We start from the raw sequence: 56,250 nt of genomic DNA, 5'->3' as shown, positions 1-56,250 counted from the left end.
AGCCGGCGCTGATATTGCCGCCATCGGAGGCGGCGCTGACCATCGACGTGGTCAGCGAAACGCGCATCATGGTCGAGGTGGCGCGCCAGCATCTCGATAAAATCGTCGTCGCCGCCCGTGCCGCTGGTGTGCCCTGCACCAGCTTCACCATCGTCAGCCACTCGGTCCACAAGGCCCTGCTGGAAGCGGCGCGCGAGCACCAGTGCGACCTGATCGTCATGGCCTCGCACGGCCGCCACGGCTTGAGCCGCCTGCTGGCGGGCAGCCAGACCCAAAAAATCATGACGGAGTCGAGCATACCCGTGCTGGTGCTGCGTCCGCCCGGCGTGGCGGCAGGGTAGCGGCAGTACGCCGGGCGCAAGCCGGGGGGCATCGCCATCGCAGGCACGAGCGGCGCGCACCGGCGGCCCGAAGGCAGATGGCAGATGGCAGATGGCGGATAGCGGATAGCACCACCATGACGATGTGGCGCACGAAAAGCTGGCACGCAGTTAATCGCATCGCGATCAGGCGGGCAAATGAGGAGCGGCGCGACAATCGCGACCCCGTCGGCCAATGGTCCAAGGGGCTGACGATCATGACCCGGTCGCTTAATTGCCCAAGGGGCTGACGAACACAGCCGGGTCGACGAATTGCCCAGGGGCTGACGATCATGACCCGGTCGGCGAATTGCCCACGGCGCCGACGATCACGACCCCGTCGGCTAATTGCCCAAGGGGCTGACCATCGCGCGCCGGGCGCTACATGGGGAACGTGACCCCATTCATATCCCACAACGCCCAAGGATGGCCTACCCGCACCGTGCCCTCACCGGCACGACCACGGCGGTCGCGCGGCGCGTGACTATCGGGCACATATGCTCTGTGTTGTGGATGCGAACCGCGGTGCTTAGGGGGCTGCGTTATGCGTCAGGTGTCGAGTGTCGAGTGTCGAGTGTCGAGTGTCGAGTGTCGAGTGTCGAGTGTCGAGTGTCGAGTGTCGAGTGTCGAGCGTCGAGCGTCGAGCGTCGATTCTGCCAGCTGCCGGGCGTACGCGCTCTGTGCTGTGTCTGCGGTGGGAGGTCGGCCAGTTGACGGGCAGATGCGGTCGGCGTTCTACCGACTGCCGCCCGTCTACGGTCTGCCTGCTGCCTGCTGCGTGCTGCCGGTCCCGCGTGCGGTCGTCACCGCCTCACTGGATGGCCAGCGGCCTGGCACTGCCGCCCGTTTTTTTCGGCAAGGTCAGTTCCAGCACGCCGTCGTGGAACTGGGCCTGGGCCTGGGTGTCATCGACAACTTGCGGCAAAGTGAAGCTGCGGTAGTACTGCCCCCACGAGCGCTCGCTGCACAGGGAGGTGGCACTTTGCTGGTCGCTGCGGGACGCGGTCTGGGCGGCAATGGAGACCTGGTTGCCGTCGATGTTGACCTTGATGTCGTCTTTCTTGATGCCGGGCAGATCGGCCACGACCTTGTAAGCCTGATCGGACTCGGTCACGTCCATGCGGATGTGCGGTGACAGATCGGCCGCCCCCATCAGCGAGGGCATGCGCATGGTGGAAAAGAAATCGTCGATGTTGCGGAAGGGATCGGCGCTCAGCATGCGTGAAATCGGATCGAAACGTGTCAGTGAACTGGCCATCATGGATCTCCAGAAAAATGCGGACCATCAGAGAGGGGAACGGGCATCGCTGCGCTTGCGGCACCCGCAGGAGAGTGATCGTACCCGTTCAGGACAGCGTTCAAATATGAGGTACATCAATGCCTTGCCACCTTGCTGCGGGTTTAGCTTGCGTCCTGACAAGGCGGCTTCGCAGCACGGGGGGCTTTTGATGTGCCTCAAAAACGGCAAAACTAGCGGCGCAAAGCGAGGGGAAGCGCTGGACCGCGGCGGCGCCCCGCCGTACGCTTGACACATCCAAATCGTTACGAGGTCCCCCAATGAGCTACAAGACCATCGTCGTCCATGTTGATTCTTCGTCCCATGCCGATGCCCGCATGCACCACGCGGCCCGGCTGGCGGCCACCTTCGACGCGCACCTGGTGGGCAGCGCCTTTTCCGGGCTGTCGCGCTATGCGGGCAGCGAAGTCAGTATCGATCTGGCGATCATGGCGCCGCAGGAATATGCCCTCATCGGCCAGCGCAATGAAGCGGCGCTGGCGCGCTTCGAGGCCATCGCCGCGGGCGAAGGGGTGAGCAGCGTCGAGCGCCGGCTGATGGAGGACGATCCGGCCGGCGGCCTGGCCCTGCAGGCACGCTACGCCGACCTGGTGGTGGTGAGCCAGACCGACCTGGACGAACCGGCCTCGAGCCACCTGATCGGCGGCCTGCCCGAACAGGTCGTCCTCGATGGCGGCCGGCCAGTGCTGATCCTGCCCTACGCCGGCCAGTTCGCCCGCATCGGCAGCAAGGTGCTGGTGGCCTGGGATGGCAGCCTCGAAGCGACCCATGCGGTCTACAACGCGCTGCCGCTGCTGCGTTCGGCGGCGCTGGTGTCCGTGGTGGAGTTCAACCGCGGCGTCGCCCGCGGCCGCGAGCCTGGTGCCGACCTGGCCTTGTACCTGGCGCGCCAGGGCGTGCGCTGCGCGGTCAGCTGCGCCGTCGAGCCCATCCGCGACGGCGAAAGCCTGCTGTCACAGGCCGCCGACCTGCAGGCCGACCTGATCGTCATGGGCGGCTACGGCCACTCGCGCTTCCGCGAAATCATGCTGGGCGGCGTCACCGAGACCGTCCTCGCCAGCATGACGGTGCCCGTGCTGATGTCGCACTAAGTGCCTAACCGAAAGCGGCCTCGCCAGGAACAACAACGCCAACATCGATCGGGTGATCCATGGCCCTCAAAACCATCGTCGTGCATGCCGACCTGTCGCGCCACGCGCCCGCCCGCATCGCCATGGCGGTGGCGCTGGCAACGGCGCACGGGGCGCACCTGACCGGCGCCGCCGCCACCGGGGTGTCGGCGCTGGTGTTTCCAAGCGGCCCGAGCGGCCTGCCGGGCGGGGTGCTCGACGCCTATTTTGGCGCCTTACGCGATCAACTCAACAGCGCCCTCGATGCCTTCGAACGGGCCGTCGCGCCCACCGGCCTGTCCTACGACAAGCGCCTGTTAATCGACGACGCCGGCAATGCCCTGGCCGCGCAGGCGCGCTACGCCGACCTGCTGGTGCTCAGCCTGGACGACCGCGACGAAGCGCTGGCCCACGACGACGCGCGCTTGCCCGACTACGCGATCGTCAACGCGCCGCGCGCCGTGCTGCTGGTGCCGGCCACGCCCGCCCCTGCCACCCCTGCCGCATTAAATGCATCAGCAACATCAGCCGTCCCCACCGCGCCTGCAAGGGCAAGCGTGCCCCAGTCCATCCTGATCGCCTGGAACGACAGCCGCCAAGCCGCCGCCGCGGTCGGCCACGCCCTGCCCCTGTTGCAGCAGGCCCGCAGCGTCGTCGTCGCCACCTTCAGCGAAGATCACCCGGGGCTCGTCAGCGCCAGCGCCACTGCCGACGGCGCAGCGGCCACGCCCGGCGCCGCCCTGCTGGCCTACTTGCGGCGGCATGGCGTGAACGCCCGTCTCGACGCGCGCACCGAAGCGGTCGACATGGGCCACGCCATCCTCACGCTGGCCGGCAATCTGGGCGCCGATCTGATCGTGGCGGGCTGCTACGGCCATTCACGGCTGCGCGAATTGTGCCTTGGCGGGGTCAGCCGCACGCTGCTGCGGACCAGCCCCGTTGCGCTGATGATGGCGCACCTGTAATCGACTGCGCCAGCCGATCGAGGCCAGCAGCGGCCGCGCCGGCGACGCCCTCGCCGCGGACGAGCGCGGACGAGCACGGACATCAAACAGCAAGCGCTGCAAAGCCCGCTGGCGCTGCGCCGCCAGTAACCATGAGTTCCTCCTGGATACGAATTATCTAAAGTACAATGCTGCTCAGTTCAAAGTGACCGCCCGCGCCGCTTTTCGCCCTGCCGTCGCCTTTCACGTGAAGTGCCTGTTGCGCCACCCCGGGGGCGCAACAGGCACTTCCACCGCAACAGGACAGCCTCCATGTCGGACCATTCCCTCGCCGCGCACATCCACATCGTCCTGGTCGAGGATGACGCCGGGGTGAGCGCCGCGTTCGAGCAGGCCGTCAGCCAGGCGCCGGACATGACGCTGGCCTGGGTGGCCGGCACCCGGGCGCTGGCCGGGCCGCCGGCCGACGTGCTGGTGGCCGACCTGGGCCTGCCAGACGGTTCGGGGATCGACGTGATCCGCGCTGCGCGCGCGTGCTGGCCCGACTGCGCCATCATGGTCAACACCACCTTCGGCGACGAACTGAGCGTGATCGGCTCCATCGAGGCCGGCGCCAATGGCTACCTGCTCAAGGACAGCACCGCCGAAACCATGCTGCGCGACATCCGCATCCTGCACGCGGGCGGCAGCCCGATCAGCCCCAGGATCGCGTGCCAGATGCTGCTCCGCTTTCGCCAGGACGGGGCCGCCGCCGCGCCGCCAGTGGCCCCGGCCGGGCTTGCCGCTGGGCCCACGCGCACGCGCGCGCCCGACGGCGCCGCCGTGCCGGTGACGCTGTCGAGCCGGGAGCAGGAAGTGCTCGAATTGATCACCAAGGGATTTACCTACGACGAAATCGCCAGGCTGATGCAGGTGTCGCGCCATACCGTCATGACGTTCGTGCGCCGCATCTATACCAAGCTCCAGGTCAAGTCCAAGGTCGAGGCCATCTACGAAGCGCGCCTGCATGGCCTGCTGGCCCCGTAGCCCGGCCTGGCGGCGTTGCTGCCGTGCCTGGCTGGCGTGCTGGACCCTGCTGCTGGCCGGGACGCTGGCGCACGCCGCCACGCCCGAGGCCATGCACCTGCTCGTGGCCGAGATGCTCACCGAAGCGACCGTCGGCTTTGCCGCGCCGCCGTACGCGATCGCGCCTGGCGCGCCCGTGGGCGGCTGGCGCAGCGTGCCCTTGCCGCATGCGCCCCGCCTGCTCGGCTTGCAACGCGGCAACGCGCAGGCGCGCCCGGGCGACGCGACGCCCACCCAGCTCACCTGGTACAGGCTGCGCGTACCGCCCTTGCCTGCCGCCCCCGCCGCCGGCGGCGCGCGTTTTTTGTACATCCCGCGCTGGAAAAGCGACGGCCTGATCGGCGTCTACGGCGACGGCCGCCTGCTGTACCAGTCGCACTCGCATTCGCAGTGGAACGGCTCCGAACGCCCCTTGATGATCGCGCTCGACGCCTATGCGGGCGTGGCGCTGCCGCGCGAGATCGTGATCCGCATGCAGCACGTCGCCGGCGCCGGCGGCGCGCTGTCGTCGGTGTGGGTGGGCACCGAGGCGGCCATCGGCTGGCGCTTCCAGCTGCGCGAGGCGCTGCAGGTGCGCCTGCCGGCCATCGCCAACGCGGCCTGGATGGCGCTGGGCGTGTTTGCCCTGCTGGTCTGGCTCAAGCGCCACCGCGACCCCATTTACCTGTATTTTTTCCTGATCGCCGCACTGTCTTACCTGCACCGCCTGAACAATCCGGCCGGCTCGGCGCGCCTGCCCGTGGCCGACGCCTGGTTTGACTGGCTGACCATCAACGCCGGCTTCTGGAAGATGGCAGTGGCCTACCTGTTCATCACCCATGTGCGCCAGCACGTGCAGCCGCGCATGGCCAGGCTGGTGGCGGGCACGATCGTCGCTGCGGCACTGCTCACGCTGCCGCTGGCGGGTCTGGCGCAAGCCCGTTTTGCCGTCCCGCTGGCCTACCTGTCGATCATGCTGGTCGCCAACGTGGTGTTCGGCGTCGGCCTCGTGCAGTTCTGGCGCCTGCGCCTGCGCGAGGGCGTGCTGCTGACCGGATGGGCGCTGTTGAGCCTGGAATCGGGCGTGTACGACTTCCTCATGCGCAGCAACCTGGTCGGCATCGAGGGCGTGTACCTCAATCCCTACGCCGACGCCGGCGCCTTCCTGATCTTCAGCTACGTCATGTACACGCGCTATATCCGCGCGCATGAAGAAGTAGCGCGCACCAACGCCGGCCTGGCCGAGCGCCTGCGCGCGCGCGACATCGAGCTCACCCGCACCCATGAGCAACTGCGCGCGGCCGAGCAGGATGCGCTGCTCGACCGCGAACGCCAGCGCATGACCGAAGACATGCACGACGGCCTGGGCTCGTCCCTGGTCAGCGCGCTGCGGGTGGTGGAACGGGGCCGACTCGACGCCGGCCAGATGGCCGCCGTGCTGCGCGACTGCATCGACGACCTCAAGCTGGCCATCGACTCGATGGAAGTGGTCGATGCCGACTTGCTGTTGCTGCTGGCCACGCTGCGCTTCCGGCTGGCGCCGCGGCTCGACAGCGCCGGCATCGCGCTGCGCTGGGACATCGTCGACGTGCCGCCGCTGGACTGGCTCACGCCCGGCGCGGCGCTGCACATCCTGCGCATCCTGCAGGAAGCCATCACCAACATCATCAAGCACGCCGGCGCCAGCGAAATCCGGGTGGCCACCGCCGTCGACGCCGACTCCGAGGCGGTGCTCGTCAGCGTGGGCAACGACGGCGCGCCGTTCGACCTGGCGCGTGCGCTCGCCAGCGGCGGCAAGGGCTTGAACAACCAGTTGCGCCGCGCCGGCATGATCGGTGCCACCTTGCAGTGGGAAAGCTGCGCGGGCGCGACGGGCGTCGCCACCATGCTGTTGCGCCTGCCGCTGCGGCAGTCCGCCAGGCCCGGCGTTTAGCCCATCGAGGGCCTCAGCGCGCCTTGCGAGCGCGGCTGATCAACAAGCCGGCGGCGCCGATCAGCAGCAGCCATACCGAACCAGCCTCGGGAACCGTGGCAGGATCGTTCTGCGCCGGGTCCGATTCGAAGCGGGTGATCGTGTTAAATCCCAGCGAGGTATCGGCACTGCGTCCGGCGACCCGGGTTGACGCGATGGGCTTTTCAATATCGAGGACGCACTGGTTCTTCGAGTCGATCAGCCCGTCGATCTGCAGGCCACCGCAGGCCGCCGTGGTTTGCTCGTAGGTGAGCAGATCGATGGTGGTTTTCCCCGTGAAGTGGCTGGTGTCGGCAATACTGTAGGTTTCGCTGAGCAGCGTGCCCGTATTGGGCGTGCCGTCCGCGTTCGACAGGTAGACCAGGTTGATGTTCTCGCCGCTTTCGATGGTGACGCTGGTGCCGAGCGCGATGACCAGATCCTTCCAGTTGTAATCGACAATCCCTGATGGCTTGGCCTTGCTGTAGCGCAGGTTGACCATCCCGACCGGCTCGCTGAAGGTGAGCGTCGCCTGCAGCGTTGGCGTAAATGAATACGACTGGGTCACCGTCACATCGTCATTGATGGTGGCGTTGACGGTGGTGAACTGGGCTTCGGCGACGGTACCCGTGTAGTAGGTGCCGATCGGCAGGTCGGTGCTGAAGATGCTGCCGACAACGGGGATCAGCTCGAGCGGCGCGGCGATGGTCGACAGCAGTGTCTGCGTGGCCTTGTAGGAAAACTTCTGGCCGTCGAAGCTGGCGCTGGTGCCGTCGAGCGTGCTGCCCTCCACGGTCAGTCCCGGCACACCCTGTTTGAGATCGGCCTGGCTTTGGATCACGGGCGCACCCAGCACCGAAAACATGTATTTCCTGGTCGAGTCGACGGTGGCAAGCTCCACCGACGTATCCTTCACGCCTGCCCCCGGGATGCTGACCGACTGGCAACTGCCGGTCACGCACAGCTTGGCGGAATAGCTGTTATTGACCGCGATATTGGCCGTGGCCGACGCCTTTGTGGTGGGGGCCGAGGTCGTCAGCGTGGCGCCGGCGGCAATGGTCGCGTTGAAACTCGCCTGGAAAGCGCTGGTGCCCAGCAGGGGGAGCAGGTCGATGGTTTTTTTGCTGGGATCGCCCGACGTGACACCGGTGTAGTAGTCGTGATCGAGGATCGAGGTCTGCGTTGTCAAGGAGAGGGTCGATGTCACCGGCAAGTTTGCCGTCACGGTCGATTGGCCGACGCTGGCAGAGAGCGTGGCGCCTACCTTCCCGGACGAGGTCGCCGTGACGGAGGCGCCATTGCGGGTATCGGCGATCACGGCCGGCGTGCCCGGAATGCCGGGGATGGTGTAGCCGGGCACGGCGGGCGTGATCGTCGTCGCGGGGGAGCAGATGCCCAGCACGCAGAAGCCGGGAATGACCACTGCCGGAATCCCCGGCACCACCACTGCCGGCGTGCCGGGCGTGGCGGGCACGATGACGGTGTGCTGATCGCCCGTCATCAGGCTGGTCGTGTTCGACTGGTTGGTCCAGCTCGTGCCCTTGAATACGGGGGCAAGGTTCACGTCCGTGCCGGCGCTCTTGCCACTGCTGGTGAACACATAGCTGTTGCTGATGATCTGATCGGCGCAGGCCAGACTGGACGCGCCGAGGCCCGCAGCAAGCAAGGCGGCGACCGTCAGCGTGTGCGTGAGCCCAGGCAGGCAGTGCGCGGGGGCCGTCTTGAGGACGGTGGGGCAACGGTGTGGCATGTGATTTCCTTGTGATATTTAAATGACATCGAATCGCATCCTATGCCCGCCGCCTGGCGCCGTCTGTCGCACGAAATAGCGACAGACGCCCGTGCACAATCTGAATAAAATGACAATTTCACCGGCATGGCACAGCGCGCCGCATCGTGCCGCCATGGCGTTCATTTCCCGAATTTCTTACCAAGGATGGTGCCGATGGATTTCACACTGTGCGCACGCAGGCGGGCCGTATTGCTGCCGGGGCTGCTGCTGGGCTTGCTGCTGGGCTGCGGCAAGGCCCCCGTCACGACGGGCGCCAGCGCGCCGGCCGCCGCCGCCGTTGAACCAGGCCCGCAACAGCTATTGAGCAACGCGGCCGTGCAGGCGCGCCTCGATCAGCGGCCCGACGTCGTCAGCGCACTCGAGCAAGCACGCCGCGCCGTGCTGGTGCGCGCCTACACCGACAGCATTGCCAGCGGCATCGCCCAGCCATCGGACGAGCGCGTGCAGGGCTATTTCACCGCCCACCCGGAACTGTTTGCGCACCGGCGCATTTATCGTTTGCAGGAAATTGTCGTTCCAAAGCTGCCGGCCAATTCCGACGAGCTGGTCAGGTCGCTCAGCCTGCTCAAAACCTATCAGCAAGTGGCCGACAAGCTCGCCTCGCTCAAGATCGCCTACACCACCGCGGTGGCGCTCAAGCCCGTCGAGAGCCTGCCTGCCGATCTCTTGCGTGAAATGCTGACAATGAAAAATGGCGATGCCTTCGTGATCGAGAAAGACGGCGGTGTCGCGTTCATGCAGATTACCGGCGTCGAAGAGCAGCCGGCTACCCTGGGCCAGGCCAGCGCGGCCATCTCCGCCTTATTGCGCACGCAAGACATTGCCGAAGCGATGCGGGGCGAACTGGCAAGGCTGCAAGCCGGCGCGAAAGGCGAAGCCATCGCCGCCAATGGGGCGCCCGCGCGCTGACCTGGCCCGTCGCAGGCAGCTGAGCGGATGGGGCCGACCGAAGGGGGCCATCGACGGCCGCCGCTAGATCCGTGGCGACGCCCTGGTCGGCCGCTTTAGCCAGGCACCAGCGCGCCTAGTGGCAAGCTCATCTCCACCATGCCGTCGCCGCACGGCACCACCATGAAGCCCCTGCTCCGGGCCAGTGCCTGCATGGCGGCGTTGTCGACCAGGGTCAGCCCCTTGAGCAACTGCAGGCCACGCTGGCGGCAGTAGTCGAGCAGGCAGTCGAACAGCAGGCCACCCAGGCCGCACCCCTTGAGGTCGCTGCGCACGACAATGGCGAACTCGCCGCTGATGTTGTCGGGGTCGACCGCAACCCGGGCCACGCCGATGGTTTCGCTGCCGCCGCCGGCCCGTTCTCGGGTGGCGATGAAGGCCATTTCGCGGGCGTAGTCGATCTGGGTAAAGCGCGCCAGCTGGGCCGGCGACAGCGCGGCCACCGCGCCGAACATGCGCATGTGGATGTCCTGAGCGCTCAGGTGTCCGAAAAACGCCACGTGGGCCGGCGCGTCCTCGGGGCGGATGGGGCGCAGGCACAGGGGGCCCGCAGCACTGTCGACATGGCGCTCGAGCTGGCGCGGATACGGCAGGATGGCCAGCCGGGTCAAGGCGTCGGTACCGGCCGCCACCGGCGACAGGCGCATGCGGGCGTCGAGCGCGATGACGCCGTCGGCATCGGCCAGCAGGGGGTTGATGTCGAGCTCGACGAGCGCTGGCAGGTCGGCGGCCATCTGGCCCAGCCCGATCAGGACGTCGGCGATGGCGTCGAGGTCGGCCGGCGGGCGATGGCGAAACCCGGCCAGCAGGCGCGCCACGCGGGTGCGGCTGATCAGGTCGGCAGCGAGCACCCGGTTCAGCGGCGGCAAGCCCACGCTCTGGTCGGCGGTGGCCTCCACCGCCACCCCGCCCTGGCCAAACAGCACCACCGGCCCGAACACGGGATCATTGCCGATGCCGGCGATCAGTTCGATGGCGTCGCCCCGCCGCACCATCGCCTGCACCGCGTAGCCGCTGATGCGCGCCTGCGGGCGCAGCTGGCGCAGCCTGGCCGCCATGGCGTCGAGGGCGGCGCCGACGGCGGCGTCACTGGCGAGGTTGAGGGCGACCCCGCCCACGTCGGACTTGTGGGTGACGTCGGGCGAGACCAGCTTGAGCGCGACCGGGTAGCCGATCGCGCGCGCCGCTACCAGCGCCGAGGGCGTGTCTGTGACGACGCGGGTGGTGGCGACGGCGATACCGTACAGGGCCAGCAGCGCCTTGGTGTCGGCGTCGCCGACGGCGCCGGGCGGCAGCGCCGCCACCAGCGCCCTGGCGGCATCGCGGTCCGGCGCCGGCAGCTCGCTGGCGGCGGGCACCTGCATCAACAGGGCCTGGCAGCTGCGATAGTTGCTCAGTTGCAGATGGCCGCTGACGGCCGCCTCGGGCGTGTCGAACCAGGCCACGCCCGCCTCGTCGAACAGGGCGCGCGCCGCCGCCACGCTGGCGCCGCCCATCCAGCAGCAGTAGACGGCGCGCGCGCCCTCGGTGATCAAGGGCAGCACCGCGGCGGCGATGGCGGCGCTGCCGACGATGGCGGTGGGGGCATGGATGAGCAGCACGGCGTCGACCTCGGCAGCGGCCAGCAGGATGCGCAGCGCCGCCACGTAACGATCGACGGGGGCGTCGCCGATGATGTCGACGGGATTGGCGCCCGACCAGCTCGCCGGCAGCAACGCGCCCAGTTGCGCGATGGTGGCCGGCGCCAGTTCGGCCAGCGTGCCGCCGCCGGCGCCCAGCGCGTCGGTGGCCATCACGCCGGGCCCGCCGCCGTTGGTCAGAATGGCCAGGCGCGGGCCACGCGCGCGCGCGCGGTGGCCGAGCAGGGTGACGGCGTCGAACAGCTCGGCGGTGGTGTGCACGCGCAGCATGCCGGCCCGGCGCAGCGCGGCGTCGACCACCAGGTCGGCGCCGGCCAGCGCGCCCGTGTGGCTGAAGGCGGCGCGCGCCGCTTCACGGCTGCGGCCGGCCTTGACGATGAGGGTCGGCTTGGCGCGGGCGGCGCCGCGCGCGGCCGACATGAACTTGCGCGCCTGGCGCACGCTTTCGGCGTACAGCAGGATGGCGTCGGTCTGCGGATCGGCGGCCAGGTAGTCGAGCAGGTCGCCGAAGTCGATGTCGCTGCCGTCACCGATCGAGATGAAACACGAAAAACCGATGCGCCGTTCGCCCGCCCAGTCGAGCACGGCGGTGACGAGCGCGCCCGACTGGGCGACGAAGGCGAGCCGCCCTGGCAGCGCGGCGGCGGGAGCGAAGCTGGCGTTCAGGCCGATCGACGGCACCAGCAGGCCCACGCAATTGGGGCCGAGGATGCGCAGCAGGTAGGGCCGGGCGGCGGCCAGCATGGCCGCGCGCAAGGGGGCGCCGTCGGCGCCGGCGGCGTCGAGGCCATTGCTGAGCACCACGGCGGCGCGGCAACCGGCCGCGCCCAGTTCGGCGATCAGGCCGGGCACGCTGGCGGCCGGGGTGCAAATGAGCGCCAGTTCCGGCACCGCGGGCAAGTCGGCCACGCGGGCAAACGCCGGCTGCCCGCCGACCCGGTCGTGGCGCCGGTTGACGGGCCACACGGGACCGGCGAAACCGCCCCCGCGCAGGTTGGCCCAGACCGTGGCACCGACGCTGCCGGCCCGGTCGGAGGCGCCGATCACGGCCACGGAGGCGGGGCGCATCAGATGATCAAGGTTGCGAATGCTCATGACGGTCCCTGCCGGCCAATGAAGCCCCCAGAGTACCGCAGCGGACGTGATCAAACCCTTGAGGGACATCAAATTCACTAAGAACCTATCCCGGTAGGTCGGAGTCGCTGCTTGCGCGCCTGGCAACCGATGGCGGCGTTGCTCGTCTTCGCATGGCTCGCCATGCGTCATCCTCGCGCCTTGCCCTCGGCTGCCATGCATCGCAATCCGCTTCCTCCTACCTACCGAGATAGGTTCTAAGAAACTAATTGCGATTACGCAAAACGGCCCGTCCCCTCCTCGTGCATTTTCTCGCGCACAGTTGATGTACCTCCACCGGCGCGACAGTCCGGCTCTGGCACCATGATCGTCATAGCCCAAGCAGGAGGATGTCGATGCGCTCAGCCGACCCGCGCGACCAGCAACTGCGCCTCGTCCCCACACCCGTGCCGGTGCCAGCCGCCGGCGCCGAGCGCCAGGGCAGCGCCTGGCAAGGCAGTTGGCGCGTGCACCCGGAAACCCGCATGCGGCACGACGGCGTCGACCTGGCCTTCAACGCCGCGCTGGCGCGCCTGACGGGCTTCGTCTCGCCCATGGCGCTGCAACTGGCCTGGCACGACTGGGCCGGCCACCTGCTGCTCTCGCCCGACAAGCAGCGCGACCTGCTCGAGCAGGCCGGCGCCAGCCTCTGGCGCTGGACCAGCTACGCCTGGCAGGCTGCCCTGGGCGGCGCCGCCGCGCCGCTGGCGCCGCTGGCGCAGGACCGCCGCTTCGACAGCCCCGCCTGGCAGTACTGGCCCTACAATGTGATCAGCCAGGGCTTCCTGCTGCAGCAACAATGGTGGCACCGCGCCACCAGCGATGTGCGCGGGGTGGCGCCCCATCATGCCGACGTCGTCACCTTCGTCGCCCGCCAGTTGCTCGATTGGGCGGCGCCGTCGAACTTTGTCTGGACCAATCCGGAAGTGGGCCAGGCCACCCTCGCCTCGGCGGGCGCCAACCTGGCCGCCGGCGCGGCGCGCGCGGCGGGCGACGGCTGGCGCGAGTTGCTGCGCCAGCCCCATCCCTTGCCGCTGCGGCCGGGCCGCGAGCTGGCCGTCACCCCCGGCAAGGTGGTGCTGCGCAACCACCTGATCGAGCTGCTGCGCTACGACAGCGCCACGCCCCAGGTCCACGAACGACCCCTGCTCATCATCCCCGCCTGGATCATGAAGTTCTATATCCTCGACCTGGCACCCCGGCAGTCACTGGTGGCCTACCTGGTCGAACAGGGCCACTGCGTCTACATGATCTCGTGGCGCAATCCCGCCGCGGCCGAGCGCGACCTCTCGCTCGACGACTACCGCCGGCTGGGCATCATGGAAGCGCTCAACGCCATCGGGCGGCTGCACCCGGGCGTGCCCGTCAATGCCTGCGGCTATTGCCTGGGCGGCACCCTGCTCGCCATTGCCGCCGCCGCCATGGCAAGCGCGCGCGACCGTCGCCTGGCCAGCGTCACCCTGCTGGCCGCCCAGGTCGATTTCACCGATCCGGGCGAGCTGTCGCTGTTCATCGACGAGAGCCAGGTCAGTTTTCTCGAAGCGGCCATGTGGCGCGACGGCTACCTCGACACGCGGCAGATGGCCGGCGCCTTCCAGCTGCTGCGCTCGAACGACCTGATCTGGTCGTACCGGCTGCGCCACTACCTGCTGGGACTGCCCGAGCGCGTCGATGCCCTCTCCGCCTGGAACGCGGACACCACCCGCATGCCTTGCCGCATGCACTCCGACTACCTGCGCCACTTATTTCTTCGCAACGAACTGGCCACCGGGCGCTACGTCGTCGACGGCCGCGCGCTGGCCCTGGCCGACATCCACCTCCCCATCTTTGCCGTCGGCACCGTCACCGATCACGTGGCGCCGTGGCGGTCGGTCCACAAGATTTCCCTGCTGGCCGACACCGAAGTGAGCTTCCTGCTGACCTCGGGCGGCCACAATGCGGGCATCGTGGCGCCGCCCGGCAGTGCCGGCCGCAGTTACCAGATGCGGGTGCAAGCGAGCGATGCACCGTATGTCGATCCGGACCGCTGGCTGGCCGATACCGCAACGCACGAGGGCAGCTGGTGGCCCGCCTGGGCAGCATGGCTGGCCACGCATGCGGGCCCGATGGTCGAGGCCAGCGCACCGGCCGGCCTGGCCAGCCTGGGCGATGCGCCCGGCGAGTACGTGCTGCAACGCTGAGCGGGGGCGTCACGCAGGCGTGGCGCCCATCGGCTGGCAAGGGATTTGACGCCGTTGCGTTGACGCCGTCCGGTTGACGCAGGCGAGTTGACGCTGATGAAGCGACACCGATGAACCGACGCTGATGAAGCGACACTGATGAACCGACGCTGATGAGTTGACGCAGATAAGTTGACGCCGATGAGTTAACGTCGATGAGCCGTAACAGTCGATTTGATGTAAATCAAAGAACCCACAACTAATTCAGCGCCCGCCCCACCCTGCCTCGACGCCGCCATTGGCACTTGCTATCATTGCCTTTTTCACCATTAACGGTCGAAGCGGTTGGTCATGTCCCATCCCATACGCCACGCGCCAGGCTGCGATTGCCCGCCAGACCTTGCCGCCTCGGTGTTTTATCACAGCCGCGACGGCATCATGATTACCAGCCTCGATGGCAATATTCTGGCCGTCAACCAGGCGTTTACCACCATCACCGGTTACCGCGCCGATGAAGTGGTAGGCCGCAACCCGCGCCTGCTCAAATCGGGCCGCCAGGGGCCGCAGTTCTATCGCGCCATGTGGGACGCGATCGTGCGCGACGGCCACTGGCAGGGCGAAGCGTGGAACCGGCGCAAGGATGGCAGCGATTTCGCCGAGCGCATCACCATTGCCACGGTGCCCGACAGTGCCGGCCAGCCCCATCACTACATTGCCGTGTTCGCCGACATCACCAGCGCCACCGAAGAGCGCCGCCTGCTCGAGCAGCAAAGCAATTTCGACGCCCTCACGGGCCTGCCCAACCGTCTGCTGTTGCAGCAGCGCCTCACGCGCGCCCTGGGCCGCGCGCGCGGCGCCGGCCGCCAGGTGGCGCTGGCGTTTCTCGATCTGGACGGTTTCAAGGAGGTCAACGACCGTTTCGGCCATGTCGCCGGCGACAATCTGCTGGTGACCATGGCACAGCGCCTGCAAAAAGCCCTGCGCGAGTCCGACACCCTGGCGCGCTTCGGCGGCGACGAGTTCGTCGCCGTGCTGCCCGACCTGCAGGACGACAAGCTGCTCGACTCGCTGATCGGTCGCCTGCTGCTGGCGGCGCGCACGCCGTTCGCGCTGGAGAACCGGCAGGTACAATTGTCGGCGAGCGTCGGTGTCGCCATTTTCCCACGCGACGGCATCACGCCCGATCAATTGATACGCAAGGCGGACGACGCCATGTATGCCGCCAAACGCAGTGGCCGCAACTGCGTGCGCAGCTGGCCCGATGCCGTCCAGCCCAACGACACCGCCGGCACCGCCGGCACCGCGACGGCGGCGGCACCAGCCGACAATCACTAAATCGCCGCTACGCCCTGTCACTCCTTATAATAGAGCACCTCCGCTCCTCGTTTCGCAGGGCGCCGTTGCCTTTGAATCAACAACCAGCAGAGTCCCCATGAACCCCTCCGCCACTCCCGCCGCCCCGGCCGCCCCAGCACTGACCACGCACGCCATCAAGGCCGGTTGCGCCGGCTGCAGCATGCACCAGCTGTGTTTGCCCATGGGCCTCGATGAAGGCGACATGGAACGCCTCGACCAGGTGATCGGCCGCCGCCGCCGGGTGGCGCGCGACGAGCGCCTGTACCAGATGGGCCAGCCGTTTCGCAATTTGTATGCGATCCGCTTCGGCCACTTCAAGACCTATCATGTCGATGCCGCCGGCGACCAGCAGATCACAGGCTTTCAGATGGCCGGCGAACTGCTGGGCATGGAAGCGATCAGCAGCGAGCGCTACCTGTGCGATGCCGTGGCGCTGGAAGACTGCGAAGTGTGTGAAATCCCGTTTCCCGCGCTGGAGGGCCTGTTCGGCCACGTGCCCAACCTGTTGCGCCACTTTCACCGCATGATGAGCCAGGAAATCACCCGTGAGCAAAATGTGATGCTGTTACTTGGCAACATGCGCGCCGAGCAGCGCTTCGCCGTGTTCCTGGTCAACCTGGCCTCGCGCTATGCCGTGCGCGGTTATTCATCGACCCAGTTCCAGCTGCGCATGTCGCGCGAAGACATCGGCAATTACCTGGGCCTGACCATCGAAAGCATCAGCCGCCTGCTGGCCAGGTTCAAAAAACAGGGTTTGCTGGCGGTGGAGAAACGCGGCATCACCCTGATCGACCCGGCGCGCCTGAAGGCGATGGCGGCCGGCACCACCGCCTGCAGCCCGCTGGCCTGAGCCAGGCGGCCGGTCAGTCCAGCGGCGCCGCCTCGGCCGGCGTCGGGATGACGCGCAGGTGGGGAAACGCCGCCGGCCGGCTCCACTGACGGGCCAAGCGCCAGTCGCGCGCGCCGCCCTCGAGCTGTACCTGCCAGCGGGTTGCCTCGAGCAGCGCCAGCGGCGCCGCGAAGGCGCCGGCCGCATCGGCCGTCACGGTCAGGGCAATATCTTTTTCGGGCAGGGTCGGATGGACCAGCCGCAGGTGCAGCAGGCCCGGCAAGGGTGTGCCGGCGGCCGTGATCACCCCGCGCAAGGTGGCGCCGCCCTGGCCGGCCGCATACTCGAGGTCGACCACGACGGCGCGCGCCGCCGCCGCCCGGTCACGCCGCAGATCCTGGTTGATCGCCTTGCCCTGGCGATAATAATCGTCGACCACCATGGCATCGGGCCGGCTGGCCGCCTGGTAGCCCATGACGGCGCCGGCCACCAGCACCCAGGCCGGGCCGATCATCAGCAGCCACGGCCAGCGGTGGCGGTACCAGGGCGCCTCGTCGTTGGCGGCGGCGGCAAATGGGCGAACGGTAGTGGGCATATTGAAATCCTGACAAATAATAGTGCGTGCCGGCGTCTCAGCGCGGCATGAGGAAGACGGCCGCCTCCGACACCTGCACGGCGGCGTCATCGGTCGCGCGCAGTTCGATGCGGATCGGGTGCGAGCCGGCGGCGCCGCGGGGCGCGCGCACGCGCACGGCGACGGTGCGGGCGCTGGCGCCCTCCACGCTCAGGCGCGGGTCGCCGTCGATGCTGACGCCGTCCAGGCCGTGCACGGCGATGAGGAACTGGTGGCGATGCTCGGCGGTGTTCATGATCTGCAGGCGGTAGACGTTCTCCACCAGCGCATCACCGACCAGCCGCCCCATGCCACCGCGGTCGCGCAGCACATCGAGTTTCAAGGGCGTGCGCACGGTCAGCGCCGTGGCCAGCGCCGCGCACAGCGCCAGCAGCAGGCCGCAATAGACCAGCACGCGGGGGCGCAGCACGCGCGCCGCCATGCGCCGGCTGTCCCAGCGGGCAGCCAGGCCGCGGTCGGTGGCGTAGCGCACCAGGCCGCGGGGGCGCTCGATGCGGTCCATCACGCTGTTGCAGGCATCGACGCAGGCGGCGCAGCCGATGCACTCGTACTGCAGGCCGTTGCGGATGTCGATGCCGGCCGGGCACACCTGCACGCACAGGCTGCAATCGATGCAGTCGCCGCTGGCCTTGCCGATCGGCCCGCGCGGCTCGCCGCGTTGGCCGTCATAGCTGACGATCAGGGTATCGCGGTCGAACATGGCGCTTTGAAAGCGTGCATACGGGCACATGTACTTGCACACCTGCTCGCGCAGCCAGCCGGCGTTGCCGTAGGTGGCGGCCGTATAAAACCCCACCCAGAACAGCTGCCAGGGTCCCAGTGTCGCGCTGGCCAGGCCGCCCAGCAACTGGTCGAGCGGGGTGAAGTAGCCGACAAAGCTGATGCCGGTCCAGCCGGCCACCAGCAGCCAGGCGGCGTGCTTGGCCACCTTGCGGGCCAGCGTGGCCACGCTCCATGGCTGGCGGTCGCGCCGGATGCGGGTGCTGCGCGGGCCTTCGATGCGCCGCTCGAGCCACATGAACATCGAGCTGTACACCGTTTGCGGGCAGGCATAGCCACACCAGACGCGGCCGGCGACGGCGGTGACGAGGAACAGGCCGACGGCGCAGACGATCAGCAGCGCCGCCAGGTAAATGAAATCCTGCGGCCACAGCACCAGGCCGAACAGGTAGAACTTGCGCTCGGCCAGGTCGAACAGCACCGCCTGGCGGCCATTCCAGCGCAGCCACGGCAGGCCGTAGAACACCAGCTGGGTCGCCCACACGGCCAACCAGCGCAAGGTGGCGTAGCGGCCGCTGATCTCGCGGGGGTAGATGGCGGCGCGCGGCGCATACATCTGCACCACTTTTTCGCCGGACGGCGCCATCTGCTTCATGGCTGGCCTGCTGCCGCCGGGGCCGGCGCCGGCACCGCCGCCGCGGGGACGACCGTGCGTTTCGACAAGCCCCACACGTAGGCGGCCAGCACGTGCGCCTTCGGTTCACCGAGGATCTCGGCAAACGCCGGCATGCGGTTGTCGCGGCCTTTGTTGATGGTTTCCATGATGGTGGCGAGGTCGCCGCCGTGCAGCCACACCTTGTCGCTCAGGTTGGGCGCGCCCAGCGCGGGATTGCCGCGCCCCTCGGCGCCATGGCAGCCGATGCAGGCGACAAACTTGCTCTTGCCCTGGGCCGCCTTGAGGGGATCGACGGGCAGACCGGACAGGCTGCGCACGTAGTGGGCCAGGTTTTCCACGTCACGGTCCGAGCCCACCGCCGCCGCCATCGGTGGCATCTGGCCGTGGCGTCCGTGCAGGATGGTCTGCTCGATGGTGGCGGGGTCGCCGCCGTGGATCCAGTCGCCGTCGGTCAGGTCGGGAAAGCCCTTGTTGCCGCGGGCATCGGCGGCGTGGCACTGGGCGCAGTAATTCATAAACAGGCGCTCGCCCACCACGCGGGCCTGGGGATCGGCGGCCACCAGCGACACCTCCTTGCTGGCATAGGCGGCGAACACGGGGCCGTATTCGGCATCGGCACGCTTGACTTCCTGCTCGTAGGCACCGGCCGAGCGCCAGCCGAGTTTGCCTGCATAGCTGCCCAGGCCCGGGTACAGCACCAGGTAGACGATGCCGAACACGATGGTGATGTAAAACAGCCACATCCACCAGCGCGGCATCGGCGTATTGAGCTCGGTGAGATCCTCGTCCCACACGTGGCCCGTGGTGGGATCGGGCTTGCCGTCGGCGCCCACGTTGACGCGCACCGTCGATTGCGACCACAGCAGCAAAGCGCAGCCGGCGATCCCCGCCAGGCTGATCAGGGCGATGTACCAGTCCCAGAAGCCATCGGTAAACTCAGACATTGCGCTCCTCCCGGTCCTCGTCGGCGAACGGCAGCGCCGCCGCGGTATTGAAATCGTCCGCGCGGCGCAGCACGAAGGTCCACGCCAGGATGCCGATGAAGGTGATGAAGCTCAGCACCGTCATGATGCTGCTGGCGTGGTCGAACAGTTGGATCAGCATGTCAGTTCCTCGTCTTGATCAGGGTGCCCAGGCCTTGCAGATAGGCCACCAGCGCGTCTTCTTCACTCTTGTTGGCGATTGCCTGGGGCGCGGCGGCAATCTCCTGCTCGCTGTACGGCACCGACAGGCGCTTGAGGGCGCGCATGCGCGCCGTCACGTCGGCCGGGTCGAGCTTGGTGGCGGCCAGCCACGGGTAGCCCGGCATGTTCGATTCCGGCACCAGGTCGCGCGGATTGTTCAGGTGGGTGCGGTGCCATTCGTCGCTGTAGCGTCCGCCAACGCGCGCCAGGTCGGGCCCCGTGCGCTTCGAGCCCCACTGGAACGGCCGGTCGTAGACGAACTCGCCGGCCACCGAATAGTGGCCATAGCGCTCCGTCTCGGCGCGAAACGGCCGGATCATCTGCGAGTGGCAGTTGTAGCAGCCCTCGCGGATGTAGACGTCGCGTCCCATCAGCCGCAGCGGCGAGTACGGCGTCAGCCCGGCCACCTGTTCGGTGGTCGATTTTTGAAAGAACAGGGGAACGATTTCCACCAGCCCGCCAAACGAGATCACCAGCAGCACGAGGCCGATCAGCAACCAGGGATTTTTTTCAATCCATTCATGCGAAAACTTCACGGGTGCCTCCTGCGACAGGTTTGTTGGGGGTGCTGCCAGGGATGCGCGGGTCGACCGACACGGTGCTGCGCAGGGTCTGGAAGGTGTTATAAGCCATCATCAGCATGCCCGACAGGTACAGCAGGCCGCCGCCGAAACGGATCACATAGTAGGGATAGGTGGCCTTGACGCCTTCGACGAAGGTGTAGGTCAGGGTGCCGTCTGGGTTGACGGCGCGCCACATCATGCCCTGCATGACACCGGCAATCCACATCGCCGCGATGTACAGCACGATGCCGATGGTGGCGACCCAGAAATGCAGGTCGATCAGGCGGCTGCTCCACATCGCTTGCTTGCCGGCCAGGCGGGGCAACAGGTAATAGATCGAGCCCATGGTGATGAAGCCCACCCAGCCCAGGGCGCCCGCATGGACGTGGGCAATGCCCCAGTCGGTGTAGTGCGATAGCGAGTTGATGGTCTTGATCGACAACATCGGGCCTTCGAAGGTGGCCATGCCGTAGAACGACAGCGAGACGATCAGGAATTTCAGGATCGGATCGGTGCGCAGCTTATGCCAGGCGCCCGACAGGGTCATGATGCCGTTGATCATCCCACCCCACGACGGCGCCAGCAGGATCAGCGAAAACACCATGCCGATCGACTGGGTCCAGTCCGGCAACGCCGTGTAATGCAAATGGTGCGGGCCCGCCCACATGTAGGTGAAAATGAGCGCCCAGAAGTGGACGATCGACAGGCGGTAGGAATACACGGGCCGTTCGGCCTGCTTGGGAATGAAGTAATACACCATGCCCAGGTAACCGGCGGTGAGGATGAAGCCGACCGCGTTGTGGCCATACCACCACTGGATCATGGCGTCTTGCACGCCGGCGTAGGCCGAGTACGATTTCATGGGGCTGGCGGGCATGCTGGCGCCGTTGACGATGTGCAACAGGGCGACGGCGATGATGTAGGCGCCAAAAAACCAGTTGGCCACGTAGATGTGCTTGACCTTGCGCTTGATGACGGTGCCGAAGAACACCACGGCGTACACCACCCAGACGACGGCGATCAGGATGGTGATGGGCCACTCGAGTTCTGCGTACTCTTTGCCGCGCGTAAAGCCCATCGGCAAGGTGATGGCGGCCGACACCAGCACTGCCTGCCAGCCCCAGAAGGTGAACGCGGCCAGCCGGTCCGAGAACAGCCGCACCTGGCAGGTGCGCTGCACCACGTAATACGAGGTGGCAAACAGGCCGCACACGCCAAAAGCAAAAATGACGGCGTTGGTGTGCAGGGGACGCAGCCGGCCGTAGGTCAGCCAGGGGATGTCGAAATTGAGCGCCGGCCAGGCCAGCTGGGCGGCAATAATGACGCCGACCAGCATGCCGATCACGCCCCAGGCGACGGTAGCGATGGCGAACTGGCGCACCACCTTGTAGTTATAGTGTTCTTCGAGGTGTTGCGGTTTCACTGGCGCTCTCCGGGAATTTGCGGGATGGCGTCAGAGTAATTTTGCGGTCCTTAAAAATCTTTGATGTGAATCAAAATTGCCCCGTTTGATGCCATTAAAGCATCCATAAAAGGCAATCAGGCGTCGCGCGCCGCCGCGATCGCGGCGATGTCGATTTTGCGCATTTGCATCATCGCCTCGAAGGCGCGGCGGGCACGCGCCGGGTCGGGGTCGGTGACGGCGTCGATCAGCACGCGCGGCGTAATTTGCCACGACAGCCCCCACCTGTCCTTGCACCAGCCGCAGGCGCTTTCCTGGCCGCCATTGTCGACAATGGCGTGCCACAAGCGGTCCGTTTCAGCCTGGTCGTCGGTGGCCACCTGGAACGAGAATGCCTCGCTGTGGCGGAAGGCGGGTCCGCCGTTCAGGCCCACGCAGTCGATGCCCATGACCGTGAACTCGACGGTGAGAATATCGCCCTGCTTGCCCGACGGGAAGTCGGCCGGTGCATGGTGGATGGCCTTGACGGCGCTGTCGGGAAACGTGGCGGCATAAAAGCGCGCCGCGTCCAGCGCGCCGCCGTCGAACCACAGGCACATACTGAGTTTGCTGCGCATGTCGATGCTCCCTTCATGGCAAGCGGCAACCGTGTCGTGTTACTGGGCGATCTCCGGCTCGACCAGGTGGGCCAGCTGCGCCAGCGACTCTTGCCAGCCCAGGTAGCACATTTCAAGCGGGATCACGGCAGGGATGCCGGTTTGTTCAATGGAAATTTCGGTACCGCACAGGACGGGCCGCAAGCGGACCGTGGTGTGCATGTCGCCCGGCAGACCGGGATCGTCGAAGCTGGCGCTGTAATGAATCAGTTCAGACGGCAGCAGTTGATGGTAGTCGCCACCGAAAGAGTGGCTGTGGCCCGTCGTGAAATTGGTGAACAGCATCTTGTAGCTGCCCCCGACCCGCGCATCCAGGTGGTCGACCTTGCAGGTGAAGCCATACGGCGGCAGCCACTTGGCCATGGCGCCCGCGTCGAGAAAGGCGCGGTAGACGCGCTCGGGTTTGGCGCGCAGGACGCGCTGCAGCTGGACTGTTCCGGTGGACATCGATTTCCTCACGGTCTGGGGTGGGCGAACGTCCATACTACCGCGCCGGCGCCGCCGTGGCACGCGTGGCACCATAAAAAATCTGCCCGCATAAGCCGCTGCCGCCGCTCAGTGCCCAGCGCCGTCCTCGTCCTGCAGGATGCGGTGCGCCGGCCCTTCGAGGTCGTCGAACTGGCCACTGTCGGCGGCGCCGAAGAAAATCCACAGGGCCAGCCCGATCAGGATCACGCTCACCGGCACCAGCAGATACAAGGCCTCCATCAGTGCCCCCGGCGCAGGCGCAGTGCGTTGAGCACCACCAGGGCCGAACTGCAGGACATGCCGGCCGCCGCCATCCACGGCGAGAGCAGGCCGGCGGCGGCGGCGGGAATGGCGCAGGCGTTGTAGAGCATCGCCCAGGCCAGGTTCTGGCGGATCACCCGCATGGTCGCGCGCGCGCTGTCGGCGCACAGGCGCAGGCTGTCGAGGCTGTCGCGCATGAGCACGCAGTCGGCGTGCAGGCAGGCCAGGTCGCTGCCCTTGCCCATGGCGAAGGAGACGTCGGCGGCGGCCAGCACGGCGGCGTCATTGAGGCCGTCGCCCACCATCGCGACGACGGCGCCGCCCGCCTGCAGCGCGCGCACGGCCGCCAGTTTCTGTTCGGGCAGCAGGCTGGCGCGCCAGTCGTCGATGCCCAATGCAAGGGCGACCGCCTGCACGGCACTGGCGGCGTCGCCGCTCAGGATCGACACCGCCACGCCCCGCTGGCGCAACGCGCGCACGGTGGCGGCGGCATCGGCGCGCAGGCCGTCGCGCAGGCTGAAGCGGGCCAGCAGGCAGGCCGGCTGGGCCGACCTGGCCAGGTAGACGCTGGTGGCGCCGTCGTCGACGCTGTCGGCGGGTGCGCCGACGAAGGCGGCGCTGCCGAGGCGGTAGGCGACGCCGTCGACGACCCCTTCGACGCCGGCGCCCGCGTGCTGAACGAGCTGCCGGGCCAGCAGCGCCGGGCCGGGGGCGGCATCCTTGAGCGCCGCCGCCAGCGGGTGCGCGCTGGCCCCTTCGAGCGCGGCGGCAATCGCCAGGCAGGCCTGCCCGTCGAGCGGGCCGCTCGCACGCAGCGCCACCAGCACGGGCGCGCCGTGGGTGAGCGTGCCGGTCTTGTCGAACACCACGTGGGTGGCGCGCGCCAGCGTTTCGAGCACGTGCGGGCGCACCACCAGCACGCCGTCGCGCAACAGGCGGCCGGTGGCGGCGGCCAGCGCCGCCGGCGTCGCCAGCGACAGCGCGCACGGGCATGACACCACCAGCACCGCCACCGCCACCTGCCAGGCGCGCGCCGGGCTGAGCGGATACCAGGCGGCGAAGGTCAGCAGCGCCAGCACCAGCAGCGCGCTGACGAACCAGGCGCCGACCCGGTCGGCCCACAGGGCGATGGCCGGCTTGCCCTGCCCCGCCCCTTCAACCAGCGCCGCCAGCCGCGCCAGTGTCGACTGGCCGGCCGGCCGGCTGATGCGCAGCACGATCGGCTGGCCGCTGTTGACGGCGCCGCCGGGTACGGCGTCGCCCGCCGCCACCGCCTGCGGCAGCGCTTCGCCCGTCAGCAGGGCCAGCACCACGTGGCTGGCGCCTTCGACGATGACGCCGTCGGCGGCGGCCGCCTCGCCCGGCGCGACCAGTACGTAGTCGCCGGCGCGCAGGTCGGCCGCGGCGACGCTGGCGGGCGCGCGCCGCGCCGGATAGCCCTCGAGCCGCAGCGCCGTCGCCGGCGCCGCCTGGTGCAGGCGCTGCAACTGCGCCGCCGCCGCGCAGCGCGCGCGCAGTTCCAGGTACTGGCTGCCCAGCAGCAGAAAAATGAACATGGTGACGGCGTCGAAATACACGTCGCCGTGTCCCCGCAACAGGGACACGGTGCTGGCGGCGAAGGCGGCGCCGATGCCCAGCGCCACCGGCACATCCATGCCGGGCGCGCGCGCGCCCAGGCTGCGCCAGGCGCCACGCCAGATCGGCTGGGCCGAGTACAGCAGCGCCGGCAAGGTCAGGCAGAACGAGGCCCACTGCAGCAAGGCGCGCATGTCGGCGTCCATGTCGCCGTCGGCGCCGCCGCTGGCGAGATAGACGGGGAAGGCGTACATCATCACCTGCATCATCGCCAGGCCGGCCACGAACAGGCGCTTGAACATGCGCTTGCGCTCGCGTTCGAGGCGCGCGCCGTGGCGCCCCGCGTCATACGGGTAGGCCGGGTAGCCGATCGCCGCCAGGCTGGCGACGACCCCGTCGAGATCGTTGGCGCCGCTCTCCCAGCGCACCCGCAGCAGGCAGGTGGCCAGGTTCAGGTCGACGTCGAGCACGCCCGGCTGCGATGCCAGCTGGCGTTCGATCAGCCAGCCGCAGGCGGCGCAGCGGATCGCTTCGACCGACAGGGTGGCGTGCTCGCCGTCGCCGCCGTCGGGCCGGGCCGCGTGGGGTGGGCGGGCCGGGTGCGCCGGTGGCAGCGGCGCCGGCACCGAGTAGCCGCTGCGCTGGCGGTAAAAATCGCCCATGCCGTTGTCGATGATGCTGCGTGCCACCGCCTGGCAGCCGGGGCAGCACACGGGGTGCTCGGCGCCGTCGAAGGCGATGCGCCATGTGCCAGCGCCGCCCGCGCCGTCGGCCGGCAGGCCGCAGTGAAAGCACGCGAACAGGGCGGGATCGGCGCGATCGTTCATGGCAGCGCCAGCGCGGCGGGCGTGTGGCACAGCGCCAGCAGCCAGTCAGGGGCGGCGCCGGCAGCGGCGCGCACCAGGCCGGCCACGCCGAAGCCCAGCACGACGGCACCACCGGCGACGCGCACGGCGCGCCGCTTGAGCGCCGCGCGCCAGCGGGCGCCGGCCACGCCGATGGTCAGCAGCAGCGGCAGCGTGCCCAGGCCGAAGGCCAGCATCAGCAGCGCGCCGGCCAGGGCCGAGCCGCTCACCAGCGCCACCAGCAAGGCGCTGTAGACCATCCCGCACGGCAGCCAGCCCCAGACGGCGCCCACGGCGAACAGCTTGGCGGGACTGTCGAGCGGCAGCAGCGCGGCCGTCAAGGGTTCCAGCCGGCGCCACAGGTGGCCGCCCAGGCGCTCGAGCACGGCCAGACCGCGCCAGGCATCCATCAGGTACAGGCCCAGCCCCACCAGCATGGCGCCGACCAGCCACAGGGCCACCGCTTCGACGACGGCGAAGCCGGCCAGCAGGCGCACGCCGCCGCTGACGCCGCCGGCGATGGCGCCGGCCGCCGTGTAGCTGGCCAGGCGGCCGGCGTTGTAGGCCAGCACGCGCGGCAAGGCAGGCGCCAGGCCGGCGGCACGGGCGGCCGGCCGCGCCGCCACCAGCGCCACCGGCACCGGCCGCCCCGGCGCCAGCGAAAACGCGCTGACGATGCCGCCGCACATGCCCACGCAATGGACGCTGCCGGCCAGCCCCACCAGCAGCATGGGCAGCGCGGCCGCCAGTGCCGTTGACAGCGGGGCCGGCAGCGGCAGCGTCATGTTCGCCTCACAGGGTGCGCGAAAAGCGCGGGATCGCGGAGGGGACCGGCGTGGCCAGGTAGGCGTCGAACACCATGCAGACGTTGCGGATCAACAGGCGTCCGCGCGCCGTCACGCTGATCCAGCCCGCCTTCAGTTCGACCAGGCCATCGTCTTCGAGCGCGCGCAGCTGCGGCATCTCGGCCGCAAAATAGTCGGCGAAGTCGATGGGAAAAGCCTGCTCGACCGCCTCGGTCGACAGCTCGAACTGGCACATGAGCATCTGGATGATCGAGCGGCGCAACAGATCGTCCATGCCCAGCGCCACGCCGCGCTCGATGGGCAGCTCGTTGTTGTCGATGCGTTCGTAATACGCTTCGAGCGTCTTGACGTTCTGGCTGTAGGTGGCGCCGACGGCGCCGATGGCGGACACGCCGCAGGCGATCAGGTCGGCGTCGGGATGGGTCGAATAGCCCTGGAAATTGCGGTGCAGGCGGCCCTGGCGCTGGGCCACCGCCAGTTCGTCGTCGGGGCGGGCGAAATGGTCCATGCCGATGTATACGTAGCCGGCCTGGCCCAGGCGTTCGATCGCCAGGCCCAGCATGTCGAGCTTGGTCTGGGCGTCCGGCAGGCGCGCCGTGTCGATGCGCCGCTGCGGCTTGAACAGGTGCGGCAGGTGGGCGTAGTGGTACAGGGCGATGCGGTCGGGGTTGGCCTGCACCACCTTGTCGAGCGTTTGCGCCATGGTGGCCAGGTTCTGCTCGGGCAGGCCGTAGATCAGGTCGATATTGATGGAGCGGTAGCCGCAGGCGCGGGCGGCGTCGATGATGGCCTGGGTCTGGGACTGCGGCTGCACCCGGTTGACGGCGCGCTGGACCGCCTCGTCGTAGTCCTGCACGCCCAGGCTGATGCGGTTGAAGCCCTGCTGGCGCAGGCGCACGATGCGTTCGGGCGTGACCGTGCGCGGGTCGACCTCGATGGCGAACTCGCCGTCGGCGTCATCGGCGAACTCGAAGTGGTGGCGCAGGTGGGCCATCAGCTCGTCCATCTGGGCGTCGTTCAGGTAGGTCGGAGTGCCGCCCCCCAGGTGCAGCTGGCGTAGCTGGTTCATGCCCGAGAACAGCGCCGCCTGCATGGCAATCTCGCGCTTGAGGTAGCTCAGGTAGACAGCGGCCTTGTCGAGGCGGCGGGTGACGATTTTATTGCAGGCGCAGTAGTAGCACACGGTGTCGCAAAACGGAATGTGCAGGTACAGCGAGACGGGCTTGGGAAAGCCCCGCGTGCGGCGCGAGGCGACGGCGGCGAGATAGTCGTGGTAACCGAACTGCCCGGAGAAGCGGTCGGCGGTGGGGTAGGACGTGTAGCGCGGTCCCGGGCGGCTCATTTTGCGCAGCAGCTGCGCGTCGAACAGGGGGGCATCGGCGGACAATGCTGTGCAAGGAGGACTGACAGAGGCGGACATGCAAGCTTTCGACTGGCGGACTGCTCGTACGTGAGCCTTGTCCAGACAGGCGAAGTGTAGGAAAGGGAGGCCGCAAAATCTTTGACTTGCATCAAAAAATCCCGCAAGCGGGCACGCGCTCCCGGGACGGGCGACCACCACGGCGTCACTGTTTCGGCGGGCCGTGGTGGCTGTGGAGCGACGCCCTTACGCTGTTACTCCTTGACGTCCGCGCCCGATTTTTTCTGGTGCTTGCCGGCGTCCCGCTTGTTGGTGCCGGTGGTGCCGGTGGTGCCGGTGGTGTCGCCCGAGTGCACGCGGTCGAGCGCGTGCGGGTCGGTGGTGGCGCCGGCCGCGTCCGTGCTGCCCTGGCTGGTGCTGTTACCGGTCATGCCGGTGCCGGTGGTGCCCGTGTTGTCGGTGGCGCCGGGGCTGCCCGTGGTGGTGGGGGTGCCGGTGCTGCCCGTCTGCGGTGTCGCCAGGCCCGCGTCGGGCGGGGCGGCGCCGGTGGCCGGCTGCTTGGTGGTCTGGGCAAATGCCGTGGCCGACAAGGCGGCGGCAACGACGGTGGTGGCGAGCAAGCTGATGGTCTTGGTGCGCATGCGATTTCTCCTGGTTGGTTGGCCCGGGTTCGGGCGATCCCTGAAGGCGTTGTCCCAAGATCTTTCAAGACAGCGCCACGGGATGATTGCGTCATGCTCGAGCCTTGCGACTCGGGACACCCAGAATAACAAGCTGCGCAAATACGCCAACCGGACAGTAGACCGTCTGATCGTCAGATCAGGCCTACGAGATTGGCGACAATCAACGAAGTTAGCGTAACTAGCATGCGGAAAGCATCATTGTTGCAGGCCGTCGGCGGCCTGCGTGGCGCGCAGGGCTTGACTATTGGTGTGCGCCGCGGGCGCGATGCGCAAGTCGCCCGACCTGAAACTCCACGGCAGCAGCCAGCCGCACACGGCCAGCAGAACCTGGGTGATATCGCCAAACCGGCCCGGCACCGCCTGCTGGATCCATTCGAGCTGAAACACCAGCGCCAGCACCAGCAGGCCGCCCTGCCACAGGGCGCGGGTGCGGTGTTCGGGCGGGGTCAGCCAGCGGGCGAAATACGCGAGCGCAAAAAACGGCCAGAACAGTTCGAGGATGTTTTCCAGTCCTGCCAGCGAGCGCATCTGGCCGGCCAGCGGCACCCAGCTGAACCCGTGCAGCATGCGGCCCGGGCCAGGCAGCAGCTCGCCCAGCACAAAGCCGGCCAGCAGCGCCGCGCTGCCACCGATGGCGGCGGCGCGTAGCGTGATCGGCCGCAGCAGGAACAGCAGCGCCAGCGCCAGCGCGGCACCCACCAGGTCTTGCGGCGCCAGGTGGCGCCCGTACACCACCAGTTTGGCGCAGAACACGGCCGCCAGCAGGCAAGCGAACGCGATATCGGACGGCGGGCGATTGCGCGGCGGCGCCAGCGTGCGCATCAGTAAACCCAGTGCGATCAGCTCGGCCGCCGCCACCAGCGTCTGCCCCACGCCCAGCCGCAGGGGAAAGCGCAACTGTGCGGCCAGCTGCGCCAGCGCACGGCCAATGGCGCCCGGATCGAACACGGGCACCAGTGGACTGGTCTGCGCCAGCGCCCACAGCGCCACCGCGGCCAGTCCGATATTGGGCAGGGTGCCGACGCGACAGTGCCTGGTCCGCCACCGCTGCAGCGCGTGGCAGGCGCCGGCGCGCCCCAGCAGCAGCGCCAGCATCGCCCCGGCCGCCGCACCCAGGCCGTTCATGGCGATATCGGCCAGCGAGGCCACGCGGGCCGGTGCGCACTGCTGCAGCGATTCCAACAAGAAGCTCAGCAGCAAACCGGCCGCCGTCACCCGCCCAAGCGCATCGCGCGCGCTGTCGCCCGAACAGCGCAAGCGGTGCAAGGCCAGGAACAAGCCCAACGGCGCGTACGCCAGCACGTTTTGCACCAGGTCGGCGCCGGTGGTGCGCGCCGGCCAGGCCAGCAGGAAACCGAACCATGGCGTCCTGGCCGGCGCCCAGGCGTCAAACGGGTACAGGCTGCCATACACGATCAGGATCAAGAACAGTAGCGCAAGTCGCAGCATGGAACGGTGGCGCTTCAGGATGAATAGCAACAAGTTAAAAAAGCCTGCGGCTCTCCCCTGTAGGACGAGGACCACAGCAATACCCGAAAACAACTTACAAGAATAAAGAAACTACAAGTATGGCTCTCGACTATAGTTGCCCAACTAGAAATGAGCGGAGGTTTGCATGGCGTATTGCCCAGATTGTGGTTCGGATTTTACGCGACGGATTGCCCGTTCGCCGGCGATGCGGCTGATTTTCACCAGCCGGCGCATCCTGTGCTCCGACTGCGGCGCCCGTTCCCTGATCCTGTTTCCCGCGCTGGCCCGGCGCCGTCCGCTGGTACCCGTGCAACGCGCGCAGGCGGTCAAGCGCGACGCTGACTGATACGCGGGGGCGGCGCCCGCCACCCGCCCGCGTGCGAGGCCGTCCACGCGACGGTTTTTTTCGCACCCATCGTTACCCTGAAAGCGCCTTTTTTTTATCGTACACGTCGACCAGGCAGCGGTGCGTCCACAAGTTTGATGTAGATTAGCTCCCTGCAAAGCAGCCGCACTACATTGCAACTTCGGACAGTCCCGACTGTCTGACTTGTTCCCCGGGCACCGCTGGAAGGACGCGCATGAGCAGCCACCACGCAATCAGACAAGCTTTGCAGGACGGCGAGACCTACGCCGGCCTCCTGCTGGGTAAAAACGGTGCGCCCGACCACCATCTCATCTTGCTGGCAGGCGACATCGACGACGTCACCTGGTCGGCCGCGCGCAGCTGGGCCCTCGGCGCGGGCGGCGACCTGCCCAACCGGCGCGAGCTGTCGCTCCTGCACGCGAACCTGAAAGAAATGTTCCTGCGCGTGTGGTACTGGTCGGCCGAACAATCGGAGGTGCGCTCGCAACTGGTGTGGGGGCAAAATTTTTCCAGCGGCATCCAGACCATGTACGGCCGCCAGTTTCACGGCCGCGCGCGGGCGGTGCGCCGGGTGCCGTGCGACTGCGGCGCCTGAATGGCGGTCGCGGCGCTTGCAACGGGATGCCTTGGGGCGATTATGTGCTGTAGCGAACAGTGACAACTAGCGAGCTGGGGCATGATGGGCCTGTCCAATTCGACAACATCACACCAACGCTGCAGAGGAAACCATGAACGTACTTATCACCCTGATCATTTATTTGGTCATATTCGGCCTCATCTGGTGGCTGGTCAGCCTGTTGCCGCTGCCCTCGCCCGTCGCCCAGATCGTCCGCGTCCTGTTTATCATCTTGCTGATCCTGATCGTGCTGTCGGTGTTCGGCATCATTCCTGGCGGCTACCTGCCAAAGCTGAACATCTAGATGCACGCAGGCGCTGCGCCGCCCGGATGAAAAAAAACCCGCACAAGCTTGCTTGTGCGGGTTTTTTTGCCTGGCGGCGCGGCCCTGTCAGCGCGGCGCCTGCGCCGGGGTCCGTCCGATCGGCTCGCTCATGTTCGCCAGGAACCACGCCGTCGTCGCCATCACCGCCACGTGGCGGCGCAGGTCTTCCGGCTTGACCTTGTCGAAGGTATCGGCCGGCGTGTGGTGATAATTAAAATACGTCGAATCGTCGATCAGCGGCGAAAAGCTGGGGACGCCCGCCCGTTCCAGGCCGCTCAGGTCGCCCGTGCCCAGCACGTCGGTGCGCTGCAGGCCCGCCGCGCCCATCGGCAGCAAGGCCGCGCGCAAGGGGGCGAAGTGCTTCATCGACTCGAGCGGAATGCTCGTGCGCATGCCGAATACCCGGCCCGAGCCCTCGTCGTTTTCGATCGCCGCCACGTGTTTTTCCACCAGTGCCTCGTTGGCGGCCACATACGCCTGCGCCCCGCGCGTGCCGTTTTCCTCGTTCATCCAGGCGATCACGCGGATCGTGCGGCGCGGCTGGAAGTCGAGCTTTTTCAAGGTCTCGATCACCGCCATGGCGCTGGTGATGCCGGTGCCGTCATCGTTGGCGCCGGTGGCCAGGTCCCAGGAATCGAGGTGACCGGAGACGATCACGATTTCATCGGGCTTGTCCAGCCCCGGCAGGTCGGCGATCACATTGAAACTGTCGGCGTCGGGCAGGATCTGCGGGGTCAGGGTCAGCGTCATCGACAGCGGGCCGCGCGTTGCCAGGCGCGTCATCAGCATGGCGTCTTCGGCAGCGACGGCGGCGGCGGGGATACGGGCGCCGTCCTGCAGGCCGGACGAACCGGTGTGCGGCAGGCGGAAATCGGCGCCGCCCACCGAGCGCACCAGCACCGCCGCCGCGCCCATTTGCGCTGCCAGCCGCGTGCCCATGCCCCGATACAGCACGCCCTGGCCATAGGCCTGGCCGGCCATGCCGTGATCGGCCATGCTCTGGTCGAAGGCCACGTCGAACAGCACGATGCGCCCTTTCACCTCGGCCGCGCGGGCCTTGAGTTCATCGAGATTGTGCAGCACCAGCACCTGCGCGGTCAGGCCGCCGGCGGGGGTGGCGCCGGAGCCGCCCAGCGCGGCCAGCACCACTTTCTGGCTCACGCCAGCCGGGCGGCCCGCGTACTCGACCAGGCTGGCCGTCTCGACGCCGCGCACCTAGTGCGGCACTTTGACGGGCTGCAGGGTGACCTTGGCGCCCAGCTTGCGCATGGCCTCGGCCACCTGGGTCACGGCGGCGGCGGCGCCGGCCGAACCGGCCAGGCGCGGGCCGATCAGATCGGTCATGTCGGCCAGCCGCTCGTAGGCCCAGTCGCTTTTCAGGGCGGCGTCGCGGATCTTGCCCAGTGCCGCCGGGTCGTTGCCCGGGGCGGCCGCGGCGGCCAGTCCGGCGCAGCAGGTGGCGACGGCGACGGTGATCAGCTTGAGGGAAAACAGGCGGGGCGAACGATTCATGCGGCGGGTCCTTGGCGGTGATGGTGGATGGAACGCAAACAAGCCCTACAGTATAGCGGCGCCGCTGTCACTGCGCCGCCGGCGCCGCCACCAGCCGCAGCCGGGTAATTTCGGACGGCGCGCCGAAGCGCTTGGGCGGCCCCCAGTAGCCGGTGCCGCGGCTGGTGTACACCCACAGGCTGCGCAGCTTCCGCAGCCCGGCGACGTAGGGCTGCTGCAGCGGCACGAACAGGTTCCACGGAAAAAACTGGCCGCCGTGCGTGTGCCCGGACAGTTGCAGGTGGAAGCCGGCATCGACCGCCTCGAGCGCCGTGCGGGGCTGGTGCGCCAGCAGGATGCGCGCGCCGACCGTCGCCGGCGCGCCCGCCGCCGCCTGCCGCGGGTCGCTGCGGTGGCTGGCATCGAACAGGTGCGCCGTGAAATCGGCCACGCCGGCGATCATCAGCACGGCCCCCTGGCGCTCGCGCAGCACGTGCTCGTTCATCAGCACGGTCAAACCGAGCCGGCGCAACTCGGCGATCCAGGCATTCGCGCCCGAGTAGTACTCGTGGTTGCCGGTGACGAAAAACACACCGTCGGGCGCGCTCAGGCGCGCCAGCGGCGCCGTGTGCTCGGCCAGTTGCGCCACGCTGCCGTCGACCAGGTCGCCGGTGATGGCGATGGCGTCGCCCTGCAGGCCGTTGACGCGTTCGACGATGGCGTGCAAGAAATCGCCCTTGATGGTGGGCCCCACGTGAATGTCCGAAATCTGCACGATGGTGTAGCCGTGCAGCGCCGCCGGCAGGCCGTCGATCGGCACCTCCACCGTCACCACCCGCGCCAGCCGGCGCGCGTTGAACAGGCCCAGCGCCGTCACCGCCAGCGCCAGTGCGGGCACCGCCAGCGCCGAACGGCGCAGCGTGTCGGCGCCGGCGCCGCCGGCCACGCTCAGCACCAGCAACAGCACGTCACGCAGCAGCGTGAGCACCAGCAGCGAGGAAAACAGCCCCATCGTCAGCAGCGCGGCCCAGGTCAGCGCCGCCGTCCAGCGCGCGCGCCGCAGGCTCGAGGCGATCAGGCCGGTCGGCACCAGGATGGACGAAGCCACCAGCAGGGCAATGCCGACGGCCAGCCCGCCGGGCCCCGGCAGCATGGGCGGCAGCAGGCGCATGCCCAGGTAGACATGTAACAGGGCGGCCAGCGCCACCAGTGTAAAAAAAGCGCGACGGGGCATGCATCATCCAGGAACGAGAATAGGGCCAGCTTGCGCCAGGGGCCCGTGATTGTTACACAGGTTACAGAGCTGCCCCAGATGTAAGAGTCTGTATTAACAATAGCGATCAATTCCACGATCGCTATAGTGAACTCATGCCCGGTGTTTATCGATCATTCCGATCCAGCCTGGGGCAAAAGGATATCGCCATGTTGAACAAAAAATTCGTGGGCGCCGTACTGCTGGCCGCAACGGCCGTCTCGACGACGGCCATGGCCCAGGACCGCGGCTTCAATACTGTCGCCGGCGCCGTCATTGGCGCGGCAATCGGCAACAGCACGCACGACCGCAACGGCGCCCTGATCGGCGGCGTGCTGGGCGCGGCGGTGGGCAGCGCCATCCAGACCAATGATCGCTATTACGACCGCGGCAACAGCGGCAGCGGCTATTATGCCGACAACGGCTACTACGCCAACAATGGCGGTTATGTCGACACGCGCAGTTCGTACTATGACAACCGCGCCGGCTATTACCAGTCGGCCCCCGTGTACGTCGCGCCGCGCCCCGTCTATTACGCGCCGGCGCCGGCATACTATTACAACCAGCCGTCGGCGGTGGTGTACGTGGGCGGTGGCGGTCGCGGTTACTACGACGGCGGCCGCGGCGGCCACGGTGGCTACGGCCACGGCGGCCACGGCGGCCACCGCCGCTGATCGACCAGCCCCCCCATCAAGGCCGCCCCACCGGGCGGCTTTTTTTATGGTGCGCCGGCATTTTCAGGCGCCCCCGGCTAAGGCTGGACGGACGGCACCGGCCGTCCTGACACGCCCAACAGGCGACGGGGGAGCGCAATGCTGGAAGCAGGGATGGTCGTCACGCTGGACCGGCACAGCTATCGGCTCGACGCGCCGCTGGCAGGGTCCGCGTACGGTCTGGTGTGGCGCGCCGACACGCTGCCGGTTGGACGCCAGGTGGCGCTCAAGTTCGTCAACCGGGCGCAGATGGACCAGGCGGCGCCGTCCCAGCGCCAGCGCTGGACCGATGGCGCCACCGACGAAGCGGCGTTTCTGCGCCAGCTGGCGCCATGGGACGCCCGCCACCTCGTGCGCCTGCTCGACAGCGGCAGCCACGCCGGCCTGCCCGCGCTGGCGCTGGAACTGCTCGAGGGCGACGTGGGCGCCTGGGTGGCGCGCCGCCGCGCGGCTGGCCAGGCAGCCGACGTGGCCCAGGCGTTCGACTGGATCGGCCAGGTCAACCAGGCGCTGGCCAAGGTGCACCAGTACGGCCGCCGCCACCTCGACCTGAAACCGTCAAACCTGCTGCTGAGCGACGGCGGCGCCATCGTCAAGCTGGCCGATTTCGGCACCAGCCGCGCGCTGGCCGACCACGCCCCCCACGTCTATGCGGGCACCCCCAACTGGCAGGCGCCGGAACAGCTGTTCGGTACCGGGCCGGCCGCGACCCACGCCGATCCCGCCATCTACGTCACCAGCGCCGCCACCGATTATTTCGCCCTGGGCGCCCTGCTCTACTACCTCGTCAGCGGCGGCGCGATGCTGGCGTTTTGCCGCCTGGCGGCGCAGGCGCACCGCGACGGTCAGGGCGGCGATGCCCTGCCGCCCACCTTGGGCGCCGACGAGGCGGACCGGTTCGCGCAGTGCTGCGAACAGGGCCTGGGCACGCGTGCCAGCGGCGAGGCGGCGCTGGCGCTGTTGCGCGCCCTGCTGGCGCGCGATCCGGCGGCGCGGCCCCGGCACGCGCTGGCCATCGGCCGCATGCTGGCGGCGGTGCGCGCAGCCGACGCCGTCAGCTGGAGCCTGGCGTGAGGACGCGCCTGCACTGGCATCGTCGCTGGCAGCCGGGCTGGCGCGGCGCGCTGGCGGTGCTGCTGGCGCTGCTGTTCGCCCTGCAGTTGCTGGCGCTGGCACGCAGCCCGGCGCTGGCCGCGCCCGAGCGCATCGCCATCAGCCTGGCGCCGGGCCAGCGCATCACCGTGGGCGAGGCGGAACTGGCCGCGCCCCAGGCCGACCGCGCCCACCTGGCCTTGCGCCGCGACGGCGCCGGGCGCTGGTGGGCGGCCAACGCCAGCGCGGGCAAGCAGCTGATCGTGCGGCGCGACGGCGTCGACCAGCGCAGCGGCGCCAGCGCGCTCGCCGCCGGGCAGTCGTTTCAGATCGGCGCGGCCCGCTTCAGTGTCACTGCCGCCGATAGCGCGTCGGTGACACTGAACGGCCCGGGCGGGCCGTGGCGCTACGACGGCGCCCGCCTGCTGCGCGCCGGCGTGCCCCAGATCGCTTGCCCGGACGCCCCGCTGGCCGCGCACCTGGTCGCGTGGTGGAACCGGCTGGCGCCATCGGCGCTGTCGATCGGGCGCCCGCTGTCCTTCGGCGGCAACCTGTACTGCGGCAACCGCCTCGGCATCGCCGGCGTGGAGCCGAACGCCGCCACGCTGGCGGCGGGCCGGGGCGCCTTGCTGCTCAGCGGCGCGGCCAGCGTGCTGGCCGCCGGTGAGGCCGCGGACAGCGGCGGCGCCGAACTGGCGCGCCAGGAAGAATCGCTCGACGGCGTGAGCGCCCTGGTGGCCGGCCACACCCGCTTCGCCGTGCAGCAGGGCGGCGCCGTGCTCGAACTGCGCCCGCTGGCCCACGTGGCGCTGTATGGCGGGCCCGCCGCCGCCGCCGCCGGCGCCGCCCTGCCGCCCCAGGTGCTGTGGCGCTGGCGCGCGCGTGCGCTGTGGGCGCTGCCGGCCGGGCCGGCGTGGACGCTGGCCGCCGCCCTGACGGCGGCCATGCTGGCCTGGCTGGCACTGGCGTGGCAAGGGGGACGCTGGCCGTATATTGTTGGTAGCAGCGGTGGTAGCAGCGGTGGCAGCAGCGCCGGCGCCAGCGCGCTGCTGGCCATCGCCGGCCTGTGCGCCCTGCAACTGCAGCGTGCCGGCACCCCGCCCGGGGCCGGCGTGTCGCTGCTGCTCGGTGGCGCCGCGCTGGCCAGCGTGCTGCTGGTGCGGGGCCGGCTGCAACTGGCCAGCGCCGCCGCCGTGCTGTTGCTGGGGCTGGGCCTGCTGGCACAACTGGACATGGGCCTGGCGGCGCTGGAGTCGTCCTGGCTGCGCCATTACCAGAAGAGCTGCGCCTTGCTGGCCATCGGACTGGGCGTGGGCACGCACCTGCGCCTGCGCTGGCGCGGCCGCCCGGGCCTGCTCAGCCAGGGCCGCCTCGAAGCCCTGCTGGCGCTGCTGGCCGGGACCGCCCTGTGCGCGCTGGCCGCGCAGGTGGCGTTCGGCGACGAAACGGGGGTGTTCGACCTGCAGCCGGTGGAGCTGGCCAAGCTGGCCCTGTGCGCGCTGGCCGCCCACTGCCTGGCCGTCGGCATGGGCTGGCACCAGGCGCTGCCGGCCTACGGGCCCGCCTTGCTGCGCTGGGGCCGGCTGGCCGCGCCGGCGCTGCTGTTTGCCTTCCTGCTGGCGCTGGCGCTGCTGGAAGTGGACGACTATTCGCCGCTGATCCTGCTGCTGGTATGGACCACGGCGATGGCCTTCGCCTACGCGGTGGCCACGCGAAGCCGGTGGGCGATGGTGGCGGTCGCCAGCGTGGCGCTGGCCGCGGCCGCGGCGATCGCCACGCTGCGCCTGGCCGGCGCCGGCGCCGTGGCCAGCTGGAGCTTTTATGCCGACCGTTTCCTGGTCTGGCTCGACCCGGCCAGCCATCCGCACACGGGCCAGCAGTTGCTGCAGGGCGCGCGCGCCATCGCCGACGGCGCCTGGTGGGGCGCCGACGGCATGCTGGGCCTGGCCAGCCTGGGCCAGGGCGCCGGCGCCGCCTTGCGCATTGCGCAGGTGCAGGACGACTTCGCGCCCGCGTTTTTCCTGTACCGGCACGGCCTGGCCGCAGGCCTGGTCCTGTGGCTGCTGCAGGCGCTGTTCGTGACGGGGGTGCTGCAAGTGGCGGCCCGCGCCCACGCCCACGCGCGCGCGGCGGGCGACTTCCGCCAGGCCTGGCTGGGACGCTTCTGCTGCTTCGCCCTGTGCGGCGGCGCCGCCTTCGTGCTGGGCCACCTGCTGCTGTCGTGGGGCACCAACCTGGCGATCTTTCCCGTCATGGGCCAGCCCATGAGTTTTCTGTCGGCCGGCGGCAGCCACCTGCTGTTTTTCATCTGCCCCCTGCTAGCGTTCACTGCGATCAGCGCGCAAACTTTCGAGGAGATGCAATCATGCCGGTCTATGTCCAACACGAAGCGCTAGGCAAGGTGCCCGATGTGTTCAATGCGGAAGCGCTGTGGCAGGCGCCCGGCCTGGCCCTGTTTGCCCGCCGGCCCCTGCTGCGCGACCTGCTCGAGCGCTCGCCGCGCGAACAGCGGGGGCGCGCCGCCACCCGCTGCTTTTCCCACGTCACCCTGCTGCTGCCCCAGGACGACGTCGACGACGACCGCCACCTGACCCGCGGCGCCCGCGTACGCGACCTGGCCGCCTCGCTGGCAGCGCTGCACCAGAAAGACTTCGGCGACCTGCTGGGCGAGGACCAGGTACGCTACGACGTGGTCGGCGCCGACACGCTCGAAGCAGGCCAGGTCGAGGTGCGCTTCGGCCACGCCGTCTACCTGCCGGCGGCCGATGAGCCGGTGCTCTACCGCATCGCCACGTCGACCGACTCGGCGATCTGGCACAGCGGCGCGCCGATCCACCGCGACCAGCGCCTGGCGCTGGTGGCCGGCGCCGGCGCGGCCACGGTCCTGCTGATCAACGACGCTCCCGAGACGGCGCTGGAAGTGCAGGTGCGGCCGAAAAATGCCTTCGAATGCCAGTACGATGCGCTGGGCGGCTACTATGTGATCCGCTCCAGGCCGGGACTGGCGCCGGGCGAGCCCGTGCGGCTGCTGCTGAAAGTGACGCGCGTGGGCTCGCCGGCCATGGCGCCGGTGACGGCGCCCGCCCAGGCCCTGGCAAAAAGCGCCGCCGTCTGGAAAACCCGTGCCCGCGTCGACACGGCGCCGCCGCAGGCGGCGGCCGAGCGCACGGCGCTGCCCGCCAGCGTGGCGCTGCCCGGTAGCGTCAACCCTGCCATCGCCCCTGCCGACGCCCCCGGCGCCGACAGCGGCATCGACGCTACCTACGCGCCGCTGGCCCGCCAGCGCGTGAGCCTGGCCGCGCTGGCGCTGCCGCGCCTGTCGCGCTACCGCGACACCGGCGCAGTTTCTCTCGAGATCGGCTTCGACGAGCAGCTGGCGCCGGCCGCCGCCGGGGTCGAGCCGGTGATCAGTTTCGCCGTCGACGCCGCCGACGAACTGGTCGCACTCACCCGCGCCGGCCGCGAGCGCGTCAACGCGCCGGCCAGTTTCACGCCCGTCGACGGCGCCAGCATTCGCCTCGCCAGCGTGGCCGCGCCGATGGCCGAGCGCTATCGGGCGCTGCTGGTATTGCCGGCGCGCCCGGCCAGCGCCGGCGTGGCCGTGCCGCCCGGCGCCCGCTTCGTGTTCGGCCGCGGCGCGCCCATGCTGGCCGGCCTGCGCGTGCTCGACGGCGCGCGCTTCGTGCACCATGCCGCTGGCGCCGCCGACGCCGACGCCAGTGCCGACCGCATCGGCCTGTCGCGCACCGCCTTCAGTTTCGAAGCGACCGCCAGCGGCTACCAGATCGGCCGGCTGTCGCCCACCCAGGCCCTGTATCACCTCGACGAGCAGCTCGAGTTCGTCGCCGCGCTGGCCGGCGACGGCCCCTACCTGCTGCCACCCGGCCATCACCTGGTGGCCGGCCACTACGTGCTGCGCTTCGACGCCTGAGACGATCATGGCCTACCTGTGCGGCGCCTACGCCGCGGCCCTGCTGCTGACGCTGGCGCTGGCCGCCCTCCTGACCCCGGCGCGCTGGTGGCGCCGGCCCAACGTGCGCGCGCTGACCGTGCTGGCGGCCGGCACCTGGGGCATCGGCAGCGTGCTGCTGGCGCTGGCGCCCGAGCCGGCGGCGGCCGCGGCGCACGCGCCGGCCACGCCGGTGCTGCCCTCCCCACCCGTGCAAGCGGCGCCACCGCCGGCGCAGTACCTGGTGTTCGAAGACCTCAACCTGCGCGCCGCCCCCGGCGTCCACGCGCGCCGGCTGGCGCTGGTGCCGGCCGGCGCCAGCGTGGCCGCCACCGGCAGGCGCAGCGGCGACTGGTGGGAGGTGCGCGCCACGCTGGGCCAGCGCCAGCTTGACGGCTGGGTCAGCAGCTTGTGGCTGCGGCGCGCCGAGGAAGCCCGCGGCCAGCGCCATTGATGACAAGCCGGCATGGCGCCCATACAACGGCGGGCACGACTTCTTACCGTTCTTTATAAATAATTCCCGCAAGCATTGACCGCTGGCGGCGCTGCGCCGTAGACTGGCCTGACCATGTCCAAAGACAGCGTCTCCCTGCCCCTGCCCGCGCCGCCGCTTCCCCTGCGCCGGAAGGTGCCCTTGACGCAGCCCTTGCGCCACGCCCGCTACCGCCGCCTGTGGACGGCCAACCTGGTGTCGAACCTGGGCACCTGGATCCAGACCTTTGCCTCGGCCTGGCTGATCGCCTCGATGGCGCACAGCGCCTCGACCACCTCGCTCGTGCAGACCGCCAGTTACGTGCCGATCTTCCTGTTCGCCCTGTGCGCGGGGGTGGTGGCGGACGCCGTCGACCGGCCCAAATTCCTGTTTTATTGCAATCTTTTCATGGCCCTGTGCGCCTGCACCCTGGCCGCGCTGGTGCTCACCGGCCACGTCTCGACCAGTCCCGTGCTGGCGCTGACGTTTTGCCTGGGCGCCGGTTCGGCCTTCATGTGGCCGGCCTGGCAGGCGGCGATGTCGAGCCTGGTCGAACCCGATGAGCTGGAAGCGGCCGCCACCCTCAACAATCTGAGCTACAACGTCGCCGCCGTGATCGGGCCCGCGCTCGGTGGCGTGCTGTTCAGCTGGATCGGTCCCGGCGCCCTGTTTTTCGCCAATGCCGTCTCCTTCATCGGCCTGCTTACGGTGTACTGGTCGTGGTGGAAGGAGCGCACCCCGGCGCCGCGTGCCGGCGGCACCTTCATCGACAGCCTGAAAGCAGGCCTGGCGTGCGCCTTTGGCTGCAGCCGCTACCGCAACATCCTGCTCAACGTCTGCACCGTGTTCTTCGCCACCATCGCCTTCGCCAGCCTGCTGCCCGTGTTCGTGCGCGACGTGCTGCACATGAACTCAAGCGTGTTCGGCACCCTGATGGGCAGCCTGGGCTGCGGCGCTGTGCTGGCCGCCTTCATGCTGCCCAGCCTGCGTTGCCGCTACGACCGCCGCAGCCTGCTGACGGTGGCGCTGCTGGTCTACGGCAGCATGCTCATCGCCATGGCGGTGGTGCGCTCGCTGCCCATCCTGCTCTCGCTGGTCGTGTGCGGCGGCATGGCCTGGTCGGCCATCGTCTCGACCCTCAACGCCGCCGCCCAGTCCTCGTTTCCGCCCCACATCCGGGCGCGCACCCTGTCGATCTACCTGTTCGTCATGGCCGGCGGCTACACCGCCGGCAGCCTGGTGTGGGGCCGCCTCGCCGACCGCTTCGGCGTGCAGGCGGCGTTCGCCGTGGCCGGCGCCTGCGTCATCGTCAATGCCGTCGCCCTGGCCGTCGCCAAGCGGGAAAAGCCGCTCTGATCGAGGCTTGGACGGCGCGCTTTTCTTGGTAAGCTGTCGTATCGCCAGCCCAGCCCCCCGTTCCCGATGCTTGTTTGCCCACCCCTGGATTTTGACCAGCGCTACGATATCGCCGCCGCCACCAGCGTCGGTCTCGGCGGCGAAGGCGGCGCCCGCCTGGAAAACCAGGACAATTTTCTGCTCATCGACGGCGCCGGCCGCGCCGTCTTCGTGGAAAACCAGCAATTGCACGAGGTGCAACTCGACGACTGGCCGCCGGGCCATGTGCGCATCGCCGTGCTCGACGGCATGGGCGGCCACGGCCACGGCCGCGAGGCGGCCGAAGCGGTCGTCGCAGCCTTGCTGGGCATGCCCGCCTGTGACCACCTGCTCACCTTGTCGGCCTGGCTCGATGGCATGCATGGCCGCCTGCAGGCCGGTTTTGCCGCCCACGGCCACGCCAGCGCCGCGCTGCGCCGGCCCGGCACCACGCTCACGCTGCTGGAAATCGCGCCCGGCGCGGCGCCCCTGCTGTACCACGTGGGCGACTCGCGCCTGTATGAAATCAGCGGGCGGCAGATCGCCCCCCTGACGGTCGATCACGTGCCGGCCACCGCGTACGCGATGACGGGCGTGCTGCAAGCGGAGCAATGGTGGCAACAAGTGCACGGCGAGCACCGCCCGCAGATTGCCCAGGCCTTCTTGCTCGGCAACGCTTTCGCCGACCCGGCGGCGCTCGACGACGCCCTGTTCCCCCTCACCGGCGAGCGCTTGCCCCCGTTCCTGCGCCACCTGCCCGACCGCCGCGCGCTGGCCTTGCGCGCCGACGCCACCTATGTGCTGGCCACCGACGGCTTCTGGTCGTGCACGGCGCCGCGGCCCTGGGTCGACAGCTGGCCGGCGTTGCTGGCCCGCCACAGCGACGCGGATGCCATGCTGGCCGCCCTGTTCGACGCCCTGGCGATGCTGCCGGCCGATAGCTTGCACGTCGACAATTTGACGGCGATCATCATCCGCCCGCTGCCACGGCGCGACAGTGGCAAAGCGACGGTCGCCTGAAAATGAATTAATTCCCTACGGCAAACTGTTACACTCTGTACGTATGACTTTTACCGACATTGCCCGCGTCAAGGGTATGCTGGCCGAACCACGGATTTTAATCAGCCGCCATGAACAAGTGCAGTAACGTCGACCATCCGCATTGCACACTCTGGGTTTTGCCCGGGGATGCACAGTGCGCGGCCGGCCATGGACAGAGCGCGCCACCGAGCAGTTTCGATCTGCTCAGCGCGGCGCGCGCAGGGCGACCGCTGAGTGCCGTCGGCACGGCCGCGGCCATTGGTGTTGCTGTCGCACAACAGACAGCGCCCGCTGTCGCGGTTTTACAACGTCCACACTTGCACGTGAGCGGTTTTGATCCGCGCGCCGCCGGGGGCCGCCAGGCCATCAAGGTCGAGCTGCGCGGCATGCCGGCCACGGCGGCGCCTTTGGTGACGATGCGCCTGCGCTCGGCGCTGATCGCGCAGGGGGCCTCGGCGCACCGCTTCGAGCGCACCACGCGGGGCGACTGGCGCCCCGTGTTCGTCGAATTTTCCTCGCGCGACAAGGAACACGGGCAATATCAGATCGATGTCGAACTGGGCGGCGTGGAGCCGGGCCAGGCGCCACGGCGCTGGGCCTGCACCATGCTGCTGCTGGTGCCGCGCGCCGACGCCAGCCTCACCGACATCCACCAGGCCTTCCTGGCCACCCACAAGAATGTGCGGGTGATCGCCGACGACGCCTCGATCGCCAGGGTCAACAGCAATACCGGTGGCGGCCGCCTCGACATTGACGTGCTGGCCCGCAACGCCTCGATTGCCCAGCTCAATCTCGATGGGGGCGGCAAGATCGACCTGGGCTGCTCGAGCATTGCCTGGGACGAAGACCTGATCGAAATCGACGTCCCCGCCGAGCGCGCGCCCCACCCTTTCCCCAGCGCCGCTGCCTGCCTGGTCAACGCCGCCCCCGACAGCGGCGCCCAGCGCCAGATCCGCCTGTTCGGCATGAAACAGTGCGTGCTGGGCCGCTGGGAACAATACGATCCCGCGGCCGACATGCTGCTGGCCCACTATGGCGAAACGGGCCAGGACAACGGCGGCCTGACCCGGCGTCTGTCGGGCCGCCACGCGCTGATACGGCGCGGCGAGCGGGGTTTTGAAATCGAGGACGTGTCGCGCTACGGCATCCTGCTCGACGGCGTCTGGCCCGGCAAGCACCAGCCGGTGCCGCTGCGGCTGGGCATGAAAATCGCGCTCACCGCCAGCATCAAGGGCGTCGTCACGCTCAACGTCAGCGCCCTGCTCCCGCACGGCGTGATCCTGCACCGCCTCGACGAAGGCGAATTTGCCGAGTGTTTTTATGTGCTCGAGCCGGACCGCCATCCCGGCTTTCCCTTGCCCGCCTGTGCGCGCGAGCCGCGCGCGGCCACCATGCCGCTGCTGTTTCACCGCGACGGCGGCTTCTGGCACCTCGATGCCGTCACCGGCGTCGAAACGGCGCTGACCCCGGCCGTGCCGCTCGAACGGCTCAGCCCCTTCCAGCGCCAGGTGCGCTTTGCCGCCGAGCCCTACCCGGAGTCGTGGATCATCCGCACGGCCGAAGGCACGCTGCAGCAGGCGCTCAGCGACGCGCTGCACACGGCATAAACAGCCCTCAACCGGGCGCCAGCACCAGAAATATCAGCGAAAACCCCGCCAGCATTGCTGCCAGCAAGGCAAACACGGTGGCGGGGATCTGCAGCTTCGGCGGGATCTGCATGGCGACTCCTTCACAAGAACCTGGTACGCCCCATGCAGGGCATCGCTACGGATCCTGACGTGGCCGCTGGGGCAGCGTGATGAACTCGGTTTCGCCCGGCACCATGGCAAACCGCTGCTGTTCCCAGTCGTCGGCCGCCTGCGCCAGGCGCTCCTTGCTCGACGACACAAAATTCCAGAAAATATAGCGATGGCCGTCAAGCGGGGCGCCGCCTATCACCACCAATTTTACGCCGCTGGCCGACGACAGCAGCGCACCGCTGGCCGACTCCCCTGGCGGTGCCAGCACCGCCATCAGGTCCGGCGCCAGCACCACGCCGTCGATGGCCAGTTCGCCGGCCACCACGTAGATGGCGGCCTGCTCGGGCAACGCGCTCAGCCGCAACTGCGCACCGGCCTTGAGCGTAATATCAAGGTACAGCGTTTCGGAAAAGGTGGGCACGGGAGAGTGCACGCCAAAGGCGCTGCCGATCAGCACGCGCACGAGCGCGCCGTCGAAACGCACTTCGGGAATCGCGCTCGCCGGCGTGTGGCTGAACGAGGCGGGCGCTTCTTCGTGCGCGCGCGGCAGCGCCGCCCACAGTTGCAGGCCGTGGCTGCGGCGCGGCTTGCCCACCAGGTCGGCCGGGGTGCGTTCGGAATGAACGATGCCGCTGCCGGCCGTCATCCAGTTGACCGCGCCCGGTTCGATGCGGGCCACCGTGCCGAGACTGTCGCGGTGCATCATCGCCCCTTCGTACAGATAGGTCACGGTGGCCAGGCCGATGTGGGGATGGGGCCGCACGTCGTGATTGGCGTCGGGTTCGGCATCGATGGGGCCGAAATGGTCGAAAAAGATGAACGGGCCGACTGCCTGCATGGCCGCCGATGGCAGCAGGCGGCGCACGACAAAGCCGCCGCCCAGGTCTTTTTGGTGGGCCTTGAGGAGATGTTCGATCGTCATGGTCTAGCCTAACTCGGTGGTGATTTCGGTGGTGACGGCCGTCATCAGCTTGTGCACGGGGCACTTGGCGGCAACCGCCAGCAGTTCGTCGCGCTGGGCCGCGCTCAAGTCGCCGCCCAGGTGCAGCGTGACGGCCAGTTTGTAGACACCCTGGCGCTCGCCGCTGTCGTCGCGCACCAGCGTGACGTCGACGTCGGTCAGGGGGATGGCCTTGCGCCGCGCGTACCACGCCACGGTGAGCGCCTTGCACGAGGCCAGCGCGGCGTCGTACAGATCGTGCGGCGACGGGCCGTCGTCGTTGCCGCCCTCGGCGAGGCTGCCATCGACCACCAGCGCATGGCGGCCAATTTGAACGTTGTGGCGCAGCGCTTGCGACAGGTCGCGTTTGACGGTAAGAGTCATGGAGTGCTTTCAGGGTTCGGTCAAAAAAATCCGCCAGCCAGGCCCGTCCTGGGCTGGCAACTACAGCAGCTCGCGGGTCAGGCGAAAGCCGATGATGCCATTGCTGCGGGCGGCCGAAAAGCCGTTGCGCAGGCTCGATCTGAGATAACGGGGATTGTACAGCCACGAGCCGCCCCGCAAAATTCGGCGGCCCGCATCGCCGCCCTCCTCCCAGGCCCGCCCCGTGTTGGGCGCGCCCTCGTAATTGTCGTGCACCACGTCCTGCACCCACTCCCACACATTGCCGTGCATATCGTACAGGCCCCACTGGTTCGGCGCGAACTGGTCGACCGGCGTGGTGCCCTTGCGGTAGAGCCCCTTCGGGCTGTCGTTGTAGCTGTAGTTGCCGTCATAGTTGGCCAGGTCGGTGCTGATGCTGTCGCCGAAGCTGAAGGCGCTGCGGGTGCCGGCGCGGCAGGCGTATTCCCATTCGGCCTCGCTGGGCAGGCGATAGCGCTGGCCGGTGACGGCCGACAGCCACAGGGCGTAGGCCACCGCGTCGTTCCAGCTCACCCCCACCACCGGGTGATCGTCGGCCTGGCGAAAGCCCGGCTCGGTCCAGTTGAATTCGGCCGGCGCCTGCCAGCCGGTGGCCGCCACGTACTGGCGCCACTGGCCGACGGTGATGGGAAAGCGGCCCATGGCGATGGGCTTTTCGATGCCGACCCAATGCTGCGGCGTTTCGCGTTCGACCCACGATTGCTGCGAGCCCGCTTCCATCGCCTTCTTGCGCTCGTGCTCGGGCGAGCCCATCTGAAAGCGCCCCGTCGGAATCAGGACCAGGTCGGGCGCCACCCCCGAGCCGTCGAGAAAGCGGTCTCGCAGCACCCCTTCGCTGTCGGCCACCGGGCTGGCCGCGGTCGGCAGCAACGCCGCCAGTTCGGCCTGCACCCGCTCGGCCACTTCGGCGCGGGCGCGCTGCTGCTCCTGGCGGTAAGCGGCCGCCGCGCGCGCCTGCAGGGCGCGCCGCTGGGCCTCCTCTTTTTCGATGCGGGCGGCGGCCGCGTCGAGCGCGCGGCGCTCGAGCAATTGCTGGCGCAGCGCCTCCTTGCGTTCGCTGCGGGCGGCGTCGGCCAGCAGGCGTTCGGCCTTTTCCTTTTCGCGCCGCTCGCGGTTGGCCTGCTGCTGGGCAGCGGCCGCCTCGAGCTTGCGCTGCGCCTGCTGTTGCTGATACTGCTGCTGGCGCAGTTGCTCGCGCTGCAGCACGACGGCCGCCTCGGCCGCTTCGGCCGCCGCGCTGGCGGCGCGCTCGGCGTCGTTCGAGGCCTGCGCGCGGCGCGCGGCGGCCGCGAGCGCCTCGTCCCGGCCGGCCGCCGACGGCGCCTCGCCGCGCAGTTGCGCCAGCAGGGCCGCCACGCTGGCCGGGCGCGCGGCCGGATTGATGGCAAAGCCGGCCTGCAGCACGCGCCACTGGACGTCGCTCAGTTCGTGCGGGCGGGCCGGCGCCGCGCCCGCCGGCAGCACCGCGCGCGCGCCCTCGAAGGGCAGGCGCCCTTCGAGCATCTGGTACAGCATCACCGCCACCGCGTAGACGTCCAGCGCCGGCGAGGGCTTGCGTTGGTGTACGCCGGCCTCGGGCGCGCGGTAGCCGGCGGTCCCGGAATTGGCCGGCGCCTCCAGGCCAATGCTGCTGGCCGACGAGCGCGCGCGCGCGGCGATGCCGAAGTCGAGCAGCTTGATGTCACCCGTGGTGGTGACGAATACATTGCCCGGCTTGATGTCGCGGTGGACCAGGTGGTGCTTGCCCCAGGCGTAGCCGAGCGCGCTGGCGACCGGCTCGAGCATGCCCAGCGCGCGTGCCAGCGGCAGCCGCGTTTCGCGCGCCAGCAGGCTGTCGAGATCCTCGCCCTCGAGGCATTCCATGATCAGGAAATAGCTGCCGGTGGCAGGGTCCTGGGCCCATTCATAGACACGCACGATGTGCTCGTGCGCCAGGCGGCGCGCCTGGGTCGCTTCTTCCAGCAGCAGCCTGGCGTGGGTGGCGCTGAGGGTCAGCTGGGGCGGCAGGATCTTCACGGCCACGCAGGCGCTGTGGCCCAGTTCCGCATGGGTGGCCAGGTCGATCGCCTGCCACACCTGGCCCATGCCGCCCTGGGCGATCAGGCGATCGAGCCGGTAGCGGCGGTTCTGCGGGCCGATTTCCTGGCCCACCATCAGACCGATCTCGGTGCCCTGGCGCACCGCCCCGGCGCCCATCGGCGGCGCATAGGCGGCGTCGAGGATGGCGTTGCGGCGGCTGTCGAACTCCTGCTGGCTTAACAGGCCGTCTTCGTGCAGCGCGCGCAGTTCGCGCAGCTTGTCACGGGCGCTGGGCAAGGGGTTCGGCGGTGGCATCGTCATCGTGGCGCGTCAGGCTCCGGTGGCGGCGCCGCAGCGCGAGCAGAAGCGCTCGCCCGCCCTGACCGGGTGCCCGCTCGGGCAGGTGGGCGGCGCCACCGCCGCTGCGCCCTGCCCCGCGCCCTGCACCAGGCCCACCCCCAGCGATGCCTGCGACGTCAGCGCCGTCTTGTTGACGTCGTTCTGCAGCTTGAGCAGCTCGAGCTGGTGCTGGCGGTCCTTGTCGACTTCGCGTTCGCGCCGTTCGCGCTCGCGCTCTTCGCGCCCGTCGGCCAGCCGCATGGCCTCGGACGGGGTGACGCTGTGGGTGGCGCCCACCACCCCGGCCAGTGCCGCCAGCTGCTGGGCGCTCATGCCCGCGTGCACCTGGGTTTTCAGGTAGTCGGCCAGGGCCGCCGCGTTGGGACCGGCCGCCAGCGCCAGCTTGGCCGTGTCGCTCATGGCGCCCAGGCTGTCGGCACGGGCGATGTCGATGCGGGCCAGGTCGGCCTCGTGGGCCAGTTCGGCAAAGCGCGCCTCGCGCTCGGCGCCCAGCAGGCGCAAGTGCTGCTGCCACTGCGCTTCCTGGGTCTGCAGGCTTTGCTGGTGGCGCGCCTGTTCGAGCGCCAGCACGCGCTGGTCGGCGTTGCGGCTGTGCAGGTCGTCGGCGGCGATGGTGCGCAGCAGTTTTTCGTGCTGGCTCAGCGCATCGGCGGCGCCACTGGCGCGCGCCAGTTCGCGCTGGCGGTCCTGGGCCAGCTGGTCTTCCCACTCCTGCACCCGCTGCGCCTCGCGCTGGTGGGCGGCGTTGACCAGCGCCAGCGCCTGGTGGCGGGCGCGGTGCTGCTCGTGCTCGATGTCGGCCTGGCGCCGCGCCACCGCCTGCCCCGCCTCGTTCAGACGGGCCAGCTCGGCGCGCTTGCGCGTTTCGTCCTCGAGCAGCAAGGCCTGCTCGACCTTGTTGCCGATCTGCTGCTGCAGCAGGCGGTGCGAAAAACGCTGCTGCGCCAGCTGGCGGCTTTCCAGCGCCTGCTGTTGCGACAGTTCGAGCTCAGTGCGCATGCGGATCTGGGCGATGTGGCGCAAGTGCGCCCAGTCGGCGGCGGCGTCGCCGCGCGCGGCGTTTTTCTGCGCCACCTCGTGTTCGAGTTCGGCCAGCACGTCGCCGGCGCCGGCGGCGATCGCCTGCTGGCGGTTTTTCGCTTCGACGATGCGCGAGTACAGTTCGATTTCGCGCGCCCGCACCGCCTGCAGCCGCTCGCTGCTCTGCAGGGACAGTTCGGCCTTCTCGACGGCGTCGTCCTGGGCCAGCTCGGCGCGCCGGTACTGCAGGCGGCTGTCACGCTCGGCGCGGCGGATTTTCTGCCACTCGGCGTCGTCATACAGGGCGTCGAGATGGCCGGCATGTTCGAGTTCGACGTTCTTTTCGTCGGCCAGCAGCCACAGGCTGCCGATGCGGGCGCGGTGGGCGTCGAACTTGTCGTGCCGGAGGCTGAGCGTGTCGACCTGCACCACCGCCAGCCCGTACAGGGCCAGCCGCTGCTTGAGGCCACCTTGCAGGCGCTCGTCGAGCTGCACGCGCAGGTCGGGGTTGCGCGTCATGTCGCGCAGTGACTGGCCGGCGATGAATTCGGCGGCCAGCTGGCGCACCGACGGCGCCAGCAGCTCGGCCAGCTGGGCGCTCGAAACGGTGCCCGGCATGGTCATGAAGTGGCGGGCGAAGGCCGGTACCTGCTCGATCTGCACGCTCACCGACAGCTGCGCCGACAGCGCCAGGTGTTCGGCGCTGGCCAGGTCGTCGAAGCTGAACGAGACGACGACGGGGGTGCTGCGGGTGATCAGGATTTCCGCGTGGTCGTCGCGCAGCAGGTTGTTCAGGCGGCTGAAAAAGCCCTCGATTTCGTACTCGCCCTGCGGCACCTCGGTGGCCTGGCCGCCCTGCAGAATGTAGGCGCGGGTGGTGGCCGGCACGCGCAGCGTCTTGACGAACAGGCCCGCCAAGGCCTGCACGCCGAAGAACACCGCCAGTTCATCGGGCCCGGCGATCCAGCGATTGTCGACCAGCACGGGCGCGTTGCGCGCTGCGCCCAGCAGCAGGCCGCAGGCGCCGCAATAGGCGGCGGCGCCGGCATTCTTGTGCTCACAGCGGGGGCACCTGGCGCCGCCCAAACCAAACATCTGCAACATACTGATACTCCCGGTTCATCAATGCGGCCTGCGCCCGCGTGGGCGCCTGGTCCTGGTGGGCGTGTTGCTGTTTGCCCTTGCTTGCCACCACCCGCCGGGCGCCGCCATTCGATTCTAGCAGGGCGGCGGCGCGGCGGTTTTTTCAAATCATGCCGATGCGCGCGACGCAGGCGATGCTGGCCCCGCGCGCCGCCAGTGCTTCGCGCAATCCGTCCGGCAAAGCCCCCTCCCAGGCGGCCGGTACCAGCAGGCGGTCGCCCGCCACCGCCTGCGCCAGCATCAGCGCCAGCTTCGGCTCGCGCGCCTCGACGCTGTCGACGCGGCCGGCCTGCCAGTCGGCCGAGCAGCCGCTGGCGAGAATCCGCCCGACCGGCACGCACTCGCGTCCGCGCGCGAGCCGGTCGGCCATCACCGCCGCCAGTTCCCACGAGGTACCCTGGAACTGGGTCGTCTCGAAACGCACCACGCTGCGCCAGCGGCCCACGCCGTGCGCGTCGAAGCGGCGCGCTGCCGCCAGCGCCGCGCGCACCGCGCTCTGCCCCAGCAAGTCCAGGCCCGGCACGCCGATGCTGTCCTCCTCTTCGCCCGCGGCGGCCCCGGCCCCGGCATCGAGCGGATAGACGCTCACCTCGACCCAGCACAGGCGGTCGTTGATGCCGCCGCTATGCAGGGGAAACCAGGTGCGCGCGCTCGACACGGCGCTCGCCTGGTCGGGGCGTCCCGTCAGCATGCCCAGGTGGGCCAGGCCGGCGGCCCCACCCAGCACGGCGCCGGGCGGCAGCTGGTCGATCAGTGCCGGCGCCAGCTGGTGGCCGTCGATGCGGCCCAGCTGCCATTGATCGGACCAGCCGTTCGCCAGCACCGGCCCCAGCGGTTGATACACGCCGCGCACCATGCGGTCGGCCAGCACCGCGGCCAGTTCCCAGTCACGCTCGCCGGCGGCGGGCGTGGCGTCGAAACTGAGCACCACCTGGTCGCGGCTGTCGAAGCGCGCTTCCGTGTGGCGCGCCAGCCGCAGCACCTGCGAGAGCCGTTCGGCCAGCGCGGGCGCGCCTGCCACGCTGCACTTGATGTCGGCGCGGTTGGCGCGCGCCCGGCGCGTGGCCGTCACCGTCAGCACGGCGCCGTCGGCGAGCAGGCTGCGCGTTTGCGCCGAAACGGGCAGCGTCGTCATGGCGCCGCCATGACGTGAACGTCGGCGCCGCCGTCGACGTCGCGGCGGCCGTCAAGGTCCGCTTCCAGATTGGCGACGATGCGGCCGGCGTCGTCGAACAGGGCGGCAAGGTCCGCTGCCTCGCCCGCCTCGCCCTGCAGGCGGGCCAGCAGCGCCCACAGCTCGTCGAGCGCTTCGCAGGCGCGCCGCGCGTGGGCCGCGCGCCTGCCCTGCCTGGACGGATCGAGCACCGCGCCGGGCGCGGCCAGCGCCAGCGCCGGCATGGTGCCTACCTGCAGGCTGGCCAGGTCGAGCCGGCGCAGCAGCGACTGGTGATGGGCAAACAGCTGCTGCCCGCGCGGCAGCACTGCCACCCGCAAGGCGCACATCTGGCAGGGCAACTCGAGGAACAGGCGGCGCAGGGCCTGCGCGTCCGCCAGCGCCGGCGCCGGCGCAGTAGCGGGCGGCGCCGGCGTGGGCGCGGGCGCGCTGGCCAGCTGCGCCGGCAGCGCCTGCGTGCTGGCCGCGCGCGCGCGCAACTGGGCGGCGTAATCGACCTGTCCGGCCAGGTCCACCGGCAGGCATTCGTCGACCGTCACGCCCAGGCGCAGGTACAGCAGCCGGTTCAGCCCCGCCCGGAACAGGTTCCATTCGGCCAGCGTGACGCATGGCGGCAACGCCAGGTTGCCCTGGGCCAGCTCGCGTTGCACCGCCGTTTCGATGGCCACAAAAAAATCGGCCGCCGTCAGCACCGTCACCCGGCCCTGCACCTCGCTGGCCAGGTACAGGTCGAAGCGCTGCTGGTGCGCGTGCGGGTCCGGTGCGTCGATCACGAAACACAGGCGCAGGCCGATTTCCGGGGCCGCGGCGAACGGGCGCAGTTGCATCCGGTACGGCCCCGGGCGGAACAGCCAGGCCGTCTCGCCGGGGCCGGCGACGACGCGGGCGCCGGCGGCGAGGCGGCGCGTGCGGCCCTGCGGGTCGATCACCAGGGCCGTGCAGCCGCCCGGCTGGGCGCTGCCGGACGCCACCATCATCGCCAGCGCGCGCTCGCCCAGCGCCGAGGTGTCGACCGGCGCGGCGCGCAGCGTGCGCCTGAACAGGCCGATCATGGGTGGCCGCTGGCCAGGCTGACGGCGAAGCCGGCGCCGTGGCGCTGCAGGCGCGGCGCCGGATCTTCGTCGAACGGCCAGGCCTGCTCGCATTCGCCGTCGCGGTCGAGCGCCCCCTGCAGGATCATGGCGCCGGCGCCATCGCGCACTTCCAGCACGGCGCCGCCAGCGAGCAGGCGGGCGGCGAACGGCGCGCCGGCGTCGAGCTTGAGCACCACCTGCCAGTGGCCGTCCTGGGCCAGGAAATGCAGCGCCCAGTGGCGGTCGTCCGTTTCCACCGTGATCAGCGCGGCGCCGCTGTCGGCCGCGCGCAGCAGGCCGACGCTGGCGTGCCAGCCGGCGCCGGGCACAGTGCGGCTCGCCGCGCGCGCGCTCAGCGCCAGTTGGCGGAAACGGCGCAGCGTCAGCGGCGAGGCGGCCAGCGCGGCCAGTTCGCCGGCGCTGAGGGGACCACTGCCGTCGATGGCCGCGCGCAGGACGGCGTCATCGAGCAGCAGGTAGTCGCCCGCCACGCGCGGCGCCAGCAGCGCGGCCGCCGCCAGCCGGCGCTCGCGCGCCGCCCTGGCTGTCGCTGCCGCAGTGTCGTTCGTCGGTTTGTTCACCATGCTCTCCTGTTCCTCATTGCGCCAGATTGACCAAGATGCCCGCGCCCCCGGCCGGCGCGAGCGCGCCAAGGGCGGCGATGGCGGCGTCCCTGCGTTTGCGCAGGGTCGGCAGCGAGACGGCCTCGCGCGCCGCCAGCTGCGCCATGGTGGGCAGTTCGCCGCTGGCCCCGTCGAGCCATTCGGCCGGGTAGCAATCGTCGAAAGGCCCCATCAGTTTAAGGTATACCGCCAGCCGCACCGGCATCGACCAGGCTGCCATCGCCAGCGCCGCCCGGCTGGCGCCGTCGTGGCCCTGGCCCGCTTGCCACATATAGCCGGGGGGCGCTGAAACGACGACCGACCCGGCCCCGGTCCCGGCCTCGTGCGCGCCGTCCTGCGCCGGCGCCAGGGTCCGATCCGGCCCGCAGCGCGCCGCCGCCGCCGACTCGTCGATGACCCTGGCCAGATCGTCCAGCCAGAGACCGGCGTCGGCGGCGTCCTGGGCCCAGCTGCTGTCGCGGTTGGCCGACAGTTCTTCGTAGTCGCCGATCTCGCGCAGCATGGCGCCGATCTTGTCCGGGCTCTGCTTCAGGCTGGCGAAGCGCTTCGAGCGCGTGTGCAGGGGCCCGGCGGCGCCCGTGAACGCCTCGCGCGAGGCGCTCCAGGCGATCACCCAGGCCCCCTGGCACTGGCCGATCGACTTCATCTGCCGCACCTCGATGGGCGCGGCAACGGTGCTGACGGGGCGTCCCAGGATGGCAGCGAGCTGGTCGGGCAACTGGCGCCAGCTGTCGAACAGGCGGGCGATGTCGGCGTAGGCGGTATCGAGCATGCGGTAGGCGTACATGCGGTTGGCGCTGCACGGCCGGCCGCAGGCGACGACGTAATTGTCGGCATCGACCTTGTCGCGCAGGACCGCGTACATGTCGTTGAATTTCTTGCGCAGGATCGCTTCGCCGCCCGCTTGCCGCCAGAATGGCCCCAGCCGCGCATGTTCGCCCGCCACCGCGGCGGCGAACGCCTGCCAGTCGGCGGGCCGGGCGCGCAACTCGAACAGCAGGCCGAGCGCCAGTTCCAGCACACTCTCGCCGTAGCTGTTGCCGTCGGCCGTCGCGCGCGGCAGGCGGCGGCCGGCGCGCAAGGCGGCGGCGGTGGCGTCGACGTAGTCATCGAGACGGGCATCGAGGCCGCCGCCGAGACCGGCCTCGAGCATTTCATGGGCGCACGCCTCCAGCGAACACTGCCCCAGCAGTTTTCGCACCTGTTCCCAGCCGTGTTCCTGATACCGTGTTCCCGGCAGGCGCATACCTTCCCCGTTCGCGTACCACCATGGCAAGCAGGGAAATGATGCCACAGCCGGGCAGCGCGCCAGAGCTTCGTCAGGCCCCTATTTACCCCTCTGTTCGGCTTTCGCCACGATCTGCGGGCCGGCCGCGTTGGCCGACATCGCCGCCAGCACGGCGGCCACCAGCGGCGCGGCGTGTTCGCCGCCGCTGCCGGCCGAGTGGCTCACGAACGCCGCCAGCGCCAGCCGGTGGCGCTGGCCCGGCAGGCTGCCCGGCTCGAGCCAGCCGGTGAACCAGACGGTGGCCTGATCGCCGCTGCCGGTGGGCGCGGTGCCGGTCTTGCCGGACAAGCCGCGCCGCACCCGCGTCAGGCGCGCGTCGCCGAAAGCGCCGGCGGCGGTGCCGACGTCGACCACGCCCTTCATGCCGGCGCGGATGCGCTCGAGCCGCACCCCCACCGGCGTGGCGACGGCCGGCGCGGCGGCGCGGCCGTCCAGGCTTTGCAGCAGGCGCGGGGCGACGATGCTGCCCTGGCCGACGGCGGCCGCGGCCAGCGCCATCTGCAGCGGCGTCACCTGCATGCGCAGGCCGATGGCCATCTGGCGCAGTTCGTGGCGGCTGTGCACCGGGTCGATCTGCGCGGCGCTGGCCTGCAGCGCGTCCCAGCGTCCCCACTGAAAGTCGGCTGGCAACAGGCCGCCGTCGAGCCGCATGGGGCTGCCGAAGCCCAGCCGGCGCGCCATGCCGACGATCGGCCGCACGGCGTCGAGCGCGCCCGGCTCAAGCGCCTGGACGTCCGGCACGCCGCCGTCGGCGCGGCCGAACAGGCTGCGGTCGGACAGCTCGGCGGTCCAGGCAAACCAGCTATTGAGGCTGTAGGTGAGCGCCTGCGCCATCCCGAGCCGGCCGTCGACGGCGCGCCGGTCCAGGTCCAGTCCCTTGTAATTGGTGACGTGCGCGGCGCCCGGCGTGGTCGGATAGACGGCCGCCCCGGTCTGAAAGGCGAAGCCGCGCCGGCGTGCCTGCTCATTGATCGACGCCAGCGGCAGGCCGCCCAGCAAGGCGTCGATGCGGGCGTCATCCTTCGCCGCCTGCTCCAGCCCCAGCGCGGTGATCACCTTGAAGGTCGAGCCGGGACTGGCATGGGCGCCGCCGTCGTGCTGCAGGGCGGGCAGACGCAGCGGGCTGCGGGCCGGGTCGCTGCGGTCGAAATCGCGCACTTCACGCCAGTTGGCGTCGTTCACGGGGGCGCCGCCGGCGCCGGCGGCGGCCAGGATCTCGCCCGTCTCGGCGTCGACGATCACCATGCCGGCGTGACGGCCCGCGGGCGGCGCCTGGCCGCCCGCGCAAACGGCGCCCGCGCCGTGCAGGCGACCGGCGCGCATGCCGATGCAGGCGACGGCGCGGTCGGTGGCCGCCTGCAAGGCCAGGTCGATGGTCAGGCGGGCGCGGTGGCCGCCGGTGGAGGACGAGGACGAGGGCGATGGCGATGGCAGGCGGCCCAGCATGCCGGCGATGCCGGCATCGTGCTGGGCGTGCACGCCCAGCAGCGTGGCCAGGCCGGCGGTGACGGCAGCGGCGGTGGGCGCGCCGTCACGCCACAGGGGCGCGCCGTTGCGGTCTTCCAGCAACGGCGGGGCGGCTGGCGCATCGGCCAGCGACCGCCCCGCCGCGCCGGGCGCTGGCGCCGGCGGCAGCGGCAGCGGCAGCGACAGCCAGGCAAGCTGGCCGGCGACCACCCGCAAGTGGCGGTACTGCTGGTCGCCCGGCAGTGCCAGCGCCGCCATGTCGAGCGGCGTCACCGCCAGTGACACGCTGCGCGCGCCCGGCAGCGGCTCGAGCACCAGCAACTGGGCGGCATCGGCTGCTGGACAGGCGCGGCCGTCGCACACGTCCTGGCGCCGGCGCACGGTGGCGCCGGCGATGGCGCCGGCGCGGCCGATCAGCATCAGGCGCACGCTGCGGCCCGCGCGC

49 protein-coding genes (2 of these 49 running past the window's edge) are annotated in these 56,250 nt (G+C 69.6%); 20 read left to right on the top strand and 29 right to left on the bottom strand.

Annotation, left to right across the window (positions count from 1 at the left end; all coding sequences use genetic code 11):
* On the top strand, window positions 1-341 hold the 3' portion of the coding sequence (locus ACP7EY_RS15260) for a universal stress protein (protein ID WP_426195015.1). The gene continues 118 nt to the left of window position 1, outside the view; 341 of the gene's 459 nt are visible here — the last part of the coding sequence; its start codon lies off the left edge, out of view; its stop codon occupies window positions 339-341.
* Between the two features lie 829 nt (window positions 342-1,170).
* Here the strand turns inward: ACP7EY_RS15260 and ACP7EY_RS15255 are convergent.
* On the bottom strand, window positions 1,171-1,620 hold the full coding sequence (locus tag ACP7EY_RS15255; protein ID WP_426195013.1) for an Hsp20/alpha crystallin family protein: 450 nt from the start codon (window positions 1,618-1,620) through the stop codon (window positions 1,171-1,173).
* Window positions 1,621-1,916: 296 nt separating this feature from the next.
* Between ACP7EY_RS15255 and ACP7EY_RS15250 the strand changes: the two genes are divergently transcribed.
* From ACP7EY_RS15250 to ACP7EY_RS15235, 4 genes are all read left to right on the top strand, one after another.
* Window positions 1,917-2,747 (top strand): universal stress protein, encoded by an 831-nt coding sequence (locus ACP7EY_RS15250; protein ID WP_426195011.1) that lies wholly within the window; start codon window positions 1,917-1,919, stop codon window positions 2,745-2,747.
* A gap of 59 nt (window positions 2,748-2,806) precedes the next feature.
* On the top strand, window positions 2,807-3,730 hold the full coding sequence (locus ACP7EY_RS15245) for a universal stress protein (RefSeq protein ID WP_426195009.1): 924 nt from the start codon (window positions 2,807-2,809) through the stop codon (window positions 3,728-3,730).
* Between the two features lie 291 nt (window positions 3,731-4,021).
* Entirely contained in the window at window positions 4,022-4,735 is a 714-nt protein-coding gene (locus ACP7EY_RS15240) for a LuxR C-terminal-related transcriptional regulator (protein ID WP_426195007.1), read from the top strand.
* Window positions 4,716-6,686: a sensor histidine kinase gene (locus ACP7EY_RS15235; RefSeq protein ID WP_426195005.1), complete on the top strand. Its 1,971-nt coding sequence runs from the start codon at window positions 4,716-4,718 to the stop codon at window positions 6,684-6,686. Before ACP7EY_RS15240 ends, ACP7EY_RS15235 begins: the two co-directional genes overlap by 20 nt.
* A gap of 13 nt (window positions 6,687-6,699) precedes the next feature.
* Here the strand turns inward: ACP7EY_RS15235 and ACP7EY_RS15230 are convergent, their stop codons facing one another.
* Window positions 6,700-8,454, bottom strand: a complete 1,755-nt coding sequence (locus ACP7EY_RS15230; protein WP_426195003.1) for a hypothetical protein — start codon at window positions 8,452-8,454, stop codon at window positions 6,700-6,702.
* A gap of 195 nt (window positions 8,455-8,649) precedes the next feature.
* Here ACP7EY_RS15230 and ACP7EY_RS15225 point away from each other — a divergent pair, with 195 nt between their 5' ends.
* A complete protein-coding gene (locus ACP7EY_RS15225; RefSeq protein ID WP_426195001.1) occupies window positions 8,650-9,405 on the top strand; it encodes an EpsD family peptidyl-prolyl cis-trans isomerase in 756 nt (251 codons plus the stop codon).
* Between the two features lie 95 nt (window positions 9,406-9,500).
* On the opposite strand, the gene ACP7EY_RS15220 is transcribed toward ACP7EY_RS15225, so the two are convergent.
* Complete coding sequence (locus ACP7EY_RS15220; protein ID WP_426195000.1) at window positions 9,501-12,179, bottom strand: GNAT family N-acetyltransferase; 2,679 nt, start codon at window positions 12,177-12,179, stop codon at window positions 9,501-9,503.
* A gap of 374 nt (window positions 12,180-12,553) precedes the next feature.
* Here ACP7EY_RS15220 and ACP7EY_RS15215 point away from each other — a divergent pair, with 374 nt between their 5' ends.
* From ACP7EY_RS15215 to fnr, 3 genes are all read left to right on the top strand, one after another.
* Window positions 12,554-14,377, top strand: coding sequence for a PHA/PHB synthase family protein (locus ACP7EY_RS15215; RefSeq protein WP_426194998.1), 1,824 nt, complete (start codon window positions 12,554-12,556; stop codon window positions 14,375-14,377).
* A gap of 330 nt (window positions 14,378-14,707) precedes the next feature.
* Complete coding sequence (locus ACP7EY_RS15210) at window positions 14,708-15,691, top strand: diguanylate cyclase domain-containing protein (protein WP_426194996.1); 984 nt, start codon at window positions 14,708-14,710, stop codon at window positions 15,689-15,691.
* 97 nt (window positions 15,692-15,788) lie between these two features.
* On the top strand, window positions 15,789-16,562 hold the full coding sequence (fnr, locus tag ACP7EY_RS15205) for a fumarate/nitrate reduction transcriptional regulator Fnr (RefSeq protein WP_426194994.1): 774 nt from the start codon (window positions 15,789-15,791) through the stop codon (window positions 16,560-16,562).
* A gap of 13 nt (window positions 16,563-16,575) precedes the next feature.
* On the opposite strand, the gene ACP7EY_RS15200 is transcribed toward fnr, so the two are convergent.
* From ACP7EY_RS15200 to ACP7EY_RS15135, 14 genes are all read right to left on the bottom strand, one after another.
* Window positions 16,576-17,136 (bottom strand): FixH family protein, encoded by a 561-nt coding sequence (locus tag ACP7EY_RS15200; RefSeq protein ID WP_426194992.1) that lies wholly within the window; start codon window positions 17,134-17,136, stop codon window positions 16,576-16,578.
* 37 nt (window positions 17,137-17,173) lie between these two features.
* Complete coding sequence (gene ccoG, locus ACP7EY_RS15195) at window positions 17,174-18,541, bottom strand: cytochrome c oxidase accessory protein CcoG (RefSeq protein ID WP_426195103.1); 1,368 nt, start codon at window positions 18,539-18,541, stop codon at window positions 17,174-17,176.
* Window positions 18,542-18,546: 5 nt separating this feature from the next.
* Complete coding sequence (gene ccoP / locus ACP7EY_RS15190) at window positions 18,547-19,515, bottom strand: cytochrome-c oxidase, cbb3-type subunit III (protein WP_426194990.1); 969 nt, start codon at window positions 19,513-19,515, stop codon at window positions 18,547-18,549.
* Complete coding sequence (locus tag ACP7EY_RS15185) at window positions 19,508-19,675, bottom strand: cbb3-type cytochrome oxidase subunit 3 (protein WP_426194989.1); 168 nt, start codon at window positions 19,673-19,675, stop codon at window positions 19,508-19,510. The genes ccoP and ACP7EY_RS15185 overlap by 8 nt, the downstream gene beginning before the upstream one ends.
* Before the next feature lies 1 nt (window position 19,676).
* Window positions 19,677-20,291, bottom strand: coding sequence for a cytochrome-c oxidase, cbb3-type subunit II (gene ccoO / locus ACP7EY_RS15180; protein ID WP_426194987.1), 615 nt, complete (start codon window positions 20,289-20,291; stop codon window positions 19,677-19,679).
* A complete protein-coding gene (gene ccoN / locus ACP7EY_RS15175) occupies window positions 20,275-21,741 on the bottom strand; it encodes a cytochrome-c oxidase, cbb3-type subunit I (RefSeq protein ID WP_426194985.1) in 1,467 nt (488 codons plus the stop codon). Before ccoN ends, ccoO begins: the two co-directional genes overlap by 17 nt.
* A gap of 116 nt (window positions 21,742-21,857) precedes the next feature.
* The gene (locus tag ACP7EY_RS15170; RefSeq protein ID WP_426194984.1) at window positions 21,858-22,337 is read right to left on the bottom strand and encodes a VOC family protein; all 480 of its coding nucleotides are present in this window, start codon (window positions 22,335-22,337) and stop codon (window positions 21,858-21,860) included.
* 39 nt (window positions 22,338-22,376) lie between these two features.
* Window positions 22,377-22,823, bottom strand: a complete 447-nt coding sequence (locus tag ACP7EY_RS15165) for an SRPBCC family protein (RefSeq protein ID WP_426194982.1) — start codon at window positions 22,821-22,823, stop codon at window positions 22,377-22,379.
* A 108-nt stretch (window positions 22,824-22,931) separates the two neighbouring features.
* Window positions 22,932-23,084 (bottom strand): cbb3-type cytochrome oxidase assembly protein CcoS, encoded by a 153-nt coding sequence (gene ccoS, locus ACP7EY_RS15160; protein ID WP_426194980.1) that lies wholly within the window; start codon window positions 23,082-23,084, stop codon window positions 22,932-22,934.
* Entirely contained in the window at window positions 23,084-25,507 is a 2,424-nt protein-coding gene (locus tag ACP7EY_RS15155) for a heavy metal translocating P-type ATPase (RefSeq protein ID WP_426194978.1), read from the bottom strand. The genes ccoS and ACP7EY_RS15155 overlap by 1 nt, the downstream gene beginning before the upstream one ends.
* Entirely contained in the window at window positions 25,504-26,310 is an 807-nt protein-coding gene (locus tag ACP7EY_RS15150) for a sulfite exporter TauE/SafE family protein (protein WP_426194976.1), read from the bottom strand. Before ACP7EY_RS15150 ends, ACP7EY_RS15155 begins: the two co-directional genes overlap by 4 nt.
* A 7-nt stretch (window positions 26,311-26,317) precedes the next feature.
* Window positions 26,318-27,751 carry an oxygen-independent coproporphyrinogen III oxidase gene (gene hemN / locus ACP7EY_RS15145; protein WP_426194974.1) on the bottom strand — a complete coding sequence of 478 codons (1,434 nt, stop codon included), beginning with the start codon at window positions 27,749-27,751 and terminating at the stop codon, window positions 26,318-26,320.
* Between the two features lie 194 nt (window positions 27,752-27,945).
* Complete coding sequence (locus ACP7EY_RS15140) at window positions 27,946-28,332, bottom strand: hypothetical protein (protein ID WP_426194972.1); 387 nt, start codon at window positions 28,330-28,332, stop codon at window positions 27,946-27,948.
* 237 nt (window positions 28,333-28,569) lie between these two features.
* Window positions 28,570-29,856, bottom strand: a complete 1,287-nt coding sequence (locus ACP7EY_RS15135; RefSeq protein ID WP_426194970.1) for a VanZ family protein — start codon at window positions 29,854-29,856, stop codon at window positions 28,570-28,572.
* 133 nt (window positions 29,857-29,989) lie between these two features.
* Here ACP7EY_RS15135 and ACP7EY_RS15130 point away from each other — a divergent pair, with 133 nt between their 5' ends.
* The 3 genes from ACP7EY_RS15130 (at window position 29,990) to ACP7EY_RS15120 (ending at window position 31,131) form a co-directional block, all read left to right on the top strand.
* Window positions 29,990-30,190: a hypothetical protein gene (locus ACP7EY_RS15130; RefSeq protein WP_426194968.1), complete on the top strand. Its 201-nt coding sequence runs from the start codon at window positions 29,990-29,992 to the stop codon at window positions 30,188-30,190.
* Between the two features lie 235 nt (window positions 30,191-30,425).
* A complete protein-coding gene (locus tag ACP7EY_RS15125; protein ID WP_426194966.1) occupies window positions 30,426-30,806 on the top strand; it encodes a DUF1566 domain-containing protein in 381 nt (126 codons plus the stop codon).
* A gap of 133 nt (window positions 30,807-30,939) precedes the next feature.
* A complete protein-coding gene (locus ACP7EY_RS15120) occupies window positions 30,940-31,131 on the top strand; it encodes a Thivi_2564 family membrane protein (protein ID WP_426194964.1) in 192 nt (63 codons plus the stop codon).
* An 87-nt stretch (window positions 31,132-31,218) separates the two neighbouring features.
* On the opposite strand, the gene ACP7EY_RS15115 is transcribed toward ACP7EY_RS15120, so the two are convergent.
* The 3 genes from ACP7EY_RS15115 to ACP7EY_RS15105 form a co-directional block, all read right to left on the bottom strand.
* On the bottom strand, window positions 31,219-32,367 hold the full coding sequence (locus tag ACP7EY_RS15115; RefSeq protein WP_426194962.1) for a M20/M25/M40 family metallo-hydrolase: 1,149 nt from the start codon (window positions 32,365-32,367) through the stop codon (window positions 31,219-31,221).
* On the bottom strand, window positions 32,368-32,664 hold the full coding sequence (locus ACP7EY_RS15110; RefSeq protein WP_426194960.1) for a hypothetical protein: 297 nt from the start codon (window positions 32,662-32,664) through the stop codon (window positions 32,368-32,370).
* Between the two features lie 67 nt (window positions 32,665-32,731).
* Window positions 32,732-33,877: a metallophosphoesterase gene (locus ACP7EY_RS15105; RefSeq protein ID WP_426194958.1), complete on the bottom strand. Its 1,146-nt coding sequence runs from the start codon at window positions 33,875-33,877 to the stop codon at window positions 32,732-32,734.
* Window positions 33,878-34,065: 188 nt separating this feature from the next.
* Here ACP7EY_RS15105 and ACP7EY_RS15100 point away from each other — a divergent pair, with 188 nt between their 5' ends.
* The 8 genes from ACP7EY_RS15100 to ACP7EY_RS15065 all read left to right on the top strand — a co-directional run bounded on the left by ACP7EY_RS15100 (window position 34,066) and on the right by ACP7EY_RS15065 (window position 44,143).
* Window positions 34,066-34,569: a glycine zipper 2TM domain-containing protein gene (locus ACP7EY_RS15100; RefSeq protein WP_426194956.1), complete on the top strand. Its 504-nt coding sequence runs from the start codon at window positions 34,066-34,068 to the stop codon at window positions 34,567-34,569.
* A 138-nt stretch (window positions 34,570-34,707) separates the two neighbouring features.
* Window positions 34,708-35,682, top strand: a complete 975-nt coding sequence (locus tag ACP7EY_RS15095; RefSeq protein ID WP_426194954.1) for a protein kinase domain-containing protein — start codon at window positions 34,708-34,710, stop codon at window positions 35,680-35,682.
* Entirely contained in the window at window positions 35,679-38,096 is a 2,418-nt protein-coding gene (locus ACP7EY_RS15090) for an FtsW/RodA/SpoVE family cell cycle protein (RefSeq protein ID WP_426194952.1), read from the top strand. The genes ACP7EY_RS15095 and ACP7EY_RS15090 overlap by 4 nt, the downstream gene beginning before the upstream one ends.
* Entirely contained in the window at window positions 38,066-39,631 is a 1,566-nt protein-coding gene (locus tag ACP7EY_RS15085; protein ID WP_426194951.1) for a hypothetical protein, read from the top strand. Before ACP7EY_RS15090 ends, ACP7EY_RS15085 begins: the two co-directional genes overlap by 31 nt.
* A 7-nt stretch (window positions 39,632-39,638) precedes the next feature.
* Window positions 39,639-40,103, top strand: coding sequence for an SH3 domain-containing protein (locus tag ACP7EY_RS15080; RefSeq protein WP_426194950.1), 465 nt, complete (start codon window positions 39,639-39,641; stop codon window positions 40,101-40,103).
* Between the two features lie 114 nt (window positions 40,104-40,217).
* Window positions 40,218-41,477 (top strand): MFS transporter, encoded by a 1,260-nt coding sequence (locus tag ACP7EY_RS15075; RefSeq protein ID WP_426194949.1) that lies wholly within the window; start codon window positions 40,218-40,220, stop codon window positions 41,475-41,477.
* A 66-nt stretch (window positions 41,478-41,543) separates the two neighbouring features.
* Window positions 41,544-42,515, top strand: a complete 972-nt coding sequence (locus ACP7EY_RS15070) for a PP2C family protein-serine/threonine phosphatase (RefSeq protein WP_426194948.1) — start codon at window positions 41,544-41,546, stop codon at window positions 42,513-42,515.
* 344 nt (window positions 42,516-42,859) lie between these two features.
* Window positions 42,860-44,143: an FHA domain-containing protein gene (locus ACP7EY_RS15065; protein ID WP_426194947.1), complete on the top strand. Its 1,284-nt coding sequence runs from the start codon at window positions 42,860-42,862 to the stop codon at window positions 44,141-44,143.
* 157 nt (window positions 44,144-44,300) lie between these two features.
* On the opposite strand, the gene ACP7EY_RS15060 is transcribed toward ACP7EY_RS15065, so the two are convergent.
* The 9 genes from ACP7EY_RS15060 to ACP7EY_RS15020 all read right to left on the bottom strand — a co-directional run.
* Window positions 44,301-45,197 carry a pirin family protein gene (locus ACP7EY_RS15060; RefSeq protein ID WP_426194945.1) on the bottom strand — a complete coding sequence of 299 codons (897 nt, stop codon included), beginning with the start codon at window positions 45,195-45,197 and terminating at the stop codon, window positions 44,301-44,303.
* Window positions 45,198-45,200: 3 nt separating this feature from the next.
* A complete protein-coding gene (locus ACP7EY_RS15055) occupies window positions 45,201-45,599 on the bottom strand; it encodes an OsmC family protein (protein ID WP_426194943.1) in 399 nt (132 codons plus the stop codon).
* A 60-nt stretch (window positions 45,600-45,659) separates the two neighbouring features.
* On the bottom strand, window positions 45,660-47,978 hold the full coding sequence (locus ACP7EY_RS15050) for a bifunctional serine/threonine-protein kinase/formylglycine-generating enzyme family protein (protein WP_426194941.1): 2,319 nt from the start codon (window positions 47,976-47,978) through the stop codon (window positions 45,660-45,662).
* Window positions 47,979-47,987: 9 nt separating this feature from the next.
* Window positions 47,988-50,141, bottom strand: a complete 2,154-nt coding sequence (locus ACP7EY_RS15045) for a hypothetical protein (protein WP_426194939.1) — start codon at window positions 50,139-50,141, stop codon at window positions 47,988-47,990.
* 142 nt (window positions 50,142-50,283) lie between these two features.
* Window positions 50,284-51,315: a hypothetical protein gene (locus ACP7EY_RS15040; RefSeq protein ID WP_426194937.1), complete on the bottom strand. Its 1,032-nt coding sequence runs from the start codon at window positions 51,313-51,315 to the stop codon at window positions 50,284-50,286.
* A complete protein-coding gene (locus ACP7EY_RS15035; RefSeq protein ID WP_426194935.1) occupies window positions 51,312-52,406 on the bottom strand; it encodes a hypothetical protein in 1,095 nt (364 codons plus the stop codon). Before ACP7EY_RS15035 ends, ACP7EY_RS15040 begins: the two co-directional genes overlap by 4 nt.
* Window positions 52,403-53,011 (bottom strand): hypothetical protein, encoded by a 609-nt coding sequence (locus tag ACP7EY_RS15030; RefSeq protein ID WP_426194933.1) that lies wholly within the window; start codon window positions 53,009-53,011, stop codon window positions 52,403-52,405. The genes ACP7EY_RS15035 and ACP7EY_RS15030 overlap by 4 nt, the downstream gene beginning before the upstream one ends.
* 13 nt (window positions 53,012-53,024) lie before the next feature.
* Entirely contained in the window at window positions 53,025-54,296 is a 1,272-nt protein-coding gene (locus ACP7EY_RS15025) for a hypothetical protein (protein WP_426194932.1), read from the bottom strand.
* 81 nt (window positions 54,297-54,377) lie between these two features.
* Window positions 54,378-56,250: the 3' portion of a penicillin-binding transpeptidase domain-containing protein gene (locus ACP7EY_RS15020; protein WP_426194930.1), read on the bottom strand. 1,556 nt of this gene lie beyond the right edge of the window; only the last 1,873 of its 3,429 coding nucleotides appear in the window; the start codon falls outside the window, past its right edge — the gene reads right to left on this strand; its stop codon occupies window positions 54,378-54,380.

Origin of the sequence: Massilia sp. DWR3-1-1 (assembly GCF_049898325.1) — a bacterium.
Lineage (GTDB): Bacteria > Pseudomonadota > Gammaproteobacteria > Burkholderiales > Burkholderiaceae_D > JAFCUW01.
This window is presented reverse-complemented; position numbering and strand designations above follow the sequence as displayed.

Bases quoted from the DNA above. Each gene is read 5' to 3' on its own strand.
- ACP7EY_RS15255 (WP_426195013.1), bottom strand. From the start codon at position 1,620: ATGATGGCCAGTTCACTGACACGTTTCGATCCGATTTCACGCATGCTG.
- ACP7EY_RS15250 (WP_426195011.1), top strand. From the start codon at position 1,917: ATGAGCTACAAGACCATCGTCGTCCATGTTGATTCTTCGTCCCATGCC.
- ACP7EY_RS15245 (WP_426195009.1), top strand. From the start codon at position 2,807: ATGGCCCTCAAAACCATCGTCGTGCATGCCGACCTGTCGCGCCACGCG.
- ACP7EY_RS15240 (WP_426195007.1), top strand. From the start codon at position 4,022: ATGTCGGACCATTCCCTCGCCGCGCACATCCACATCGTCCTGGTCGAG.
- ACP7EY_RS15235 (WP_426195005.1), top strand. From the start codon at position 4,716: ATGGCCTGCTGGCCCCGTAGCCCGGCCTGGCGGCGTTGCTGCCGTGCC.
- ACP7EY_RS15230 (WP_426195003.1), bottom strand. From the start codon at position 8,454: ATGCCACACCGTTGCCCCACCGTCCTCAAGACGGCCCCCGCGCACTGC.
- ACP7EY_RS15225 (WP_426195001.1), top strand. From the start codon at position 8,650: ATGGATTTCACACTGTGCGCACGCAGGCGGGCCGTATTGCTGCCGGGG.
- ACP7EY_RS15220 (WP_426195000.1), bottom strand. From the start codon at position 12,179: ATGAGCATTCGCAACCTTGATCATCTGATGCGCCCCGCCTCCGTGGCC.
- ACP7EY_RS15215 (WP_426194998.1), top strand. From the start codon at position 12,554: ATGCGCTCAGCCGACCCGCGCGACCAGCAACTGCGCCTCGTCCCCACA.
- ACP7EY_RS15210 (WP_426194996.1), top strand. From the start codon at position 14,708: ATGTCCCATCCCATACGCCACGCGCCAGGCTGCGATTGCCCGCCAGAC.
- fnr (WP_426194994.1), top strand. From the start codon at position 15,789: ATGAACCCCTCCGCCACTCCCGCCGCCCCGGCCGCCCCAGCACTGACC.
- ACP7EY_RS15200 (WP_426194992.1), bottom strand. From the start codon at position 17,136: ATGCCCACTACCGTTCGCCCATTTGCCGCCGCCGCCAACGACGAGGCG.
- ccoG (WP_426195103.1), bottom strand. From the start codon at position 18,541: ATGGCGCCGTCCGGCGAAAAAGTGGTGCAGATGTATGCGCCGCGCGCC.
- ccoP (WP_426194990.1), bottom strand. From the start codon at position 19,515: ATGTCTGAGTTTACCGATGGCTTCTGGGACTGGTACATCGCCCTGATC.
- ACP7EY_RS15185 (WP_426194989.1), bottom strand. From the start codon at position 19,675: ATGCTGATCCAACTGTTCGACCACGCCAGCAGCATCATGACGGTGCTG.
- ACP7EY_RS15170 (WP_426194984.1), bottom strand. From the start codon at position 22,337: ATGCGCAGCAAACTCAGTATGTGCCTGTGGTTCGACGGCGGCGCGCTG.
- ACP7EY_RS15165 (WP_426194982.1), bottom strand. From the start codon at position 22,823: ATGTCCACCGGAACAGTCCAGCTGCAGCGCGTCCTGCGCGCCAAACCC.
- ccoS (WP_426194980.1), bottom strand. From the start codon at position 23,084: ATGGAGGCCTTGTATCTGCTGGTGCCGGTGAGCGTGATCCTGATCGGG.
- ACP7EY_RS15155 (WP_426194978.1), bottom strand. From the start codon at position 25,507: ATGAACGATCGCGCCGATCCCGCCCTGTTCGCGTGCTTTCACTGCGGC.
- ACP7EY_RS15150 (WP_426194976.1), bottom strand. From the start codon at position 26,310: ATGACGCTGCCGCTGCCGGCCCCGCTGTCAACGGCACTGGCGGCCGCG.
- hemN (WP_426194974.1), bottom strand. From the start codon at position 27,751: ATGTCCGCCTCTGTCAGTCCTCCTTGCACAGCATTGTCCGCCGATGCC.
- ACP7EY_RS15140 (WP_426194972.1), bottom strand. From the start codon at position 28,332: ATGCGCACCAAGACCATCAGCTTGCTCGCCACCACCGTCGTTGCCGCC.
- ACP7EY_RS15130 (WP_426194968.1), top strand. From the start codon at position 29,990: ATGGCGTATTGCCCAGATTGTGGTTCGGATTTTACGCGACGGATTGCC.
- ACP7EY_RS15125 (WP_426194966.1), top strand. From the start codon at position 30,426: ATGAGCAGCCACCACGCAATCAGACAAGCTTTGCAGGACGGCGAGACC.
- ACP7EY_RS15120 (WP_426194964.1), top strand. From the start codon at position 30,940: ATGAACGTACTTATCACCCTGATCATTTATTTGGTCATATTCGGCCTC.
- ACP7EY_RS15110 (WP_426194960.1), bottom strand. From the start codon at position 32,664: ATGAATCGTTCGCCCCGCCTGTTTTCCCTCAAGCTGATCACCGTCGCC.
- ACP7EY_RS15105 (WP_426194958.1), bottom strand. From the start codon at position 33,877: ATGCCCCGTCGCGCTTTTTTTACACTGGTGGCGCTGGCCGCCCTGTTA.
- ACP7EY_RS15100 (WP_426194956.1), top strand. From the start codon at position 34,066: ATGTTGAACAAAAAATTCGTGGGCGCCGTACTGCTGGCCGCAACGGCC.
- ACP7EY_RS15095 (WP_426194954.1), top strand. From the start codon at position 34,708: ATGCTGGAAGCAGGGATGGTCGTCACGCTGGACCGGCACAGCTATCGG.
- ACP7EY_RS15085 (WP_426194951.1), top strand. From the start codon at position 38,066: ATGCCGGTCTATGTCCAACACGAAGCGCTAGGCAAGGTGCCCGATGTG.
- ACP7EY_RS15080 (WP_426194950.1), top strand. From the start codon at position 39,639: ATGGCCTACCTGTGCGGCGCCTACGCCGCGGCCCTGCTGCTGACGCTG.
- ACP7EY_RS15075 (WP_426194949.1), top strand. From the start codon at position 40,218: ATGTCCAAAGACAGCGTCTCCCTGCCCCTGCCCGCGCCGCCGCTTCCC.
- ACP7EY_RS15070 (WP_426194948.1), top strand. From the start codon at position 41,544: ATGCTTGTTTGCCCACCCCTGGATTTTGACCAGCGCTACGATATCGCC.
- ACP7EY_RS15060 (WP_426194945.1), bottom strand. From the start codon at position 45,197: ATGACGATCGAACATCTCCTCAAGGCCCACCAAAAAGACCTGGGCGGC.
- ACP7EY_RS15055 (WP_426194943.1), bottom strand. From the start codon at position 45,599: ATGACTCTTACCGTCAAACGCGACCTGTCGCAAGCGCTGCGCCACAAC.
- ACP7EY_RS15050 (WP_426194941.1), bottom strand. From the start codon at position 47,978: ATGACGATGCCACCGCCGAACCCCTTGCCCAGCGCCCGTGACAAGCTG.
- ACP7EY_RS15045 (WP_426194939.1), bottom strand. From the start codon at position 50,141: ATGTTGCAGATGTTTGGTTTGGGCGGCGCCAGGTGCCCCCGCTGTGAG.
- ACP7EY_RS15040 (WP_426194937.1), bottom strand. From the start codon at position 51,315: ATGACGACGCTGCCCGTTTCGGCGCAAACGCGCAGCCTGCTCGCCGAC.
- ACP7EY_RS15035 (WP_426194935.1), bottom strand. From the start codon at position 52,406: ATGATCGGCCTGTTCAGGCGCACGCTGCGCGCCGCGCCGGTCGACACC.
- ACP7EY_RS15030 (WP_426194933.1), bottom strand. From the start codon at position 53,011: ATGGTGAACAAACCGACGAACGACACTGCGGCAGCGACAGCCAGGGCG.
- ACP7EY_RS15025 (WP_426194932.1), bottom strand. From the start codon at position 54,296: ATGCGCCTGCCGGGAACACGGTATCAGGAACACGGCTGGGAACAGGTG.